Source organism: Micromonospora parva, assembly GCF_040649675.1.
Classification (GTDB): Bacteria; Actinomycetota; Actinomycetes; order Mycobacteriales; family Micromonosporaceae; genus Micromonospora; species Micromonospora parva.
In genome coordinates this window covers 57,672-113,218 of record NZ_JBEZFX010000010.1, presented here as the reverse complement: position 1 = coordinate 113,218, position 55,547 = coordinate 57,672, and the positions used below count along the sequence as shown (strand labels likewise).

The 55,547-nt window shown below is 71.2% G+C and carries 55 protein-coding genes (3 of these 55 running past the window's edge); 31 read left to right on the top strand and 24 right to left on the bottom strand.

All coding sequences use genetic code 11. From position 1 onward, the window contains the following. Positions 1-53, top strand: the 3' end of a protein-coding gene (locus AB0C03_RS24605) for a hypothetical protein (protein ID WP_030330579.1). The gene continues 151 nt to the left of window position 1, outside the view; the window shows 53 of its 204 coding nt (coding positions 152-204); the start codon falls outside the window, past its left edge; the stop codon is at positions 51-53. A 114-nt stretch (positions 54-167) separates the two neighbouring features. Here the strand turns inward: AB0C03_RS24605 and AB0C03_RS24600 are convergent, their stop codons facing one another. Then, on the bottom strand, positions 168-2,222 hold the full coding sequence (locus tag AB0C03_RS24600; RefSeq protein ID WP_357639043.1) for an N-acetylmuramoyl-L-alanine amidase: 2,055 nt from the start codon (positions 2,220-2,222) through the stop codon (positions 168-170). Between the two features lie 19 nt (positions 2,223-2,241). Then, complete coding sequence (locus AB0C03_RS24595) at positions 2,242-3,684, bottom strand: FG-GAP repeat domain-containing protein (protein ID WP_357639041.1); 1,443 nt, start codon at positions 3,682-3,684, stop codon at positions 2,242-2,244. A gap of 245 nt (positions 3,685-3,929) precedes the next feature. Here AB0C03_RS24595 and AB0C03_RS24590 point away from each other — a divergent pair, with 245 nt between their 5' ends. Next, positions 3,930-5,057: a glycoside hydrolase family 183 protein gene (locus AB0C03_RS24590; RefSeq protein WP_357639039.1), complete on the top strand. Its 1,128-nt coding sequence runs from the start codon at positions 3,930-3,932 to the stop codon at positions 5,055-5,057. A 233-nt stretch (positions 5,058-5,290) separates the two neighbouring features. Continuing rightward, positions 5,291-6,004, top strand: coding sequence for a GAF and ANTAR domain-containing protein (locus AB0C03_RS24585; protein ID WP_210864696.1), 714 nt, complete (start codon positions 5,291-5,293; stop codon positions 6,002-6,004). A 61-nt stretch (positions 6,005-6,065) separates the two neighbouring features. Here the strand turns inward: AB0C03_RS24585 and AB0C03_RS24580 are convergent, their stop codons facing one another. Genes AB0C03_RS24580 through AB0C03_RS24570 form a run of 3 tightly spaced genes read right to left on the bottom strand, consistent with a single transcriptional unit; the run spans position 6,066 to position 8,459 of the window. After that, a complete protein-coding gene (locus AB0C03_RS24580) occupies positions 6,066-6,647 on the bottom strand; it encodes a hemerythrin domain-containing protein (protein ID WP_357639037.1) in 582 nt (193 codons plus the stop codon). Then, a complete protein-coding gene (locus tag AB0C03_RS24575; RefSeq protein WP_030330572.1) occupies positions 6,640-7,854 on the bottom strand; it encodes a hypothetical protein in 1,215 nt (404 codons plus the stop codon). The genes AB0C03_RS24580 and AB0C03_RS24575 overlap by 8 nt, the downstream gene beginning before the upstream one ends. A gap of 35 nt (positions 7,855-7,889) precedes the next feature. After that, entirely contained in the window at positions 7,890-8,459 is a 570-nt protein-coding gene (locus AB0C03_RS24570) for an STAS domain-containing protein (RefSeq protein WP_357639035.1), read from the bottom strand. A 119-nt stretch (positions 8,460-8,578) separates the two neighbouring features. Between AB0C03_RS24570 and AB0C03_RS24565 the strand changes: the two genes are divergently transcribed. After that, on the top strand, positions 8,579-9,106 hold the full coding sequence (locus tag AB0C03_RS24565; RefSeq protein ID WP_357639033.1) for a hypothetical protein: 528 nt from the start codon (positions 8,579-8,581) through the stop codon (positions 9,104-9,106). Positions 9,107-9,175: 69 nt separating this feature from the next. Then, positions 9,176-10,060, top strand: coding sequence for a pyridoxal-phosphate dependent enzyme (locus AB0C03_RS24560; protein WP_210864476.1), 885 nt, complete (start codon positions 9,176-9,178; stop codon positions 10,058-10,060). Positions 10,061-10,063: 3 nt separating this feature from the next. Here AB0C03_RS24560 and AB0C03_RS24555 read toward each other — a convergent pair whose 3' ends face one another. Continuing rightward, positions 10,064-10,705, bottom strand: coding sequence for an HD domain-containing protein (locus tag AB0C03_RS24555; protein WP_030330566.1), 642 nt, complete (start codon positions 10,703-10,705; stop codon positions 10,064-10,066). An 87-nt stretch (positions 10,706-10,792) separates the two neighbouring features. Between AB0C03_RS24555 and AB0C03_RS24550 the strand changes: the two genes are divergently transcribed. Beyond that, a complete protein-coding gene (locus AB0C03_RS24550; protein WP_357639030.1) occupies positions 10,793-11,848 on the top strand; it encodes a GlxA family transcriptional regulator in 1,056 nt (351 codons plus the stop codon). Positions 11,849-11,934: 86 nt separating this feature from the next. Here the strand turns inward: AB0C03_RS24550 and AB0C03_RS24545 are convergent, their stop codons facing one another. Beyond that, complete coding sequence (locus tag AB0C03_RS24545; protein WP_209444524.1) at positions 11,935-12,780, bottom strand: NAD(P)H-binding protein; 846 nt, start codon at positions 12,778-12,780, stop codon at positions 11,935-11,937. 86 nt (positions 12,781-12,866) lie between these two features. Between AB0C03_RS24545 and AB0C03_RS24540 the strand changes: the two genes are divergently transcribed. From AB0C03_RS24540 to AB0C03_RS24530, 3 genes are all read left to right on the top strand, one after another. Continuing rightward, a complete protein-coding gene (locus AB0C03_RS24540) occupies positions 12,867-13,346 on the top strand; it encodes a MarR family winged helix-turn-helix transcriptional regulator (RefSeq protein ID WP_245233583.1) in 480 nt (159 codons plus the stop codon). Positions 13,347-13,522: 176 nt separating this feature from the next. Beyond that, a complete protein-coding gene (locus AB0C03_RS24535; RefSeq protein WP_357639028.1) occupies positions 13,523-14,713 on the top strand; it encodes an MFS transporter in 1,191 nt (396 codons plus the stop codon). Positions 14,714-14,777: 64 nt separating this feature from the next. Beyond that, a complete protein-coding gene (locus AB0C03_RS24530; RefSeq protein WP_210860950.1) occupies positions 14,778-15,407 on the top strand; it encodes a VOC family protein in 630 nt (209 codons plus the stop codon). A 67-nt stretch (positions 15,408-15,474) separates the two neighbouring features. Here the strand turns inward: AB0C03_RS24530 and AB0C03_RS24525 are convergent, their stop codons facing one another. Continuing rightward, the gene (locus AB0C03_RS24525) at positions 15,475-16,302 is read right to left on the bottom strand and encodes a GNAT family N-acetyltransferase (protein ID WP_357639025.1); all 828 of its coding nucleotides are present in this window, start codon (positions 16,300-16,302) and stop codon (positions 15,475-15,477) included. A gap of 7 nt (positions 16,303-16,309) precedes the next feature. Continuing rightward, positions 16,310-17,884 carry a helix-turn-helix transcriptional regulator gene (locus tag AB0C03_RS24520; protein WP_051708292.1) on the bottom strand — a complete coding sequence of 525 codons (1,575 nt, stop codon included), beginning with the start codon at positions 17,882-17,884 and terminating at the stop codon, positions 16,310-16,312. A 198-nt stretch (positions 17,885-18,082) separates the two neighbouring features. On the opposite strand from AB0C03_RS24520, the gene AB0C03_RS24515 reads away from it, so the two are divergent. Beyond that, positions 18,083-18,343, top strand: a complete 261-nt coding sequence (locus AB0C03_RS24515; protein WP_156057424.1) for a hypothetical protein — start codon at positions 18,083-18,085, stop codon at positions 18,341-18,343. A 13-nt stretch (positions 18,344-18,356) separates the two neighbouring features. After that, positions 18,357-19,490, top strand: a complete 1,134-nt coding sequence (locus AB0C03_RS24510; protein ID WP_030330550.1) for an oxalate decarboxylase family bicupin — start codon at positions 18,357-18,359, stop codon at positions 19,488-19,490. Positions 19,491-19,541: 51 nt separating this feature from the next. Here AB0C03_RS24510 and AB0C03_RS24505 read toward each other — a convergent pair whose 3' ends face one another. The 5 genes from AB0C03_RS24505 to AB0C03_RS24485 form a co-directional block, all read right to left on the bottom strand. Continuing rightward, the gene (locus AB0C03_RS24505; protein ID WP_357639022.1) at positions 19,542-21,017 is read right to left on the bottom strand and encodes a PepSY-associated TM helix domain-containing protein; all 1,476 of its coding nucleotides are present in this window, start codon (positions 21,015-21,017) and stop codon (positions 19,542-19,544) included. 207 nt (positions 21,018-21,224) lie between these two features. Next, a complete protein-coding gene (locus AB0C03_RS24500; RefSeq protein ID WP_357639020.1) occupies positions 21,225-21,788 on the bottom strand; it encodes a copper resistance CopC family protein in 564 nt (187 codons plus the stop codon). Next, complete coding sequence (locus AB0C03_RS24495; RefSeq protein ID WP_357639018.1) at positions 21,785-22,996, bottom strand: Dyp-type peroxidase; 1,212 nt, start codon at positions 22,994-22,996, stop codon at positions 21,785-21,787. Before AB0C03_RS24495 ends, AB0C03_RS24500 begins: the two co-directional genes overlap by 4 nt. 23 nt (positions 22,997-23,019) lie before the next feature. Continuing rightward, complete coding sequence (locus AB0C03_RS24490) at positions 23,020-23,622, bottom strand: copper chaperone PCu(A)C (protein ID WP_357639015.1); 603 nt, start codon at positions 23,620-23,622, stop codon at positions 23,020-23,022. A gap of 65 nt (positions 23,623-23,687) precedes the next feature. Then, a complete protein-coding gene (locus AB0C03_RS24485) occupies positions 23,688-25,646 on the bottom strand; it encodes a DUF8832 domain-containing protein (protein ID WP_357639013.1) in 1,959 nt (652 codons plus the stop codon). A gap of 221 nt (positions 25,647-25,867) precedes the next feature. Between AB0C03_RS24485 and AB0C03_RS24480 the strand changes: the two genes are divergently transcribed. Next, positions 25,868-26,854 (top strand): zinc-dependent alcohol dehydrogenase family protein, encoded by a 987-nt coding sequence (locus AB0C03_RS24480; RefSeq protein WP_357639011.1) that lies wholly within the window; start codon positions 25,868-25,870, stop codon positions 26,852-26,854. A 23-nt stretch (positions 26,855-26,877) separates the two neighbouring features. Here AB0C03_RS24480 and AB0C03_RS24475 read toward each other — a convergent pair whose 3' ends face one another. From AB0C03_RS24475 to AB0C03_RS24455, 5 genes are read right to left on the bottom strand one after another with little or no spacing between them, the layout of a single operon-like run. Next, entirely contained in the window at positions 26,878-27,558 is a 681-nt protein-coding gene (locus AB0C03_RS24475) for an ABC transporter ATP-binding protein (RefSeq protein WP_357639009.1), read from the bottom strand. Further along, complete coding sequence (locus AB0C03_RS24470; protein ID WP_357639007.1) at positions 27,555-28,559, bottom strand: ABC transporter ATP-binding protein; 1,005 nt, start codon at positions 28,557-28,559, stop codon at positions 27,555-27,557. The genes AB0C03_RS24475 and AB0C03_RS24470 overlap by 4 nt, the downstream gene beginning before the upstream one ends. After that, complete coding sequence (locus tag AB0C03_RS24465) at positions 28,556-29,440, bottom strand: ABC transporter permease (RefSeq protein ID WP_357639005.1); 885 nt, start codon at positions 29,438-29,440, stop codon at positions 28,556-28,558. Before AB0C03_RS24465 ends, AB0C03_RS24470 begins: the two co-directional genes overlap by 4 nt. After that, positions 29,433-30,452 (bottom strand): ABC transporter permease, encoded by a 1,020-nt coding sequence (locus tag AB0C03_RS24460; protein ID WP_245233582.1) that lies wholly within the window; start codon positions 30,450-30,452, stop codon positions 29,433-29,435. The genes AB0C03_RS24465 and AB0C03_RS24460 overlap by 8 nt, the downstream gene beginning before the upstream one ends. Next, positions 30,422-32,011: an ABC transporter substrate-binding protein gene (locus tag AB0C03_RS24455; RefSeq protein WP_357639218.1), complete on the bottom strand. Its 1,590-nt coding sequence runs from the start codon at positions 32,009-32,011 to the stop codon at positions 30,422-30,424. The genes AB0C03_RS24460 and AB0C03_RS24455 overlap by 31 nt, the downstream gene beginning before the upstream one ends. 208 nt (positions 32,012-32,219) lie before the next feature. Between AB0C03_RS24455 and AB0C03_RS24450 the strand changes: the two genes are divergently transcribed. Continuing rightward, positions 32,220-32,720, top strand: a complete 501-nt coding sequence (locus AB0C03_RS24450) for a signal peptidase II (RefSeq protein ID WP_030330531.1) — start codon at positions 32,220-32,222, stop codon at positions 32,718-32,720. Here the strand turns inward: AB0C03_RS24450 and AB0C03_RS24445 are convergent. The 4 genes from AB0C03_RS24445 to AB0C03_RS24430 are packed head-to-tail and all read right to left on the bottom strand — an operon-like array spanning position 32,709 to position 36,203. After that, complete coding sequence (locus tag AB0C03_RS24445; RefSeq protein WP_245233581.1) at positions 32,709-33,311, bottom strand: LutC/YkgG family protein; 603 nt, start codon at positions 33,309-33,311, stop codon at positions 32,709-32,711. The genes AB0C03_RS24450 and AB0C03_RS24445 overlap by 12 nt on opposite strands. Continuing rightward, positions 33,308-34,753: a LutB/LldF family L-lactate oxidation iron-sulfur protein gene (locus AB0C03_RS24440; RefSeq protein WP_030330529.1), complete on the bottom strand. Its 1,446-nt coding sequence runs from the start codon at positions 34,751-34,753 to the stop codon at positions 33,308-33,310. The genes AB0C03_RS24445 and AB0C03_RS24440 overlap by 4 nt, the downstream gene beginning before the upstream one ends. Continuing rightward, positions 34,750-35,454 (bottom strand): (Fe-S)-binding protein, encoded by a 705-nt coding sequence (locus AB0C03_RS24435; protein WP_357639002.1) that lies wholly within the window; start codon positions 35,452-35,454, stop codon positions 34,750-34,752. Before AB0C03_RS24435 ends, AB0C03_RS24440 begins: the two co-directional genes overlap by 4 nt. Positions 35,455-35,483: 29 nt before the next feature. Next, positions 35,484-36,203, bottom strand: coding sequence for a GntR family transcriptional regulator (locus tag AB0C03_RS24430; protein ID WP_357639000.1), 720 nt, complete (start codon positions 36,201-36,203; stop codon positions 35,484-35,486). Between the two features lie 123 nt (positions 36,204-36,326). On the opposite strand from AB0C03_RS24430, the gene AB0C03_RS24425 reads away from it, so the two are divergent. The 12 genes from AB0C03_RS24425 (at position 36,327) to AB0C03_RS24370 (ending at position 49,099) form a co-directional block, all read left to right on the top strand. Next, positions 36,327-37,373 carry a sugar ABC transporter substrate-binding protein gene (locus AB0C03_RS24425; RefSeq protein WP_210864458.1) on the top strand — a complete coding sequence of 349 codons (1,047 nt, stop codon included), beginning with the start codon at positions 36,327-36,329 and terminating at the stop codon, positions 37,371-37,373. Further along, on the top strand, positions 37,373-38,461 hold the full coding sequence (locus tag AB0C03_RS24420) for a mandelate racemase/muconate lactonizing enzyme family protein (protein WP_030330523.1): 1,089 nt from the start codon (positions 37,373-37,375) through the stop codon (positions 38,459-38,461). Before AB0C03_RS24425 ends, AB0C03_RS24420 begins: the two co-directional genes overlap by 1 nt. After that, positions 38,458-39,531 carry an ABC transporter permease gene (locus AB0C03_RS24415; protein WP_030330521.1) on the top strand — a complete coding sequence of 358 codons (1,074 nt, stop codon included), beginning with the start codon at positions 38,458-38,460 and terminating at the stop codon, positions 39,529-39,531. The genes AB0C03_RS24420 and AB0C03_RS24415 overlap by 4 nt, the downstream gene beginning before the upstream one ends. Next, on the top strand, positions 39,528-40,478 hold the full coding sequence (locus tag AB0C03_RS24410; RefSeq protein ID WP_036411135.1) for an ABC transporter permease: 951 nt from the start codon (positions 39,528-39,530) through the stop codon (positions 40,476-40,478). Before AB0C03_RS24415 ends, AB0C03_RS24410 begins: the two co-directional genes overlap by 4 nt. Continuing rightward, positions 40,475-42,007: a sugar ABC transporter ATP-binding protein gene (locus AB0C03_RS24405; RefSeq protein WP_357638996.1), complete on the top strand. Its 1,533-nt coding sequence runs from the start codon at positions 40,475-40,477 to the stop codon at positions 42,005-42,007. The genes AB0C03_RS24410 and AB0C03_RS24405 overlap by 4 nt, the downstream gene beginning before the upstream one ends. Further along, a complete protein-coding gene (locus AB0C03_RS24400) occupies positions 42,004-42,981 on the top strand; it encodes an aldo/keto reductase (protein ID WP_030330515.1) in 978 nt (325 codons plus the stop codon). Before AB0C03_RS24405 ends, AB0C03_RS24400 begins: the two co-directional genes overlap by 4 nt. Positions 42,982-43,045: 64 nt before the next feature. Further along, on the top strand, positions 43,046-43,885 hold the full coding sequence (locus AB0C03_RS24395) for a fumarylacetoacetate hydrolase family protein (protein WP_030330514.1): 840 nt from the start codon (positions 43,046-43,048) through the stop codon (positions 43,883-43,885). Next, positions 43,885-45,189 (top strand): enolase C-terminal domain-like protein, encoded by a 1,305-nt coding sequence (locus tag AB0C03_RS24390; RefSeq protein ID WP_357638993.1) that lies wholly within the window; start codon positions 43,885-43,887, stop codon positions 45,187-45,189. Before AB0C03_RS24395 ends, AB0C03_RS24390 begins: the two co-directional genes overlap by 1 nt. Positions 45,190-45,258: 69 nt before the next feature. Beyond that, complete coding sequence (locus tag AB0C03_RS24385; RefSeq protein WP_357638991.1) at positions 45,259-46,047, top strand: SDR family NAD(P)-dependent oxidoreductase; 789 nt, start codon at positions 45,259-45,261, stop codon at positions 46,045-46,047. A 138-nt stretch (positions 46,048-46,185) separates the two neighbouring features. Beyond that, positions 46,186-46,968, top strand: a complete 783-nt coding sequence (locus AB0C03_RS24380) for a hypothetical protein (RefSeq protein ID WP_357638989.1) — start codon at positions 46,186-46,188, stop codon at positions 46,966-46,968. A gap of 389 nt (positions 46,969-47,357) precedes the next feature. After that, entirely contained in the window at positions 47,358-48,356 is a 999-nt protein-coding gene (locus AB0C03_RS24375) for an RNA polymerase subunit sigma-70 (protein ID WP_210864453.1), read from the top strand. A 5-nt stretch (positions 48,357-48,361) separates the two neighbouring features. Next, positions 48,362-49,099, top strand: a complete 738-nt coding sequence (locus AB0C03_RS24370) for a DUF6069 family protein (protein WP_030330506.1) — start codon at positions 48,362-48,364, stop codon at positions 49,097-49,099. Positions 49,100-49,114: 15 nt separating this feature from the next. Here the strand turns inward: AB0C03_RS24370 and AB0C03_RS24365 are convergent, their stop codons facing one another. After that, positions 49,115-49,882: a FadR/GntR family transcriptional regulator gene (locus tag AB0C03_RS24365; protein ID WP_030330504.1), complete on the bottom strand. Its 768-nt coding sequence runs from the start codon at positions 49,880-49,882 to the stop codon at positions 49,115-49,117. Positions 49,883-50,013: 131 nt separating this feature from the next. Between AB0C03_RS24365 and AB0C03_RS24360 the strand changes: the two genes are divergently transcribed. Further along, positions 50,014-51,300 (top strand): ABC transporter substrate-binding protein, encoded by a 1,287-nt coding sequence (locus AB0C03_RS24360; protein WP_030330502.1) that lies wholly within the window; start codon positions 50,014-50,016, stop codon positions 51,298-51,300. A gap of 75 nt (positions 51,301-51,375) precedes the next feature. Then, positions 51,376-52,326 (top strand): carbohydrate ABC transporter permease, encoded by a 951-nt coding sequence (locus tag AB0C03_RS24355; protein WP_209444522.1) that lies wholly within the window; start codon positions 51,376-51,378, stop codon positions 52,324-52,326. Further along, entirely contained in the window at positions 52,323-53,138 is an 816-nt protein-coding gene (locus AB0C03_RS24350; protein WP_210858458.1) for a carbohydrate ABC transporter permease, read from the top strand. Before AB0C03_RS24355 ends, AB0C03_RS24350 begins: the two co-directional genes overlap by 4 nt. 7 nt (positions 53,139-53,145) lie before the next feature. Continuing rightward, a complete protein-coding gene (gene dgoD, locus AB0C03_RS24345) occupies positions 53,146-54,294 on the top strand; it encodes a galactonate dehydratase (protein WP_357638985.1) in 1,149 nt (382 codons plus the stop codon). Positions 54,295-54,326: 32 nt separating this feature from the next. Next, on the top strand, positions 54,327-55,547 hold the 5' portion of the coding sequence (manD, locus tag AB0C03_RS24340) for a D-mannonate dehydratase ManD (protein WP_030330497.1). It continues 9 nt past the right edge of the window; the window shows 1,221 of its 1,230 coding nt (coding positions 1-1,221); it begins with the start codon at positions 54,327-54,329; its stop codon lies off the right edge, out of view. Further along, on the top strand, positions 55,546-55,547 hold a 2-nt sliver of the coding sequence (locus AB0C03_RS24335) for a gluconokinase (protein WP_357638982.1). Its footprint extends 547 nt past the window's final position; a 2-nt sliver of its 549-nt coding sequence is all that appears in the window; the start codon is cut by the window's right edge — 2 of its three bases fall inside, at positions 55,546-55,547; its stop codon lies off the right edge, out of view. The genes manD and AB0C03_RS24335 overlap by 11 nt, the downstream gene beginning before the upstream one ends.

Here is a 55,547-nt window from a genome sequence, read left to right as displayed (position 1 = left end):
TCTTCCTGATCATCACCGTGGTGTATCGCAGCATGAGACGCGTCGACCGGTAGCGACGTGGAAGCGGGCGCGGTGGGGGTTCTTGTCCTGGAGGTGACCACCGATCAGCCGGCGCTGGCTGATCGACGCGGACGGGGGAACGTCGAACATGTGCGGTCTCCCTGGGGTCAGAGGGTGGTCTCGTTGGGCAGGCCGAAGAAGTCGTGCCATCTGGTGGCGCCGAGAAAGCTGGTGCCGGTGGACAGGCCGACGTGGACGTCGTTGAAGCTGCCCTTGGTGAAGGCGACGATGTCGTCCTTGCCGTCGCCGTTGTAGTCACCCAGGTAGGGGAACTCCCCGGGCAGGCAGAAGAGGTCGTTCCACTTGACCGTGGTGCCGACGAACGAGGTGCCGGTGGAGACGGCGGCGTAGACGTCGGCATCGGCGTTGCAGGTGAACGTGACGATGTCGTCGCGACCGTCGCCGTTGATGTCCCCGACGCGGGGTTGATCCGTCCCGACGGCGAACAAATCGTGCCAGGTCTGTGCCGCCCCGAACGAGGCTCCCGTGGACAGGGCGACGATGACGTCCGATGCCGATACCGGGCCCTGGGTGAAGGTGATGATGTCGTCGCGGCCGTCGCCGTTGACGTCACCGAGCGCCGGGTACTCACCGGCGATCGAGAAGTACTCGTGCCACTTGAGCGCTGTCCCGACGAACGACGAACCGGTGGACAGTGCGACGTACACGTCCCCGGCGGCGTCATGGGTGAAGGCGACGATGTCGTCGCGCCCGTCGCCGTTGACGTCCCCTACCGCGGCGACCTCGGAGTTCGGCGCGAACCAGTCATGCCACTTCGTGGCGCCGGCGAACGACGACCCGGTCGACAGCGCCACGTACACGTCGGCGAGCGAGCCGTGGGTGAACGCCACGATGTCGTCGCGGCCGTCGCCGTTGAAATCGCCCGACAGCAGCGTCTCGTCGTTGAGCCCGAAGAAGTCGTTCCACTTCACCGACGTCCCGGCGAACGAGGAGCCGGTGGACACCGACACGTACACGTCGTTGAGCGAGCCACGGGTGAACGCGACGATGTCGTCACGGCCGTCGCCGGTGAAGTCCGTCGGTGACCCCGCCAGGTACCGGCCGCCCGAGCCGCCGGCGTTGACCAGGGAGATGTAGTAGTTCCAGTTCCAGTTCGGACCGGGGTCGGTGTGATCGTTGCCGGGCATCTCGTTGTGGCCCCTGATCGCCGCGCGGGTCTTCGGCAGCCCGTACCTGTCACAGAGGTAGCGGGTCAGCGCGGCGGACGACCGGTACATGGCGTCGGTGAACCAGGCCGGGTTGTCCACGAACCCCTCGTGCTCGATGCCCACCGCGTACGGATTGGCCGAGCGTGCGTGGTACGCGGTGTCGCCCTCGCGCACCATCTGGGTGATCTCGCCGTTGCTCGATTTCACCACGTAGTGCGCGCTCACCCCCGCCGACGGGTTCTGGAACCAGCTCACCGTGCCGGCGTAGGACCCCTGCGTCACGTGCACCACCACAGTGGTGATTCGCGCCGACCGACCGACCTGGTAGTTGCCGGCGTAGGCGGGCACCCAGCGGGCGGGCGCGTACTCCGGGAGCGCCGCCGCGACGCTCGCCCCGGCGGTGCCCGCGGGGGCGACGCCCGCGTATCGGCCGAGGTCGGGTCGCAGTGGGTGCGCCGCGACAGGTACCGGGCCGGCGGCGATACCGGTACGCAGCAGGTCGTAGACATGGTCGGCGTAGAGCCGGGCGGTCGACGCGTCGACGGCGGCGCTGTACCGCGCCACCACCGGGTACCAGGCGGAGATCCGGTCGCGTGCGGCGCTGGTCATCCCCTCGGCGTCGGCCAGGTCGCGGAGCACCGCCGCACCGCCGCGGACGTTGGCGGAGGTGACCGAGCGCAGGCGGTCGACCGGTTCGCCAGTCAGCGTGGCCGCCCGCTCCAGGCTGTGCTGGGTGGGGTTGCTGACCAGGTGCATGACCCCGTACCCGTTGGCCTGGCTGGGCAGACCGCCGTGCCCGTCCAGGCGGGACTCCCCGTAGGCGACAGCGACCAGTAGGTCCCGGGGCACGTCGAACTCGGCGGCGGCCCGGGCGAAGTCAGCGGTGAGTGAGCCAGGGGCCGCGGGTCCGGCCGCGTCGGCCGGCGCGGCCGCGACCTGACCGGCCAGTGCCGCCGTCAGGAGGAGGGCGCACGTGCGCCTGGTCAGTCGCATGAGGTCTCCACTCCGTTGATCACAGCGTCGTCTCGCCGTTGAGGCCGAAGAAGTCGTGCCATTTGGTGGCGCCGAGGAAGCCGGTGCCGGTGGAGAGCGCGACGTGGACGTCGTTGGTGCCGCCCTTGGTGAAGACGACGAGGTCGTCGCGGCCGTCCCCGTTGGCGTCAGCCAGGTACGGGAACTCGCCGGCCAGGCAGAAGAAGTCGTGCCACTTCACTGTGGTCCCGGAGAAGCCGGTGCCGGTGGAGGTCGCGGCGTACACGTCGGCGTTGGGATCACAGGTGAAGGTGACGATGTCGTCCCTGCCGTCGCCGTTGACGTCACCGACGCGGGGTTGTTCGGCGCCGACGGCGAACAGGTCGTGCCACTTCTGCGCGGCGCCGAAGGAGCTGCCGTTCGACAGCGCGACGATGACATCGCTGGCGGTGGCCGGGCCCTGGGTGAAGGTGATGATGTCGTCCCTGCCGTCGCCGTTGACGTCACCGAGCGCGGGGAACTCGCCGAACGGGCTGAAGAACTCGTGCCACTTGAGGCCGGCGCCGAAGCCGGTCCCGGTGGAGACTGCGACGTACACGTCGCCGGCGGGGTTGTGGGTGAACGCCACGATGTCGTCGCGTCCGTCGCCGTTGACGTCGCCGACCGCGCCGATCTCCGCGCCGGGCGCGAACCAGTCGTGCCACTTCAGTCCGGCGCCGAACGACGTGCCGGTGGAGAGCGCGACGTAGACGTCGCCGGTGTTGCTGTGGGCGAAGGTGATGATGTCGTCCCTGCCGTCGCCGTTGACGTCGCCGGTGGTGGCGGTCTCGCCGCCGAGGGAGAAGAAGTCGTTCCACTTCGCCGAGGTGCCGGTGTAGGAACTGCCGGTGGACGTGCCCACGTAGACGTCGGCGAGAGCGTTCTGGGTGAAGGTGACGATGTCGTCCCGGCCGTCGCCGGTGACGTCGGTGGCGGATCCGCCGGCGATGGCGTGGGTGCGGGCCGCCTCGGTGAGCTGGGCGCGGGCGGTGATGGCCGCCTGGTCGTACCGGTCGGGGAAACCGGAGCGTTGGACGCACTGGGCGACCTGGCCGGCACTGTAACCGGGGTTGTCGCGGTCGCAGACGATGGCCCGGGTGACGTACTGGGTGCTGGCGTAGACCGGGTCCATGATCTGCTCCGGCGTGCCCCACCCGTAGTCCCAGCGTTGCTGGAACACCCCGAGCGACGACTTGTCGCCACACGGCAGGTTGTTCATGTGCGACTCGACCCAGCCCGCCTCGAACGCGGACAGCATCACCTTGTCGTTGGCGTTGTGGGCCCGGGCGACCCGATAGACGACCACTGTCACCGCCGGGTCGCGGTTGGCGGGGATGGAGGGGCAGGCCAGCGTGCCGACCGGGTCCGCGTGCGCCAGCGTGGCCGGGACCGTCGTGCCAGCGACGCCGAGGGCCGTCAGCAGGGCCAGGAGAGTACGTCTCACGCTGCTCCTCGTCGGGTCGGGGATGGTCAGCTGGTGGCGTCACCAGACCGCCGCTGACCGGGAACCGAATGCTGAGAGTTTCTTCAGGGCGATGATGGCTGTCAATCTTCTATGAAGAATTCCTTCAATGCATCGTTCAGGGCGGGCAGGTATTGACAGTGGCGATCGTCGGCGGGTTTACTCGCCCGCAACCGCTGTCCATCCACACGGCACGGCCGTAACGAGTGCGACAGGAAGGGGCAGCCATGGGGATACGTCGTCGCTCGGTGCTCGGCCACGCCGCCGCGATCGGGGCCGCCAGCGCGGTCGGTTCCGTCGGCGCGATCCTGGCCAGCGCCGCTCCGGCCCAGGCGGCGGTCTGGAAGAAGCGGCTGACCGGCGCGGACCTGGACACCAACAGCCGCTGGCGGGTGGCCGGCACCGATCTGGGCATCCCGTACGTGTTGGAGAACGGGTCGATCGGCTACCTCTTCGGCGACACCTTCGACACGCCGTGGCCCGAGGGCCCGCCCCTGCCGAACGACTGGCGTTCGCCGGTCATGTTGCGCTCCGCCGTCCACCCCGGCGCGCCGGGCGGAATCGTCTTCGACAGCGCCGCACGCGTCGCCGGCAACGGACGGGCACCGGAGCTGATGCACAACGGCCACCACGGCATCGGCATCGACGGTCTTCCCGAGGTGACCGTCATCCCCAACGACGGCATCAGCTTTCCGGAGACCGGTCGGCAGCTCATCTCCTACCTGAGCATCGAGAACTGGAACTCCGCCGGCCCGGCCGGGCCGCACTGGAAGTCGCGCTACGCGGGGCTGGCCTACTCCGACAACGGCAACGACTTCATCCGTACGCCGCTGAAGTGGTGGAACAGCCCGGACAACAAGGACCCGTTCCAGATGTGGACCATGCAACGCGACGGCGAGTACGTCTACGTCTTCTCGGTCCGGTCCGGGCGGCAGGACGGCCCGATGATGCTGCGACGCGTCCGGTGGGACCGGCTGTTCTACCCCGAGTCGTACGAGGGCTGGGGCTGGAACGGCACCAACTGGGGCTGGGGGAGACCCTGCACAGCCATCCTCACCGGCCGCTTCGGCGAACCGTCGGTGCGCCGGCTGGCTGACGGGACCTGGGTGATGTCGTACCTGAACTGCCAGAACGGGTGCCTGGTCACCCGCACCGCCGCCGGACCCGACCGGGCCTGGTCGACGGAGAAGATTCAGGTGACGAGCTGGCAGGAGCCCGCGCTCTACGGTGGGTTCATCCATCCCTGGTCGAGCCGGAACGCCAACGACCTGCATCTGATGGTCTCGAAATGGACCCGCACCCCGGACGGCCGCAGCACCGCCTACCACGTCAGCCAGTTCACCGGCACTGTGTGACGGGCCGTTTACCGACCGCCGTCGAGGCTCAGGGATGGGCTGCTCCGGCCCCCTGAGCTGACCGGCGCAGCCGTGGGCCGCCCGGGACTGAACGGGGTGTGAGCGGGTGATTCAACGGGTAGCACCAAGATTGCTGAGGACCGCCCGGAGCGGAGCTGCGTTGGGCACCTGACGAGGTGCCGGCCATGCCGGAACCCCCGTTCCGACGGATGCCGACCGAGGAGGGCACTGCGATGACGCAGCCGACGAAGGACCCCGCCGACGCGTTGGCCGAACTGGGCCGGGTCAGACTCGACGAGGTCAGCCTCGATGACGTGCTGCTTCGGATCGCCGAGCTCGCCAAAGGGAGCATTCCCGGGACGAGGGAGGTGACGGTCACCCTGGTACGGGGTCGGGTCGGTTGGACCGGGGCGTTCACCGGCGAGTTGGCCCGTCAGTTGGACGAGTGGCAGTACGAGCAGCACCGGGGCCCGTGCCTGGACGCCTCCGCCAGCGGTGACACCATCTCGGTGCCGGACATGGCCGCCGAGGAGCGCTGGCCGGCCTGGGCGGAGAGGGCTCGCGCCGCCGGCGTGCAGAGCTCTCTCTCGATCGGGCTTCCGATCCAGGGGTCGGTCGTCGGTGCGCTCAACGTCTACAGCGATTCGGTGGACGCGTTCGACCCATCCTCGATCGCCAGCGCCGAGGGCTTCGCCGCGTACGCGGCGGTGGCGCTGGCCAACGCCCACCTGTACGAGAACGCCGCCACGTTGGCGGCGCAGATGCAGGAGGCGATGCGGAATCGGGCGGTGATCGAGCAGGCCAAAGGGATCATCATGGGGGGACGGCGGTGCTCGGCGGAGGAGGCGTTCGCGCTGCTGTCCAAGATCTCCCAGGACACCAACCGGAAGGTGCGCGAGGTCGCGGAGGCGCTGGTCGCCCAGACGGTGGGTAACACCCGCGGGTGAGTATCGGCCGTTGCCGGCGGGCAGGGCCGCCCACACGGGGTGGGCGGCCCTGTCATCCCGGTCAGCTCTCCGAAGGCTTGCGCACCGCGTCGCGTACCCGGTCGATGACCGCCAGCACCGGGCCGGCGGCCAGGTTGCCCTTCGCCGACTGGGCGCTGGGATGTGGTCGGGTCGGCGCGGACGCCTCCGCCGCCCGAACGGCCGTGGCGAGGCTACGGAGCCGGTCGACCGGTACGTGCTGGCGTAGCTGGGGGAACTCGTAGCGCTCCTCGTGTCGGGCGTGCAGGAGCACCGCCTCGCGCAGCAGGACGATGCCGGTCTCGAAGCCGTCGGCGTCGACGCCACCCTCGATCAGGGTTTGCAGGGTCTCCTTCGCCTGCCGCTCCTCGTCGAGCCGGTCGTCGACCATCGCGTCACCGCCCCCGCCGGGCAGCGTCCGGGCGAGCGGGTGCACGACCTCCTCCTCGGCGGTCTCGTGCGCGGCGAGGAGCTTCACCAGGTCGTCGAAGGCGTCGCGCCGGGTGTCGCCGGTGCCGCCGATGACCAGCAGGAAGAGCTGCTCGATCTGGGCGTGCTGGGCGAGCAGCAGGTCGACCACGTCCTCCTCGGGGCCCGGCGTGGCCGAGGTGCCGGTCTCAGGCATGGCTGCCACCCTCGGAACGCAGCGCCTCGACCGGGTGCGGCCCCTCGGTCTCGATGCGGTACTCGTCGCCGAAGCGTTCCCGGTGCAGGTCGATGACCTGCTCGCTCGGCGGCTGCTGGCCGTCGTGCAGTTGCTGCTGCATCCACTCGAAACGCTCGTGGGCCTCGCGGACGTAGCCTTCGCCGAGCTTCGTCAGGTCCATCTGGGTGGCCAGCAGGTGACGCAGGTAGTCCTTGTTGGGCTCGAAGGTCAGCGGTTCGGGGAGGCCGGCGCTGCCGACGATCTCCTCGGGCTCCCGCCCGTCGTGGCGACGCAGGAGGTCGGCGGCCTGCTGCAGGTGGGCCAGCTCCATCTGCAGATGCAGCTCCCAGATCGCCTTGATCCGTGGGTCACTCTCCTGTTGCAGGAAGGAGTAGTACAGCCAGCACTCGTTGTACTCGTGGGTGAGCAGCCGCTCCCACCAGTTCTCGCCCGGGTCCAACAGCGACTCGTAGTGGGTGACGTGCTCCTGCTCGATCAGGCTGATCTCCTGGTAGAGCTGGCGCGCGATCGGCTCCATGTACTGCGGGCCGACGTTCATGTAGTAGAACATCACCTGCTGCTCGGCCGAGAGGATCGTCAGCGCGTGCAGCTTCGAGCGCGGGTCGACCGAGTTGCGGTCGTAGGGGGTGCGGATCTCGTCGAACGGGTGCCGGTGCTCCAACACCGTCGGCCGGCCCGGCATGACCTCGGTGAGCCCGTCGACGATCTTCTCCGCCTTACGACGCTCGACCATCTCGTAGAGATTGGCGTAGCGGTACAGATGGTCGAAGTCCTCCAGCACACCGAACTCGTACGCCTGCTTCAGGTAGGGATCGGGCTCGTGGCGGGCCACCCAGGCGGTGAGGTCGACGGCGACCTGCTCGTAGCCGAGCGTCGTCTCCAGCACGCTGGCGACACCGGGCAGCAGCCAGTTCACCACCCGCTGCTGCTGGCTCTCCACGTACCGGACATAGGCAAGTTGCCGACGGACCTCCTGGTCCGGACAGTTGCGGGCGAACTGGTGCTGGAAGTTGATCGCCTCCACCTCGATGCCGTTCATGGTGATGATCCGGCACCGGGTGTACGGGTCGACCGCCTCCGGATCGATCGGCTCGACGTTCAGCTCACGCCAGTTGCGGAGTTGGCTCTCGAGTGGAATTCCCTTGTGGTCCAGTGGATTGAACATGCGTCTCCTTGATCGGGGGAACTGTCGCCGCGCGTCTAGGGCTGGTCGGCGACGGACGGGCTGAGGGGCTGATGCGGCGGTGCGGCACGGCGGGGCGGCGGCGCGACGACGCCACTGATGCGAGCACCGGTCGGGGTCGACGTGTCATCACGTTCGAGATGCCGCAGCAATCGGGTCACGCCGAGGACACGGAGAACGAACGGCGAGGGATTGCGCAGCGTCAGCCGTCCCCCGGCCTGGGCGGCCAGTTGACCGGACCGGAGCAGCGCGCTGATGCCGTGGGCCCCGAGGAAGCGAACTGCCGACAGGTTCAGGGCGATCCGTGGTGTGGGGGCGCGGCACAGCTGCTCCACCAACTCGATGAGGAGGTGGGCGTTGCTCATGTCCATCTCGCCGACGACGCTGATCACACTGACCGGGCCGTCGTGGCTCATCGTCAGCGACAGGATCGGCTCGACCAGGACGGTGCCCTGATCATTCAGGACGTCAGGTGACACCGGTCGGGAAAGGGGGGTTTGGTCGATCACATGCTTTCTCCGCCCTCGACGAGGGTGGCCGACCTGCCGTGTGCGTGCACGAACAGGACTGACCACTGGAGGGCGCATGTCTTGACCCAACCGCCACCGTACCCGCCCCGAACGGTGGTAAACCAACTGGCCTCCGGCCGAGACGTCCGCCGACGACTCGCGGGTGTGGACGTCGGCCCGGCGGGTAGGGCTGACTCATGCTGAAGCGAGCGGTGTGGCAGGGACTGGTGGCGGGCCTGGCCGGAGCGCTGGTGATGACGGCCGCGGAGAAGCTCGAACAGCGGGTGACCGGCCGCCCCGACTCCTACGTGCCGGCCCAGGTGCTGGCCAGGCTCACCGGCCTGCCGGAAGGGCGCCAGCCCCGCTGGCAGAACCTGACCATGCACTACGGACAGGGCGTACTGGTCGGGGTGCTGCGCAGCGTCATGGCGCAGGCGGGGCTGCGCGGCGTCTGGGCCTCAACGATGTTCACCGCGCTGCGCCTGAGCAACGACCAGATCCTGGAGAACGCCACCGGCGTCGGGGCGCCGCCGCTGACCTGGCCCCGGCCCGAACTCGCCATCGACATCGTGCACAAGTCCATCTACGCGTTCGCCACCGGTGTGGTGGCCGACGCGCTCGCCGCTCGCGACGGGGCAGGCCCCGGGCAACGACACGCGGCGCTGCGCCCCGGTCGCCACGCGGACGTCGGTCCGCTGGATCGGGTGGCGGCACATCGGGCCTAGCCGCGCCACGCAGGAGCCGCGCGCAGCCAGGAAGCTGCGAGTCGGGCCGTGGGGTGCTTAGCTGCACGGATGATCCCACCCGTTCCTCTCGGCACGTGGCCCACGCCGGTGGAGGCCGCGCCCCGGCTCGCCGCCCGGCTGGGGCTGGCCGAGCTCTGGTTCAAACGTGACGATCTCACCGGCCTCGGTGGCGGCGGCAACAAGATCCGTAAGCTCCAGTACACCTGCGCGCAGGCGATCGCCGTCGGCGCCGGCACGGTGATCACCTCGGGTGCGCCGCAGAGCAACCACGCCCGGCTCACCGCGGCCGCGGCCGCGCGGCTCGGCCTCTCCTGCGTGCTGGTGCTCGCCGGCCCGCCCCCGCCGACCCCACGAGGAAATCTGCTGCTCGACGCGCTCGCCGGGGCGCAGATCGTCTGGGCCGGGGACCGGCCGCTCGCCGAGGTGGTGGCGGTCGAGGCGGAGCGACGCTCGGCGTACGTCATCCCGTTCGGCGGCACCTCCACGGAGTCGGTCCAGGCATACGTGGACTGTGCTCGGGAGCTGCGTACCCAACTGCCGGCCATCGACGGGGCCGAGGTCGTGGTGGCGCTCGGCTCCGGCGGGTCGATGGCCGGCCTGGTGCGGGAGTTGGGCGCGCAGCGGGTGATCGGCGTTGACGTCGGTGCCGTGCCGGACCCCCGGGCGACAGTCGCCGGGCTGCTCGTCGGCGAGGTCGAGCCAAACGCGCTGCGGATCGACGGCTCGCAGGTGGGTGCCGGGTATCGCACGTTGACCGACGCCGTGCGGGCGGCGCTGGAGATCACCGCCGGTACGGAGGGGATCTTCCTGGACCCGACGTACACCGGTCGGGCGATGGCGGCGCTGCTGGCCGGCAGCTTCCCGCGCGGCGACCGGCTCGTCTTCGTGCACACCGGCGGGCTACCCGGACTCTTCGGCCACCCCGAGCTGTAGGGGTCATTCGGGCCAGGCGGAGTCCTCGATGACCCGGACGAAGTCGATGTGGCGGTAGCCCGGCACCCGGTGCTCCAGCACGTCGCCGTTGACGGTCCCGAAGGTGGTGTCCGGCCGGTGCCGGAAACCAGCGGCGAAGGCGTCGACGATGGCCCGCTTGAAGTTCGGCCGCGGGTGTGCGGCGGTGACCGCCGCGATGTCGGCCGGGGTCAACTCGTGGTAGCCGATTCCGAGCACGTCGGTCTCGACGCCCGCGGTGACCAGGGCGACCTCGGGCTCCAGCCGGTACGGAACCTCGGGCGTGGTGTGCAGGGCGATCCCCTCCCAGACGAGCCGGGCCTCGTGTTCGCCGATGCCGTTCGACAGCAGGAAGCGGCGTGCCTCGTCGGCGCCGTCGAGTTCGAAGCGCTGATCGTCGCGGCGGTAGCGTTCGGTCAGTCCCAGGTCGTGGAACATCGCTCCCACGTAGAGCAGTTCGGGGTCGGCCGTCAGGCCGAGCCGCCGACCCTGCAGCGTGCCGAAGAGGAAGACCCGCCGCGAGTGATGGAACAGCAGGTCGTCGGTGGCCTCGCGGACGAGTTCGGTGGCGTCGGTGGCGAGCCGCGAGTCGGGGATCCGGACGCCGGCGATCGTTGTGTGGCTCATCACTGTCCTGTCGGTCGGGAGCCCGGCCGGGCTCCGGTGCGTCAAGCGTCACCCGCTGGACCGGTCAACCGCCCTGTCCTGTCTGCCATGCTTCCCTCAGATCAGGACATCACCGGAGGGGGTCGGCGGGTGGGCAGCGCGACGGCAGGGGTGCACCGGGTCACCGCCCTGGTCTTCGACGGCATGACGATGCTGGACCTCGCCGGACCGTTCGAGGTCTTCGCCGAGGCCGCCAAGTTCGGCGCGCGCTACGAGCTGGAGGTGCGCTCCGGTGACGGCGCCGCCGTCCGTGCCTCGACGGGCCTACTCGTTCAGGTCGACGGCGCGGTCGACGCGGCGACCGACGTCGGAACCGCCCTCGTGGTCGGCGGCGACGCGTTGGCGGTGCGCCCGATCAGTGCCGACCTCACCGCCGCTGCCGCCACGCTGTCCCGCACCGCCGGGCGCACCGCCGCGGTCTGCACCGGCGCGTTCGTCCTGGCCGCCGCCGGCCTGCTGGACGGTCGGCGGGCGACGACGCACTGGCAGCACGCCCGGTTGCTGTCCGCCGCCTTCCCGCAGGTCCACGTCGAGAGCGACGCGATCTTCGTACGGGACGGGACGATCTTCACCTCCGCCGGCGTGTCCGCCGGCATCGACCTCGCGCTCGCCCTGGTGGAGCGTGACCATGGTGCGGAGATCGCCCGGTCGGTGGCCCAGTCGCTCGTCGTCTTCCTGCAACGGCCGGGCGGCCAGTCGCAGTTCTCGCCGTCGCTCGCCCTGCCCCGACCCCGCACTCCGGTGCTGCGGCAGGTGATCGACGCGGTGGCAGCCGACCCGGCCGACGACCATTCGGTGCCGGCCCTCGCCGCCCGGGCGCACGTGAGCCCCCGTCACCTCTCCCGGATGTTCCGGCAGGAGCTGGGCAGCACCCCCAGCAAGTACGTGGAGGGCGTGCGGGTCGACGCGGCCATCCGGTTGCTGCACGCTGGGAAGTCGGTCACCGCCTCCGCCCGACAGGTCGGCATCGGCAGCCCGGAGACGTTGCGCCGGATGTTCCTCGCCCGGGTGGGGGTGTCGCCCCGCGCCTACCAGCAGCGCTTCCGAACGACCGAGCGGGACTCGACGACGGTGCCGGATGACGGGGGCCGGCCGGAGCACTGACCCGCGCACCACCGTCCGGTGCGCCCGAGCCCGGTGCCCTCCGGTGCGATCGCGCCGGAGGGCACCCGTGTCGAGCTGTCGACGGGTCAGAGGCTCGCGAACTGCTCGCGGTGATCGCTGACGAACTCGGCGAAGGTCCGTGGCTGCCGCCCGACGATCCGCTCGACATGGTCGTTGGTGAAGTCACCCCACCCCGAACCGTAGGCGACCCGGTACTCGGCGAGGACCTCGGCCGACCAGTGGTCGAGGCCGGCCTGGAGCAGGCCGTCGCGCGTCTGTTCCGGGCTCTGCGGCACGTAGCGCACCGGCTGGCCGAGCGTACGGGCCATCTCGTCCGCCGCCTGGTCCAGCGTGATGCTCTCCGGGCCGGTGGGCGTGTAGATCATGCCCTGGTGCTGCTCGGGTGCGGCGAGGATCGCCGCTCCCGCGGCGGCGATGTCCCGGGCGTCGATCAGGCCGACCCGGGCGTCACCGAAGAGCCCGAAGAGGTGCTCACCGGCCTTGGCGGCGAGCAGGTTCTGCATGAAGTGGCTCGGCCGCAGGATCGTCCACCCGATGCCCGACTCCTGCAGCTCCGCGTCGGAGAGCGCGTGCAGTCGGCCGTTGCGGGTCGGCGCGTCGTGCGCGGCGCCGATCGCGGAGAGCCGGACGATGTGCCGCACGCCGGCCTGCCGGGCCGCCCACACCGCGTTCATGCTCTGGCTCGGCGCGAGCGGACCCATCGGCATCAGCAGCCACAGCGTCGTCACGCCCTCGAACGCCGAGGTCAGCGTGGTGGGGCGGTCCAGGTCGCCGACGACGTAGTCGACTCCGTCGAGACCTGGCGTACGTGCCGCGTCCCGTACGAGCGCGCGGACCGGCTGCTTGCCGGCCAACTCCCGCAGCACCTCCCGCGACACGGTGCCGTTTGCCCCGGTTATCAGAATGGTCATGGTCATCCTCTCGGTCAGGCGGACCGAGGTCGGATCATCGGTCGCCGCCAGCGACGATATAGTCCAAAACTTGTACAGTCCAATGATTGGACCAAAGTATGAAGCGCAGCACACTGAAGGAGCAGGACCCTGACCTCGGGATCCTGGCCGTGCAGCTCTCCGCCCGCGTCCAGCGGGAGATCTTCCGACGTTCGGCCGAGCAGGGCTTCGACGACGTCCGGCCCCGCCACGGCGCGGTGCTGGCCTACCTCGACGCCGAGGGCACCCGCCCCGGCGAGCTGGCCCGGCTGGCCGGGCGCAACAAGCAGACGATGGGCGCGATCCTCGACGAGTTGGAGCGACTGGGCTACGTCCGGCGTACGCCCGACCCGGCCGACCGCCGCGCGAAGCTGATCGTGCCGACGGACCGGGGCCTCAGCTTCATGGCGGCCTCCGACGCCGTCGTGCACGTGATCGAGCAGAACCTCGCCGAAACGCTCGGCCCCGACCGGTACCGCGACTTCCGGGACGCACTGGGCCGTGGCGTGGCCAGCCTCCCCTCCGGTGGTCAGGACCCCGAGGGCTGAACCGGCGGCACGCGACGTCGTACCCCGGCGCTTTTCGGGGCGGGCGCACCCGGCGGCGGACCGCGCCGAACCGGTCGAACTGGCATACGACGGTGCCGGCCGGGTACGCCGCCGTGGCCGCGCGGCCGGCGCGACGCCCAGGCCGGACCGTCTTCGTGCAGCCGAGGAGCACCGACATGTCGATCTCAGGGCGGGCCCGACTCTCGCCGACGGCCTCCCTGGTGCTGCTCGCGTCGATCCTGGTGTCGTTCCTGGCCGCGTCGGCGGCCCCGACGCCGCTCTACGGCGTGTACCAGGAACGCTGGCACTTCTCGCCGGTCACGACCACAGTGGTGTTCGCCGTCTACGCGCTCGCCGTGCTGGCGTCCCTGCTCGTCTTCGGCAAGCTCTCCGACCACCTCGGCCGGCGGCCGGTGCTGGCCGTCGCGATCGCGGTGCAGATCCTCGCGCTCGTCGTCTTCGTCTTCGCCAACGGCGTCGCCGCCCTGCTGATCGCCCGCCTCGTGCAGGGGCTGGCCGCCGGTGCCGCCACCGGGGCCGTGGGCGCCGCCATGCTCGACATCGACCGGGCCCGGGGAACCCTCGCGAACTCGCTCGCCCCGGGCATCGGAACCGGAAGCGGGGCGCTGCTCTCCGCGCTGCTCATCCAGTTCCTGCCCGCGCCGACGCGACTGGTCTACCTCGTCCTGCTCGTGATCCTGCTGATCCAGGCCGTCGGGGTCGCGCTGATGCCGGAGACTGTCACGCCGCTGGCCGGGGCCCGGCGCAGCCTCCGGCCGGACATCACGCTGCCCCACGCGGTACGCCAGCCGGTCCTGGCCGTCGTCCCGGTGCTCTTCGCGGTCTGGGCGCTCGCCGGGTTCTTCGGCGCGCTCGGCCCGGCGCTCGTCCGCAGTCTGATGAACACGTCGATCGTGATCGGCGGTCTGGTCCTCTTCGTCTTCGCCGTCTTCGGGTCGATCGCCGTCCTGGTCCAGCGCAACGCCGCCGCCCGGACGGTGATCCTGACCGGGATCAGCACGCTCATCCTCGGCATGGTCGTCACGATGGCAGCGATCATGGCGGAGTCCGTCCCGGGCTTCTTCGTCGGTCTCGCGCTCGGGGGAGTCGGCTTCGGCAGCGGCTTCCAGGGCAGCCTCAAGACCGTCATGCCGCTGGTGGAGGCGCACCAACGCGCCAGCGTGCTGTCCGTGCTCTACGTCATCTGCTACGTCGGCTTCGGTCTCCCCACGGTCATCGCCGGCTTCCTCGTGGTCTACGCCGGCGGCCTGCCGCGGACCGCCGACGAGTACTCCGTCGCCGTCATCCTCCTCGCCCTGGTCGCCCTGGTGGGGGTACGCAGGGCCACCCGGATGGCGCCGGGCTGATACCGGAAAGCCCGCATCGGGCGGGAACGCGGACAGTAGCGTGATGATCAGGAAGGGGACAGCGATGAGCCCGAAGGTTGCCCAGGCCGACGCGAGCACGGCGGCGCGGATCGAGAGCCTCGACATCAAGCTCGAGGTGCTCGTCATTCCGGTCTCGGACGTGGACCGGGCAAAGGCGTTCTACCAACGGCTGGGGTGGCGGCTCGACCAGACCCCGCCCGGCATCGTGCAGTTGACGCCGCACGGCTCCGCGTGCTCCGTGCAGTTCGGCCCCGGGCTCACCCCGGCGGCACCCGGCTCGGCAGTGGCGTATTTGGTCGTTTCCGACGTCGAGGCGGCCCGCGCCGACCTCGTCGCCGCCGGCATCGAGGTCGGCGACGTCTTCCACGTCACCCCGGACGGCCCGGTCGACGGGCCGGACCCGCAGCGACGCAGCTACTTCTCGCGCGCCACACTGCGCGACCCGGACGGCAACACCTGGCTGATTCAGGAGATCACGACCAGGCTTCCCGGGCGCATCGAGGGCGGGCTGACGTCGTTCGGCTCGGTGAGCGACCTGGCGGACGCGATGCGGCGCGCGGCCGCCGCACACGACGAGCACGAGAAACGTACCGGGGAGCGGGACGACAACTGGCCCGACTGGTACGCGGCGTACATGGTCAGCGAACAGTCGGGGGCCACACCGCCCGAGTGAGCCCTGACCGACGACGGATTCGGGGCCGAGGCCGGCGCACAGCTGCCCACCACGGCCCCGGGCGGGCTCAGGACGCCGCTCGCCACACCCAGTTGCGGCGTTCGTAGAGGGGCACCAGCCCGGCCCGGCGCAGGTTGTTCAGCGACGGGTTCTGCTGACCGGGAGCGGGCTTGCCGGTCTCGGCGAACAGCCACCGGCATCCCGCCTCGACGGCGGCCCGGGCGCGGGCGGTGATCAGCGCCGACTGCGCCCCGAGGCCGCGGTGACCGGAGGCCGTCGCGGCGGCGTTGAGCGCCGCGGCCTCGCCGTGCAGGAACAGGTTGGCGCCCGCCACCAGCTCACCGCCGTCCCACGCCGCGCAGGGTCGCCACGCCGGCTGGCCGACCGTCGCGGCCACCATGTCGGTGAGCCCACCGGTCGGCATGCCGAACCCGGTGAGCAGCACATCGGCCCAGCGCCGCGCCTCGGTGGTGGGCACCGGGCCGACCCGTAGGCGGGTCCGTCCGGCGGTGACGTCCTCGGGCCGGGCGGCGAGCTTGATCCAGGTGCTGCCCGGCGTGAGCCCGCGCGCGGCGGCCACCTCGTCGAAGCCGGCGGGCACTACCGACGGAATGAGCTGGATGACGGCCTGACCGATGCCGTGCTCCCGGTAGAAGTCGAGGACGTCATCCAGGACCTGCACGGTGAACGGCTCGGTGGTGCCGAAGCCCAGGGCCTTACTCCAGTACCCGCCGGACGGATCGTTGCGCATGCCGAGAGCGACACCGCCGCCGACGCGGGTGGTGGCGATCCCGAGATCGGTGTACGTGGGTGCGGGTGCCTGTGACTCGTACGAGTGCATGAATTCGCACTCCACGGCCTCGGCGAGTGGGGTCAGGTCGGCTGGCGCTGTCACCAGCCGATTATCGTCTGGTCCTCTCCCAGGCCCGCACCAGCTGCATCCGGTTGTTGATGCCGAGCTTGTGATATATGGACCGGAGCTGGGTGTCCACGGTGTGGAAGGAGACGAAGAGGCTCCTGGCCGCCTCCTTCTTCGTGGCGCCGGCGGCGAGCATCTCGGCGACCCGCTCCTCGGCGGGGGTGAGCGCGTCGAGGCCCCCACCGGGCGGCTCGTCGATCGACGGCCGGTGCCGCGGGGTGCCGCTGAGGTCGGCGCAGCGCCGGTCGGCAATCGCCTGGTCGCCGGGGGCGCCGATCCGGGCGTAGAGGGCAGCAGCCTCGTGCGCGGCGTCGCGCGCCTCCCCGGGGCGCAGCCGAGGGTTGTTCGCCAGGTCGAGCAGCGCGTCGGCCAGCGCCGGCCGGGCGGCGGTGGTGCGCAGCTGGTCGACCGCCGACCGGAGCGCGTCCGGGTCGCCGTCGCGCAACCCCCGGCTCTGGTCGGCCAGCGCGCGCCACAGCGGCACCGGCGTACGGGTGGACACCAGCTCGACCAGTTCGGTGACCCGGCGGGCGGCTCGGGTGTCGCCGGTGGCCACCGCCGCGCGTACCAGCCGGGGACCGAAGTGCGGCACCGGCAGCAGCGGCCGGACCGAGCGGTGCAGGTCGGCGACGACCCTGGTGAGCAGGCCCGCCGGCGTGCTCACGGCCGGGTCGCGGGCTGCCACGCAGAACGCCGGGCTCCACATCGTCCGGTCGGGCCAGCGGTCCTCGGCGAGGCAGGTGCGCAGGATGGCGCGGGCGTCGTCGTGCTCGCCACGGCGGTAGCGGACCTCACCGATCACCGCAACCAGCAGGGCGCGCACCTCTCTGCTGAGGTCCGCCGAGCCGGAGCTGAGCGTCGTGACGGCCAGCGCGGCCGCCTCGGGCAACTCGCCCACCGCCACCATGCGCAGGCAGTCCAGCGCGGTCAGCCCGGTGAGCGGCCCGTCGCCGTCATCCGGCGCCTGGCGGGCGGCGGCCCGGGCGTCCGGGTGCCGGCCCAGGCCGAGCGCGACGAGGATCCGTTCGGCCCGGATGGACGGGGCGTCGGCGCGGGCCGACCAGGAGTTCGGATCCAGGGCCGCCAGCACGGCCTGGGCGCCCGGCAGGTCACCGTGCGCGAGCGAGCGGGCGGCCCGGCCGAGGGCGAGATGGCGAGCGGACGACTGGTCACCCGACGCGGCGTGCGCGGTGCCCGCGTCGCGCAGCAGGGCGTCGGTGTCCGGATGACCCGTGCGGGCCGCGACCGTGGCGACCAGGGCGAGCACCGTGGCGCGGCTGCGGGCGTCCAGCCGGAGGTTCAGTGCCTCCCGCAGGCCGGTGAGGGCGATGGTCGGCTGTTCCAGTGCGACGGTCCGCGCCACCCGACCGAGCACCAGGGTGCGGTGCGGCTCGCCGCCGCGGCTCGTCGCGACCTCGGCCGCCAGGATGTGGAGCGCCTCCGTCCCGCGCCCGGCGAGCCGGAGCTGGTCCGCGGCCTCGAAGAGCCGGTGCCGTCGTTGCTCGGTGGTGATGTCGTCGGCCGAGAGCGTTCCGGAGCTGAAGGATGATTCGGACAATGGCGTTCTCCCCGGTTGTTACCCGGCGCGTCGAAATGCCGTCCTGCGACCGAGCCTAGCCACGCCGGCACGTACGGGAGACCGGATCGCCGAACCGGCGGGATTGCGTCGAATGGCCCGTGCCGTCCGGGAACTGGTGTGCGGTAATGGCGCGATCACGTGATGCGACGGTCGGTGTTCCGCGCCGATCATCGAACCATGGCCCCGCTCACCGACCCTCCCGGTCTGCCTCGGCTCCGGGTCGTGCTGCTGATGTTCGTCGTCTATGCCGGCACCGGGGTGGGTGGTCACGCTCCGGCGTGGACCCGTCTGGTGCTGACGGCGATCGCGGTGGCGATCCCGGTCGCGATCGCGATCCAGCACGGCCGGCCCGGAGTGCGTGCCCTGCTGGGGATCTCGTCGCGGCTGCGGCTGCGTGGCGGATCCGTTCCCGCGCCCGAGCCGGTCCGACCCGAGTGAGGAGACAGCGATCATGGCCGACAGTGATCCCGAACCGAGGCGCGGCGACCAGGGCGCACCGCCCTTCGCGGGCCGCAACGTCGCGCTTGAGCGGCAGAACCCGGACCTTGTGGTTCCGCCCACCACCGACAGCCGGTTGGTGCCCAACCTCAAGTTCTCGTTCTCACAGGCGCACACCCGGGTGGAGAAGGGCGGCTGGACCCGGGAGGTCACCAGCCGCGACCTCCCGATCGCCACCCAGTTGGCCGGCGTCCAGTTCGGTCTCGAACCGGGCGCGTACCGGGAGATCCACTGGCACCAGCAGTCGGAGTGGGCGTACATGCTCAGCGGAAGCTGCCGGATCAGCGCCGTCGACCACGAGGGACGCAACTTCATCGAGGACGTGAAGGCGGGCGACCTGTGGTTCTTTCCGCAGGGTGTGCCGCACAACATCCAGGCGTTGCAGGACGGCGCGCAGTTCCTGCTGGTCTTCGACGACGGCGCGTTCTCGGAGAACAACACGTTCCTGCTCAGCGACTTCTTCGCGCACACCCCCCGGCACGTGCTGGCCAAGAACTTCGGCTGGACGCCGGAACAGATGGAGAACCTGCCCGAGCGGGAGAAGTACATCTTCCAGGGCGACGTCCCACCACCACTGCAACAGGACCGGGTGGTCAGCCCGACCGGCGACATCCCCCGAAGCTTCAAGCACCGGATGCTCGCCCAGACCCCGCAGCGTTTCCGCGGCGGAACCGTCCGGATCACCGACTCGACCAACTTCGCCGCCTCCGTGACCACGGCCGCGGCACTGGTGGAGGTCGAGCCGGGGGGGATGCGCGAACTGCACTGGCACCCCACCACCGACGAGTGGCAGTACTACATCTCCGGCACCGCACGGATGGGCGTGTTCGCCGCGCAGGCTGCCGCCCGGACGTTCGACTTCCAGGCCGGCGACGTGGGGTACGTGCCCTTCGCCTACGGCCACTACATCGAGAACACCGGTGACGAGCCGCTGGTGTTCCTGGAGATGTTCCGCCATCCCCGGTTCGAGGACATCTCGGTGATGCAGTGGATGGCCAACACGCCCCACGAGATCATCGCCGACACGATCAACGTGTCGACGTCGATCGTGGACAGTCTGCCGAACACCAAACAGGTGGTGATCTGAGCGTCTTCGCGTCCGGCCGTCCGTCGCGTCACGGACGGCCGGACCGGTGGATCAGCGCCCCGCGGGTGCCGGGGAGACAGGAGTCGCGGCAGGTCGTCGGCGTCGGGACACCGCCCCCACCACCACGTCGATGACGAGGAAGGCGAGCACTGTGATCCCGAACAGCGGGAGCGCCCAGCCGATCGCCACGGTCACCGGTACGCCGATCAGCAACGCCCAGAGCGGCAGACCGCGTACACCGCCGCGCGCTGGCGGGGTGCCGGCGAGGGCGCGGCGGTCGGCGCGGGTGGGTCGACGCTGCCACCACATGCGGTAACCCCAGAAGATGACGCAGAGCAGCCCGAGCGCGAGCGCGGCGAGCAGGATCTGGTTGACCAGGCCGAAGAGGATCCCCATGTGGGCCTGGATGCCGAGGCCGCTGAGTTTGGCCAGCAGGGGCCAGTCGGCGAAGTCGCTGCGGGCGGTCACCGCGCCGGTGGCCGGGTCGACGGCGATGCGGTCCTTGTTGACCGGCCAGGTGTTGTCGACCTGGGTGACGGTCCAGGCGGAACCCGGCTCCGGCGCGGGGGTGATCTCGACGGGACCGGAGAGGCCCGCGTCGCGAGCGACGCCCAGAACCCGGTCGAACGCCGCCGACTCGACGACCCCGCCAGCCCCGGCGGCACCGTGCTCGTGGCCCCCGCCGGTCTCGGCAGGGGCGGTGGGGCCGGCCGTGAGGCTGGTGGAGATCTCCGGGGTGCGGGCGTTCACCGCGTCCAGGCCGTCGGCGAAGTTCGCACCGGCGTAGCGGGACCACGTCAGACCGGTGACCGAGAGGAAGAGGAGACCGACGGTGAGCCAGATGCCGGTGGTGGCGTGCCACCCTCGGGTACGACGAACACCCTTACCCGTGGACAGGTCCGGCACGAGCAGATGCCGGGCTGCGGCTCGGGCGGCGCCGCGTCGACGCCACCAGAGGATGACCCCGCCGAGCGCCATCACCCACAGCCAGCTCGCGGCCAGCTCGGAGTAGTGCTCGCCGACCGTGCCCAGGTGCAGGTGGCGGTGCAGGTCGTCCAGCCAGGTGACGGCCGGCGTGGACCCGAACCAGGTGGTGAGCTGGCCCTGGGACTCGGCGGTGTACGGGTCGATGTAGACGGTGTGCTGCTTCTCGCCAAGCTCGGGCAGAGAGAACACCACCTTCGTGGTCCGGTCGCCGTCGCCGGGTTGCACGGTGGTGATGCTGCCGTCGGGGTGCGCGTTGCGGGCCGCCCCGATCTGTTCGGCCAGTGGCAGCTGACGCTCACCCACCTCGGCGACGGTGAGCTGGTCGCCGTAGAGGATCGTGTCGAGTTGCGGCGCTGTGGTGTAGGCCAGACCGGTCAGTGCGGCGACCACCAGGAACGGGGCGACGAGGATGCCGGCGTAGAAGTGCAGCCGCAGCAGCAGCGCGCTGAACGGCGACGTGCGCCGGGCGGCTCGGGCCGGTTTCTCGGCGGTGATGGCGGGTTCCGGCTGCGGCGTGCCGGACAGTTCGGTGAGAGACATGGTGATCCGATCGGAAGAGTCGGGAGTCACCCGGTAGGTGTCTCCCGTGCTGGTCTGGTCGCCCGGTGAGGTGTCGCGTCGGCCCCTGACCGGTAGTCGGGGGAGAGACGCCGCTGGTTCCGGAGACGTGCAAGACCGGGCCGGTCGGTCCGGGCCGTGCGGTGCGCGTCGCCGGTCCGCCCCACTGTGGAGCGGATCACCGTCTGATCAGCGCCGCACCGTCCGTCGCCACCGCAGCCCAACGGCCGTCACCAGGACGAGGAGGGACAGCGCGGCCCCCGCCACGAGCACACCGCTCGGGCCGTCGTCGGACTCCGCGCCGGCGGCGGCCGGGGCGGGCGCTGAGGCGCTGAGGTTGGCAACCGGCGCGGCGCTGGACGAGGGATCTGCCACCGTGAACGGGTACGACCCCTGCACCGGGTGCCCGTCGACGGAGACGACCCGGTAGGCGACCGTGTAGGTCCCGTTCGGCAGGGTGTCTGTCACCCGGACCGTGCTCGTCGCCCCGGTGACCACCGGTTCGCCGGTGGGAAGCTTCCGCTTGGCGGCGTCGGTGAGCACGATCGTGGTGAAGGTGGGGTCGAGCCGCCGCATGAATTCCAGCGTGACCTCGGTCGGTGCGCTCGACAGTGTCGCGTCCCGGGCGGGCGTGGCCGCCCGGAGCGAGTTGTGCGCCCAGGCCGGGCCGGCCGGGATGAGCACCGCCACGAGGACGGCGAGCACCGCCGCGCCGAGCCGGACGGCGGTGGGGCGCGACGGCGACCCGGTCATCCGAGCACCTGCTCGCCGATCCAACCGCCCGGTGGACATCCGGGCGGGATGGCGAAGACCGCGGAGCCGATCGGCGTGGTCCACTCGTTGAGCAGGTCCCGGTCGGCCAGCCGGCGCTGGATGGGCAGGAACTGCCGGGTGATGTCGGCCTGGTAGGACGTGAAGATCAGGCCGCTGTCCGCGTGACCCTCGGCCGTCGGCACACCGTCGTAGTTGTACGGCCGGCGGAGGATCTTCAAGCGGTCGTCGGTGACGTGGGCGCGGGTCAGGTGCGAGAAGTCGGGGATGACGGTGAGCCCGTCCGGATCGGTGGCGGCGAAGTCGGGTTCGTCATGCTCGGCGGTGCCGGTGAGCGGGGCACCGGTGTCGAGCCGCCGCCCGACGGCGAGTTCGCGGTCGGCCCGGCCGAGCAGGTCCCAGGTTTCCATGTTCATGCTGATCCGCCGCACCACCACGGTGGTGCTGTCGCGCAGCCACGCCGGGCCGTCCGGCACCCAGAGCGCGGTGTCCATGGGCGCGCCGGGTCGCGGGTTGGCGGTGCCGTCGAGCTGACCGAACAGGTTGCGTTGGGTGTGGCCACCCGGCTCGACACCGGGGCTGCGCCGGAAGCCCTGCTGGACCCACCGCACTGTGGCGAACGGTCGGCTGTCCTTGATCAGGACCCGTTGGGCGTGGGCCACGGTGATCGCGTCGTCAGCGCAGATCTGGAGCAGCAGGTCACCGCCGGACCAGGCCGGCTGGAGCCGGTCGATGCGGAACGACGGCAGGTCGGTGACCGATGCCGGCCGGCGGTCGTCGACGCCGGCCGCCCGGTAGAGGCCGGGCCCGAAGCCGAAGGTCACTGTCAGCCGGGCGGGCAGCAGCCCCAGTTCGGCCTCGGTGTCGGCCAGCGCGGGCCGGCCCTGGGTGAGTCGGGCGGTGTCGTCGGTGAGCAATCGCAACATCCGGCCCAGCGCGGCCCGGTCGACGCCGGCCCGCAGCGTGAGCGCCACGAACGACGCGTGCGCCTGCGGTTCGGTGGCCACCCCGGCCTGCCGGGTGCCGTGGAACGGCTCGACCAGGCCGCCGACGGCCGCCACCGCCGCCGTGGCGTCGGCGGCGGCCCGTGGTGGCCCGCCATCGGTGCGAGTCGTGGCGATGGCGGCGGCGCCGGCGAGGGCTCCGCCGGCGGCCAGGGCCCCGCCGGCGAGCAGGCCGCGCCTGCTCACCGGCCGTACGGGTGGCGTCCGCGTCACGATGCCGGGCTCATGCTCATCGTCGGCGTGGCGCTCGTGCCGGGCAGAGGCTGGCCGTGCCCCGGGGCGTAGCTCTCCTGCGCGCCGGTGAACGGCTTGGCCACGGCGCGGAACTGCTGGGTCCTGCCGTCGGCGAACGTCAAGGTGAAGGTCACCTCGTCGCCGGCCCGAACGGGCTTGGTGAGGTTCATCAGCATGAGGTGGTCGCCGCCGGGCTCCAACGCGTGGGTGCTCCCGGCCTTGATCACGATGCCACCCTGCTTCTGCCGCATGACCATAGTGCCGTCCTTCATGGCCATCTCGTGCAGTTCCATCGAGGACAGGGCGGTGGTGGCACCCGTCACCGTGACATCGACGTCGCCGTCGTTGACCAGGGTGCCGAAGGCCGCCGTCATGCCCTTGTCGGCGGCCTTCACCCACGGGTCACGAATGCCGAGCACACCGGCGTCCGGGTCGGCCGAGGTCGGCACCGACGGGCCCGCCTGCGCGGTCGCCGGAGAGTCGGACGAGCCGCATCCGGCGGCACCCATCGTCAGGACGGCGGCGGCGAGGATCGCGGCCGAGCGGCGGCGTGGACCGAGCGGGCTGGTGCTGAGCATGTGTTCTTCCTCCGATGGTTGCTGCTGGCTGGTAGGTCGGCAGCAGCACGGAGAAAGTTCCAGGCTCAGGGCACGTCGATCGTGAACTCCCCGGTGTGCACCGTGCCGGCGACCTGGAAGTCGAAGAAGGCCCGGTACCGGCCGGCACTTGGCACGGTCAACCAGAACTTGACGGTCCCGTCGACCAGCTCCTGCTCGGGGTGGACGTGCACGTAGCCGAGGTCGCCCTCCCGCACGACGACCAGGTGCCCGTACGCGCCCAGGTACCGCTGCAACTGCGCGGGCGTGGCGGTGCCGGCGCTGGTGACCTGGAAGTGGATCGGCGCCGTCACCCCCACCGTCGGGGTGCCGGTCATCGACACGGTGAACGGACCAGCCGCCGCCTGTGCCTGCGGCGGCGGCAGCGCGGCCGGGGTGTGCGCGCCGGGCACCGTGTGGTCGACGCCCAGCACCAGGGGCTGCTGGCTGCCGTTGGCGGTGGTGACGGAGAAGTCGGCGTAGACGCGGTAGCCGCCGGGTCGGGCCAGCGTCAGCGGGACGCTCCAGGTGCCGTCGGGTGCCATCGTCGGGTGCAGGTGCTGGTAGCCGGTCAGGTCCCGGCCCACCACGATCAGGTGCAACGGCTTGTCGTGCACGACCGCGAAGCGGGTCGCCGGCTGCCGGTCGGTGCCGACGATGCGGAAGCGGTAGTCGGCGCGTACCCCGGCGGGTTGGGTTCGTTCCAGCGGTTGCAGCGTGAAGCCGGCGGCGCTGACGGTCGTCCCGGTGGCAAGCGTCTCGCCTGTTCCGCTGTCGCCCCGGTGCGTGTGCGGCCCGGTGCCCGCCGGGTGTTGGTGTCCGTCGGTCGCGGACACCGCCGGGCCGGAGGCGGGCGGACCGCCCGCCGGCTGCCGGGCGGTGTTGGCGGCCGGGCCCTCGTTGCCGCTGATGCGCGCCAAGCCGAACCCGCCGAGCAGGGCCAGCACCAGGGCACCGACGAACAGTGCCAGCCCGGTGTTGCTCAGCCGGGACCGGGGCGTCGCGCTGGCGAGGTCCGGGTCCGGCGACGCTCCGGGGTCGGCGGGCGGTCGAGTGTCCGAGGTCTGCGTACCGTTGCCGGTCGTCGCGGCGGCCCGGTCTGCGTCGGTTCTGCCACCGACCGCCCTGCCGCCGCCAGTCTTGGCAGCGGCGGTCCTGCTACCGGCGCCCTTGGTGCCGGGGGTCCTGGTTCCGGGACGGGTGCCGGCGCCGCGTCGACCGGATGTCGCCGGCGCGGTACGGCCCCGGCCGGCGGGTCTGCCAGTGGAGGCCGTCCGCCGACGCCAGACGACGGATCCGGCCGCCGCGACCGCCACCGCGACCACCGCCAGGCCGACCCACGCGACCGCTCCGGGGCCGTTCTCATCCGTCGACTCGATCGGAGCAGCCGCTGCCGCGGACGGCGGAATCGGGGTCTCGGCCGCGACCGTCGGCACTGCCGACGCCTGCCCGGACGACCCGTGTTGCTCGGCAGCGGCCAGCAGCGCCGGGTCTGGCTGGGTCGACGGCGGGCTCCACCCCTTCGGTGCCGCCGTCACCGGCCCGTTGTAGCGGAAGGTCAAGGTGCCGCGTACGGGGTCGCCGTCCGAGGCGACCGACAGGTAGCTCACCGAGTACTCGCCCTTGGCCGGCAGGTGTGCGACCGCCACCGTCGCGGGGAACCCGGTCGTGTACTCGCGCGGCTCGAACTGGCCGTTCACCAGGAAGTACTCGCGTACCGGCTTGTCCAGTGGCTTCGGCTCCCCGTACGACCAGCCGTTGTCGACCCGGATGCCACCGGGCGCGGTGACCGTGAAGAACGCGTTGGCCGCGGCCTTCTCGGTGAAGAACAGCCGCACCGACGTCAACGCCTCGCGCACCGTGGCGCCTGCCGCCGGCGTGGACATCGCGAGGGTCCCGTGAGCTGCGGCGGGCTGAGCGGACGCGAGGAGGGCGACAGCCGAGACGAGGAGGAACGCGAGGAGGCCCGAGACCACCCGCCCTGCGATCTGAGGGTGACGACGCATCTGAATATCCTGACTGCGCGGAGACTTTTTACAAGAGGTGGCGATCTTTTTCCTCAGATGGCAAAAGCGGGGCGGGTGGAACGGTGGCACCGGGATGGTCGGCCGGCGTCGGGCGAAAGTTTCCGGCGGGTGCCAGCGGCGGTCACCGAAGAAGCCGCCCGGTCGGCAATCCGGTCGGTTAGCGTCCACCTGACGTCTCGATCACGGAGAGTGTGGGGGCTATGCGGGCTGCGGTGCTGCGGGAGTTCGACGTTCCGCTGACGGTCGAGGAGATCGGCGACCCCGCCCCCGGGCCCGGGCAGGTGCTGGTGCGGGTCGTCGCCAGCGGGGTCAACCCGCTCGACACGAAGATCCAGGCGGGGAAGGCCGCACACGCGCGTGTCCAGCTACCCGCGGTGCTCGGCATGGACCTCGCCGGTGTGGTCGCGGCGGTCGACGCGGAGGTGACCGGCTTCGCCCCGGGAGACGAGGTGTACGGGCTGTGCGGGGGAGTCGGTGACCTGCCGGGCTCGCTGGCCGAGTACACCGCCGTCGACGCCCGGTTGCTGGCTCACAAGCCGAACAACCTCTCGATGCGGGAGGCCGCCGCGTTGCCGTTGGCGGCAGTCACCTCCTGGGAAGGTCTGGTCGACCGGGCCGGGGTCCACGCCGGGCAGAAGGTGCTGGTGCACGGCGGCGCCGGCGGGGTCGGGTACGTGGGCGTGCAACTCGCCCGGGCGCGAGGCGCCGAGGTGTACGCCACGGGCCGGCCGGCGAACCTGCCGGTGATCGAGAGCCTGGGCGCCGTGCCGATCGACTACACCACGAGCACCGTCGACGAGTACGTCGAGAGACACACCGGCGGTGAGGGGTTCGACATCATCGTCGACAACGTCGGTGGCACGACCCTCGACGCCTCGTTCGCGGCGGTCCGCACCTACCACGGGCACGTCGTCAGCGCGTTGGGCTGGGGCGCACACTCGCTCGCCCCGCTGTCGTTCCGTGGCGCCACCTACTCCGGCGTGTTCACCCTGCTGCCGATGCTCACCGGGCGGGGCCGTGACCACCACGGTGCCATCCTGCGCGAGATCGCGGCGCTGGCCGAAGCCGGTGCGCTGCGTCCCCGACTGGACGCGCGCCGGTTCACGCTCGACACGGTGATGGACGCCCACCGCCTGGTTGCCGACGGCACCGCCAACGGCAAGGTCATCGTGGACGTCGCCGACTGAGCGGGAACCCGTCGGCCGGGAGGTCAGGTCCGTGCGGGTGCCGTGCCGGCCAGGTCGACGATCCGGTCGCTCCAGCGCTCCAGCAGAGTCTGGTCGTGGCTGATGACCAGGACCCCGGCCTGCTGGGCCAGCTGGTAGTCGCGGATGACGGCGGCGACGTGCGCCTGCGTGGAGGCGTCGAGCATCGCGGTGGCCTCGTCGCAGAGCAGGTAGTCGGGACGGTGCACGAGGGCCCGGGCCAGGCAGGCGCGTTGCAGTTGCCCGTCGGAGACCGCGTGCGGACGTCGGCTGCGCAGATCCGCGGTGAGGCCGACCAGGTCGGCGAGTTCGGTGACCCGTTCCCGGACCGCCGCCTCGGGTGTCCGGGTGGCGCGCAGCGGTTCGGCGATCAGGTCGGTGAGGCTCAGCCGGGGATCGGCGGCGGCGCGCGGGCTCTGGAAGAGGGCGGCGACGCGGGTCCGTAGGGCCACCGGCACGGCGTACCGGACGGCGCTCACTGCGGTGCCGTCGATGCTGACCCGGCCCTGATCGGGCTGGTGCAGCAGGGCCAGGACCCGTACCAGTGTCGACTTTCCGCAGCCGGACGGCCCGCGCAGTCCGACCGTCTCGCCCCGGTCGATCCGCACCGTGACGCGGTCGAGGACGACCTGGCGGCCGTACCCGACGGTCACCTCGTCGGCGAGCAGGTGTGGCGTGTTGGTCACGGGTTGGCTCCGGTGGGGATCGGGTGGTGGCAGGCCACGGTGCCGCCACCGGCGACCGGTGTGGGCTCTGGTCGGTCAGCGCAGGTTTCGGTGCGGTGTGGGCAGCGGGGCGCGAACGCGCAACCGGGGGGCAGCGCGGTGAGCATCGGCGGGTCGCCGGGCACCGGCCGGAAGGCCCGGTCCGGCAGGGCGTCGAGCAGCGCCGAGGCGTACGGGTGGGTCGGCGCGGTGAAGAGTTCGTCGGTGTCGCGGTGCTCCACGACGCGGCTGGCGTACATCACGGCGACGGTGTCGGCGACCCGGCGCGCGGCGGCCAGGTCGTGCGTGATGAGCACGACGGCGGCGCCGTTGTCGCAGCGGCGGCGCAGCAGGTCGAGGGTGTGGTCGACCAGCGGCCGGTCCAGCCCGGTGGTGGGCTCGTCGGCGATGAGCAGCGCCGGGTCGGGTGCCAGCGCGAGCGCGGTGACCAGCCGCTGTGCCATCCCGCCGGACAGCTCGTGGGGGTAGCGGTCCAGGTCCGCCGGGTCGAGCCCGACGTCGACGGCGAGCTGGTCGGCGTCGGCGCGGTCGCGGCCGTGCGCCCGCAGCGTCTCGGCGAGCAACCGCCGCCCGGTGCGGACCGGGTTCAGGGCGGTGGCCGGGCTCTGTGGAACCAGGCCCACCAGGCGACCGCGTACCCGCCGGGCCAGTTGGCGTTGACCGCAGGTGATCAGGTCGACCGGGTCGGCGTCGGGGTGGTGCAGCACGGCGTGGCCGGTGGTCGTGGCGTTGCCCGGCAGCAGGCCGAGCAGGGCGTGGGCCAGGACGGACTTGCCGCAGCCGGACTCGCCGACGACGGCCAGCAGTTCGCCGGCCCGGACGGTGAGGTGGAGATCGGTGACGGCGCGCACCCGCGCGTCGCGCAGCCGGAACTCGACGCCGAGGCCATCCACGGCCAGCAGCGGCCGACTCGTGGCGGCGCGGGCCGACGCCGGGGCGGGAACGGATTCGGTGGTGGTCACAGGTGCAGCTCCGCTCGAACCCGGGGATCGAAGCGGTCACGCCAACGGGCGGCGAGGACCGCGATGGCGAGAGTGACGACGACGATGACCGCGCCCGGTGCCAGGCTGGCCCACCAGGCGCCGGTCAACAGTGACCCCTGGCCGTCGTTGATCATGTTGCCCAGCGAGGCGAGGTGGGGCGGCAGACCGAGGCCGAGGAACGACAGGGCGGTCTCGTGCCACACCGCGTGCGGGATCATCAGCGTGGTGGCCAGCGCCAGTCGGGGCAGGACGTGCGGCAGCAGGTGCCGGGTGAGGACCCGGAACCGGCCGGCTCCTCCGCTGATGGCGGCGTCGATGAACGGTCGGTCCCGCAGACTGAGCACCTCGGATCGGACGATGCGGGCGGTGGACAGCCAGTGGGTGAGCCCGACGGAGGCGATCACGGCACCGAGGCTGGGCCGCAGCATGGCCACGATGAAGATGCCCAGCAGCAGGTGCGGCATCGCGGCGATGGTGTCCACGATCCGCATCAGGATCCGGTCGACCCGGCCGCCGAGCGTGCCGGCGATCCCGCCGATCACGCCCCCGAGGACGGTGGCGACGAGCGCGGCGACAGCCCCGACGAGCAACGAGACCCGCAGCCCGTAGACGGCGCGGTGCGCCACGTCGCGGCCCAGATCGTCGGTGCCGGCGAGGTGGGTCCAGGACGGCGCCAACCGGGTCTGGTCCAGCGCGACGGCGCTCTGGTCGAGGGGCCAGACGAGCGGTGCGAGCAGCGAGCCGGCGACGGTCGTCAGCAGGACCAGACCGGCGATGACGACACCGGTCTGGCCGGGGCGCAGCCGCAGCCGGGACCGGGCCACGTGGAGCAGTGGCGGTCGGGTAGCAAGGTCAGCCATCGAGTCGTACCCTCGGGTCGGCGGCGGCGTAGGCCAGGTCGGTCGCGAGGTTCGCGGCCAGCACCACCGCGGTGGTGGCCAGCGTGATCGCCGCCAGCAGCGGGAAGTCGCTGCCCAGCGCGGCGGCGACGGTGACCGCGCCGAGGCCCGGCAGGGAGAAGACCGTCTCGACCAGCACCGCCCCGCCGACCAGTTCGGGCAGGTGGGTGCCGACCAGGGTGAGGAACGGCAGCAGCGCGGTTCGCAGCGCGTGCCCGAACAGCACCGTCCGGCCGGGCAACCCGCGCGCCCGCGCCGCGAGCACGTGGTCGTCGCGCATGCTCTCCGCGACCGCGTCCCGGACGAACAGCACGAACCACGGTGCCTGGGACACGGCCAACACCCCGACCGGCAGGATCAGGTGGTGCGCCACGTCGCCCCAGGACGTGCCGGTCGCTGTGACATCGGTGAGCCCGCCGGCCGGCAACCAGCCCAGGGCCAGCGCGAACACGGCGATCGCGGCCAGGCCCAGCCAGAAGACCGGCATCGACTGCACCGCGTACGCACCGGCGCGCAGCGCGCGGTCGAACAGCCCACCCCGGCGGTACGCGGCCAACGAGCCCAGCAGCAGGCTCCCGACCAGGGCCAGGGCCAGGGCCACGCCGATCAGCAGCAGCGTCCAGCCGGCCCGGGCGGCGAGCACCGAGGCGACCGGCTCGTGCCGGCTGGTCGACCAGCCCAGGTCGCCCCGCACGAGGTTGCCGATCCAGCGCAGGTACTGCACCGGCACCGGGTCGTCGACGCCCCAGTTCGCGCGCAGCTGGGCCAGGTTCTCCTCGCTGGCGGTGAAGGCCGCCGCGCCCGCGTACTGCTTCGCGGGGTCGACCGGCGAGGCGGCGCCGAGGGCGAACATCCCGACGCTGGTCGCGGCGAGCACCGGCACGGCGACGAGCAGCCGACGCCGGAGCACCGCCCTCGCCCCGGCCAGTCGACCGGAGCGGGTCACGACCGGGTCCAGGTGTCGATGTTCCACCAGAGGCTGTTCGCCACCCCGTGCTCGTGCGCCTCGACGCGGGGAGCGACACCGCGCACCGAGGACTTCAGCACGTAGGTGTGCCGCAGGTAGGTGAGGAACAGCCACGGCACGTCGGCGGCCAACTGCTTCTGGAACCGCGCGTACGCGGCCCTGCGAAGATTCGGGTCGATCTGGTCGCGGCCCTGCTGGAGGGCCCGGTCGGTCACCTCGGAGCGGTACGAGCCCGGGTTGAAGTAGCCCTGCCCGGCGAACTGGGAGCTGAACAGCTTGTACGAGACGAAATCCGGGTCGTACGGCGTGCCGTAGCCCATCAGCAGCGCGTCGGATCTCATCCGTGGGTCGATGGCGTCCCAGGTGAGCCCGGCCGGGGTGACCCCGATGCCGATCTTCTTCGCGTCGGCGGTGACGGCGAGCGCCAGGTCCTTGCGCAGCGTGTCGCTGGCCGGGTACATCAGCGTGAACCGGGCCGGCCGGCCGTCCTTGACGCGGATCCCGCCGGGGCCGGGGGTCCAGCCGGCCGCGTCGAGCAGCGCGCCCGCCGCCGTCGGGTCGGCGGTCGGCTTGCCGATGATCGAGGCGTCGGTGAACTCGGAGGTCGGCGGGATCGGGCCGAACGCCGGTTCGCCGGCGCCACCGAGGATTCCGGAGACCATCGCGGCCCGGTCGACGGCCAGGTTGAGCGCCCGGCGGACCGCCGGGTCGGCGAGGACCGGGTTGCCCGTCGGCAGCATCACACCCCGGTAGTCGGCGGTCGGCACCCGCTGCACCCGGTACGCGCTGTCGGCGTCGAAGCCGGAGGCGAGCTTCGGTGGCAGCTCGGCGGCGTCGAACTCGCCGGCGCGCATCCGCTGGGCGCGGACGTTGTCGTCGGCGACGAACGCCACCACCACCCGGTTGTTCTTCGGTCGGCCCGCGAAGTAGCTCTCGTTCGCGGTGAGCACCAGGCGGTCGCCCGGCGTCCACGACTCAACCTTGTACGGCCCGGTCCCGACCGGTTTGCGATTGAACCCGGCGGTGTTGATGTCCTGCCCGCTGAGCAGCCTGGCCGGCACGATGCCGAGAGTGAGCCGTTGCAGGAACGGCGCGTACGGGTAGCGCAGCCGGAACACGACGGTGGCCGCGTCGGGCGCGGTCACCGACTCCACCATGTCCAGGTCGGAGCGGAGCGTGGAGTCCACCTTCGGGTCCAGCACCGCCTGGTACGTGAAGAGGACGTCCGGGGCGGTCAGCGTGGTGCCGTCGTGGAATTGCACGCCGTCGCGGAGCTTCGCGGTCACGGTGCGCCCGTCGGGCGACAGCTCCGGCAACGCCGTGGCCAGAGAGGCCACGAGGCGGTTGTCAGCGTCCCGGCTGACGAGGCCGTCGAAGATCAGCGAGGCGCCGTCGACGCCGTAGTTGAGCACCGGGTTCAACGCGTCCGGTTCGTCGGAGGTGGCCACGACCAGCGTGGTCCCGCCCGCTGAGCCGTCGGGCGTGGCCGGGGCCGAACAGCCGGCGAGGACGAGCATTCCCGCCGCCGCGGTCGACGCCGCGAAGCGTCGGACGGTCGGATGCATCCGGGTCACGGAGGGCTCCTGTGGTGTGGGGAGTCGTTGGTCGGGTGGGCGCAACGCCGCAACCGTTGATCATCACGGTGGCACAGTTGCCAGTCTTTGGCAATTACCAAGCTTGTGCGTCATGCTGTTGATCAACGGGGCCGCCGGCGTGCGGGCTCGCGTTCACCGCCGGTGGTGACTGTCGCCACCGACCGGCTAGGGTTCCGGGGTGTTCCGCGTCGTCGTGTTGATCGCTGCCGTGGTGCTCGCCGCGGATCAACTCACCAAGTACTGGGCCGAGTCCGCGCTGTCCGGCGGGCAGACCATCACCGTTCTCGGTGACCTGCTGCAGCTGCGACTCGTCTACAACCCGGGTGCCGCCTTCTCGATCGGCTCCGCGTACACCTGGATCTTCGCGGTGTTCGCGGCGGCGGCGGTGGTCGCGGTGACGGTCGTGGCGCTGCGGGTCACCTCGCGGGCCTGGGCGGTGGCGCTGGGCCTGGTGCTCGGCGGCGCGACGACGCACCTGCTGGACCGCCTCTTGCGCGAGCCGGGGTTCGCTCGCGGGCACGTCGTGGACTTCATCGACTACGCCGGGTTCTTCGTCGGCAACGTCGCCGACATCGCCCTGGTGGTCGGCGTGGGCATCGTCATGCTGCTCAACGTGCGCGGCATTCCGCTGCGGGCGCCGGCGAGCGAGGCCCGCGAGCAGGTGTCGTCAGGCTCCTGAGCCGACCAGGACGACCTCCAGCCGGCGCGGGCCGTGCACTCCCTCGACCCGGTTCAGCTCGATGTCGCTGGTGGCGGACGGGCCGGAGATCCAGGTCTGCGGCGCGCGCGGGTTCAGTCGGGTGAGCGCCTCGGGCAGCAGACCGACCACCTGGTCGGCGCGAACGACGCAGATGTGCCGGTCGGGCACCAGGGTGAGCGCCCGCCGCCCCTGCGTCGGGCCGGCGTCGAGGATGATGGTGCCCGTGTCGGCGATCGCGACCGCGCAGCCGGTCAGCACCGCGTCCAGGTCGTCGAGTACGGCCGGTGACAGCGCGGGCGCGTCGCGGTGCACCTGCCCGGCGTAACCGGTCAGCCAGTCGGCCGGCAGGTCGGCGGGGACGGCGAGCCGGTCGACCTCGCTGAGCAGCCGGGGTAGGGCGTCGATGCCATGGTGGACCACCGCCCGGTAGTCCTCCAGGCGGTCGACCAGGGTGGCGATCAGGTCGGGGCGGTCGTCGACCCGGCGGTAGCGGCGGGGCACCTGCACCGGCGGCGGGCTGTCGGCCAGGGCCGTCCGCAGCCGCGCCAGGATCTCGTCACGTGCGCTCACTGCTTCCCCCACCATTCCCGGAAGGTCTGCGGCCCGGGCAGCGGCAGGTCGCGCGACCGGGTCCACGCCGACCCGGGCCAGGGCAGTCGGCGCAGCGTACGCGCGCCGGTGCGGCGCATCCGGTACGCCCCGAGCGGCCCCGCACCCGCCCGGGCCAGGCGCAGGGCGGCGGCCCAGCGCCGAGGGCTGCGCATCACCCAGGACAGGACACCCATGGCGGCCCGTTCGGCCGGCGGATGCGGCGCCTGCTGGCGGAGGTGGACCAGGATCTCCGGAATGTTGATCTTCACCGGGCAGACGTCGTAGCAGGCGCCGCAGAGGGTCGACGCGTACGGCAGCGAGGCGTTGTCGGCCACCCCGGTCAGCTGCGGCGACAGGATCGCCCCGATCGGCCCCGGATACACCGAGCCGTACGCGTGCCCGCCGGCCCGCTCGTACACCGGGCAGACGTTGAGGCAGGCGGAGCAACGGATGCAGGACAGCGCCGGCCGCCCCACCGGGTCGGCGAGCACGGCGGAGCGGCCATTGTCGACAAGGACGACGTGCACGTCCTGCGGACCGTCGCCGGGGGTGACACCGGTCCACATCGAGGTGTACGGGTTCATCCGCTCGCCGGTCGAGGAACGGGGCAGCAGTTGCAGGAAGACCTCCAGGTCGGTGAAGGTCGGCAGCAGCTTCTCGACGCCGACGACGCTGATCAACGTCTCGGGGAGGGTGAGGCACATCCGCCCGTTGCCCTCGGACTCCACCACCACGAGGGTGCCGGTGTCCGCCACGGCGAAGTTGGCGCCGGAGACGGCGACCCGGGCCGAGAGGAACCGTCGTCGCAGGTGGGCGCGGGCCGCCTCGGCCAGCGCGGCCGGTTCGTCGCTCAGGTCGGCCGGCACGTCGGGCATGCGACGCTGGAAGATCTCCCGGATCTGCGCCCGGTTGTAGTGGATCGCCGGCACCAGGATGTGTGAGGGGGTGTCCTCGCCGAGCTGCACGATCAACTCGGCGAGGTCGGTCTCGTACGCGGCGATCCCGGCGGCCTCCAACGCCTCGTTGAGCTCGATCTCCTGGGTCGCCATCGACTTGACCTTCACGACCTCGTCGGCCCCGGCGGCCCGGGTCAACGCGACCACGATCCGGCACGCCTCGGCCGCGTCGCGGGCCCAGTGCACTGTGGCGCCGGCGGCGGTGACGGACGCCTCGAACTGCTCCAGCAGCTCCGGCAACCGACGTTGGACGTCCGCCTTGATCGCGGAGCCGGCGTCGCGCAGCGCCTCCCAGTCGGGTACCTCGTCGACGACCCGGGCGCGCTTGGCGCGGATGGTGCGGGTGGCCCGGTGCAGGTTGGCCCGCAGCTGCGGGTCGGCGACTGCCGGTTTGGCGGCGGTGGGAAAGGGCAGCGGCGTGCGGATCCGTCCGCTCCCGGTGGCGGGTGCGACCGGCTGGCTCATGAGCTGGCCCCGGCGAGAATCTCGGCGTAGTGCATGGCCCGTACGCCCGAGCGGTGGCGGTCGAGGCCGCCGCCGATGTGCGCCAGGCAGGAGTTGTCGGCGGCGGCCAGCACCCGTGCGCCGGTGTCACGAACCCGGGCGCACTTGTCGGTGAGCATCGCTGTGGAGACGTCCGGGTTCTTCAGGGCGAAGGTGCCGCCGAAACCGCAGCACTCCTCGGCGTCGCCCAGCTCGACCAGCGTGATCCCGCGCACCTGGCGCAGCAGGGTCAGCGGCCGGTCGCCGAGGCGCAGCATCCGCAGGCCGTGACAGGTGGGGTGGTAGGTGACCGTCTCCGGGAACTCGGCGCCGACGTCGGTGACGCCGAGAACGTCGACGAGCAACTCGGACAGCTCGTAGGTGCGGGCGGCCACCGAGGTGGCGGGCGGGTGCAGGCGCGGATACTGGTCGCGGATCATCGCGGTGCACGACCCGGAGGGCGCGACGATGGCGTCGTAGGAGTCGAAGACATCGACGTAGTTGCGCACCATCGGCATCGCCTCGGCCCGGTAACCCGTGTTGGCGTGCATCTGCCCGCAACAGGTCTGGTCGGTGGGGAAGTCGACGGTGTGGCCGAGCCGCCGCAGGATGCGGGTGACAGCGATGCCGGTGCCCGGGTACGCGAGGTCGTTGACGCAGGTGATGAAGAGGGCGATCCGCACGGCGGCTCCTCGGACGGGTCGGGGGTGGGTCACGCCGGGTCGCGCGGTGACCCGGGGGCGGGAAGCCGGTCGAAGGCGGGCAGGTGGCGTTCCCGGGCGGCGCTGAGGTGGGCGCGCATCGCCTCGGTGGCGGCCGCCGCGTCGCCGGCGACGATGGCGGCGGCGATGCGCTGGTGCTCGGTGTTGGTGTCCGGCGCGCCGGTGACCGGAAAGTAGAGCCGGTGCAGGTGCAGGTGTGAGTGCAGCCGGGTGATGGTGTCGCGCAGCAGTGGGCTGCCGGAGACCTCGGCGATCAGGTCGTGGAACTTCGCGTCCAGCGCGGTGAAGGCGGCGTGCCGGCGATATCCGTCGCCGGCCTCCACGTCGATGCTCGCGGCCGCCTCGACGCTGATCCGTTCGCGGGCTTCGGCGGAGGCGTGCGTGGCGGCCCGCCCGGCGGTGGCGCCCTCCAGCAGTTGGCGGACGTCGAACAGGTCGTCGAACTCGGCACGGGTCAGCAGCGGCGTGGTGGTGTAGCCGGAGAGGGGGCGTTTCCGGACCAGGCCGTCGGCCTCCAACCGGGCGAGTGCCTCCCGCACCGGGGTGGGGGAGACGTCCAGCTCCCGGGCCAGCGCGTCGATGTTGACCCGCTCACCGGGGGGCAGGATGTGGTCCATGACCAGCGTCTTGATCGACTCGTAGACGTCTTCGGCGAGGGTGAGTCGACGGGCGGGACGGAGTCGACCCTCGCGAGGTTCCTGCTGGGCCATCTCGTCTCCTCAACAACCCCTTGACTGTTCCGGTGTGAGCGAGTACACACTAGCAAAGCAACATCCTATAGGAAATAGGTTTCCCTGCCACCGTCTCGCACCACCACCCCCGAGGAGACGAACATGTCGCGCAGAATGCTGTCCCGAATCGGCTCGGGCCTCACCGTCGTGGCCCTCGCCACGACCACTGTGGCCTGCACGAAGAAGAGCGACACCACCGCCGAGGCCGGTGGCCGGGAACCGGCGCAGGTCAAGGTCGCGCTCGTGCCCGGCGGCTCACACCCGTACTTCCAGCCGTGGAAGGACGCCGGGGCCAAGGCCAAGACCGAGCTGGCGCTCGGCGACGTCACCTTCAACGAGACCGCGGGCTGGGACCAGACCAAGCAGAACGACGTGCTCAAGTCCCTCGCCGCGCAGGGCTACAACGCCTTCGGGGTCTTCGGCGTCTCACCCGACAACATCAACTCCACCTTCGAGGACCTCAAGCGGCAGGGCTTCCCCGTCGGCTCGCTGGCCTCCTGCCCAGCCGGCGCCAACAAGGCCGACTTCTGCCTCTCCACCGACGTGGAGGTCGCCGCGTACAAGGGCGCCAAGGCCGCCATCGACGCGATGGGCGGTCAGGGCAACCTGGTCCACCTGACCGGAAACAAGGTCGACTCCAACACCCAACGCCGGATCGCGGGCGTGGAGAAGGCGGTCGCCGAGACCGGCGGCAAGGTGACCCTGATCCAGAGCGTCACCGACATCGACAAGGACCTGCAGAGCGCGCAGAAGGCCGTGGCCGACCTCCTCGCCGCGAAGGGCCGGCAGATCCAGGGGATCGTGAACACCGCCTACAACCCGGCGGTCGCCTCGGCCGAGGGTGTCCGCCAGTCGAAGCTGCCCATCAAGGTCATCGCCATCGACGACGACCCGACGGTCCTCGACGGGCTGCGCGGCGGCTCGGTGGCCGCCACCGTCCTGCAGAACCCCGTCGGTCAGGCCCAGGTCGGCTCGTACGCCCTGATGAAGCTCAGCGGCGGCTGCACCATGGCCGAACCCGGGGTGACCATCGACTCGGGCTCGTTCGTGGTGACGAAGGACAACCTGGACGGCTACGAGGCCGACCGCACCGCCACCACCGAGGCACTGCGGAAGAAGTTCGACGGCGACCTGCTCAAGTGCAGCTGATGTCGAGCATCACCACGGCCGAGGCGTACCTCGTCGACATTCCCGTGGAGACCGTCCGCACCGACGCGGTACAGGCGTTCCTCAAGCAGGAGACGATCTTCGTCGAGGTGCGCACGGCCGACGACGGGCACGGCACGGGGTACGCGTACACGATCGGGACCGGCGGCACCGCGGTGCTCGCGCTGCTGCGCGACTACCTGCTGCCGCACCTGGTCGGCCGCGACGCCGCGCGGGTCGAGGCGATCTGGCGTGACCTGCACGCCGCCACCCGCGCCACCGCCGTCGGGGCCATCACCTCGCTGGCGCTCGCCGCGATCGACACCGCGCTGTGGGATCTGCGCGCCCGCGCCGCCGGTCTGCCGCTGTGGGTGCTCGCCGGTGGCGCCAAGGACCGCGTCCCGCTGTACGACACGGAGGGCGGCTGGCTGCACCTCACCGAGGACGAGCTGGTCGCCGGCGCGAAGGCGTCCCAGGCGGCCGGCTGGCCCGGCGTCAAGCTGAAGGTCGGCAAGCCGAACCCGGCCGAGGACGCCGCCCGGATCGGCGCGGTCCGGGCTGCCCTCGGCGACCACGTCGACGTGATGGTCGACGCCAACCAGTCGCTGACCGCCGCCGAGGCGATCCGCCGGGCCCGGCTGCTCGAACCGCACCAGCTCGCCTGGTTCGAGGAGCCGCTGCCGGCCGACGACATCGCGGGACACGAACTGCTGGCCCGCGCGACCAGCATCCCGGTCGCGGTGGGGGAGTCGATGTACTCGATCGGCCAGTTCGCCGAGTACCTGCGTCGGCAGGCCGCCGGCGTCGTCCAGGTCGACGTGGCGCGCATCGGCGGCATCACCCCGTGGCTCAAGGTGGCGCACCTGGCCGAGGCCTGCAACGTGGTGGTCTGCCCGCACTTCCTGATGGAACTGCACGTGAGCCTCTGCGCGGCCGTGCCGAACAGCCGCTACGTCGAGCACATCCCACAACTGCGCGCGATCACCCGGACCGAGATCGCGATCGTCGACGGCCACGCGCTCGCCCCCGACGAGCCGGGCCTCGGCATCGACTGGGACCGCGACGCGATCGAGGACAGGAGGGTGGCGTGAAGACGGAAACAGCGCCGGAGGCGTCGGCGGCACCCCCGGCCGCGGAGCCCCGGCCGCCGACCAGGGCCCTGCCGGTCTGGGCGAACCCCCGGCTCGGCCTGCTCATCGTCATCGCCGTGCTGGTCGCGCTCTTCTCGTCGCTCACCCCCGCGTTCCTCGACCCCCGCCTCACCCTGGCACCGCTGCAGGCCGACATCAGCGTGTACGCCGTGGTCGGTCTCGCCCAACTCGCCGTGCTGTCGCTCGGGCACATGAACATGGCCGTGGGCCGGATGGCCGCGCTCTCCACCTTCGCGATGGGCCTGGCCTACGACCGGCTCGGCGTACCGCTGCTGGTCGGGCTGCTCGTGGGTCTCGCCGTCGGGGCGGGCATCGGCGCGCTCGCCGGCCTGCTCATCGCCAAGACCGGAGTGAACTCGTTCGTGGTGACCCTCGCGCTCGACTTCGGGCTGCTCGGCCTGGTCACCATCCTCTACACCTGGGCGACCGGCGGGGTGTCGTTCGCGGTGCAGCCGAGTGGGCTCTCCGCGCTGCGCTTCGACACCTTCGCCGACTACTGCATGGGCGAGGTCTGCGGGCCCCGGATCCCGCTGGTCGTGCCGATCGCGGTGGCCGCGGCGCTCGGTGTCGGGCTGCTGTTCCGGCGTGCCCGGCTGGGCCGGGAGATCCTGATGACCGGCTCCAACCCGGTCGCCGCCGAGCTGTCCGGTATTCCCACGCACCGGCGGGTGGTCGCCGCGCACGCGCTGAGCGGGCTGCTCGCCGCGCTGGCCGGGTTCCTGCTCGCCGCCAACAACGGCGCCTTCTCCGCCACCATCGGGGAGTCGTTCCTGCTGCCGTCGTTCCTGGCCCCGGTGCTCGGTGGGACGCTGCTCGCCGGTGGCGCGGTCAGCGTCCTCGGCACCGCGCTCGGGGCGACCCTCACCCAGGTCATCTACAAGGGACTCAACCTGCTCCAGTTCTCCCTGGAGGAACTGAAGCTCTACATCGGACTGGTGCTGCTCGCGGCGCTGTCGCTGGACCGGCTGCGGGCCGTGCTCGCCGAGCGAAGGGCGGTGTCACCATCATGAGGAGCCTGATCCGGACCAACGAGTTCACCCTCGCGGTGATCGCGGCGCTCGGGTTCGCGGCGCTCGCGGTCGCCACCGACTTCAACCTGCTCACCGCCGGCACCCTGGACGCCTTCCTGCGTTTCCTCGCCCTGCCGATCGTCATCGGCCTGGCCCAGATGGTGGTGCTCGCCGTCGGTCAGATGAACCTCTCGGTGGGCGTGCTCACCGGGTTCTGCGCGATGGCCTCGGGTTGGCTCATGATCGACGCCGGGCTGCCCGCCCCGGTCGCGGTGCTCGCCGCGCTGGCCCTCGGCGCCGTCGTCGGACTGGTCAACGGCCTGCTGGTGATCTTCACCCGGATCAACGGGTTCATCGTCACCCTGGCCACCATGACGATCCTCGAAGGACTGCGGTACGGGGTGAACGGCACCGGCACCTACCAGGGCTACTCGCCCGGCCTGCGGGAGTTCGGGCAGGCGTCGCTGGCCGGCGTGCCAGTGGTCTTCCTGCTGGCGGTGGCGAGCGCCGTCGCTGTCGCCCTCTTCTTCCGGCGCACGGTGCCCGGCCGGCACCTGCTCGCCTCCGGCGGCAACCCGTTCGCCGCCCGACTGTCGGGCATCTCGAACGACCGGGCGCTGGTGCTGGCCCACACCCTGTCGGGGCTGCTGGCCGGCTTCGCCGCGGTGATCGTGGTGGCCGCCTTCGGCTCGGTGAACGCCTCGATCGGCGACGACCTGCTGCTGCCCAGCTTCGCCGCACCGATCATCGGCGGTGTGGCCCTGGCCGGCGGCATGATCAGCGTGACCGGCACGGTGCTCGCTGCCTTTCTGGTACGGCTCGTCGACGTGAGCCAGTCGCAGTTCGACATCAACCGGCGGTGGGTGGACCTCATCATCGGCGCGGTGGTCCTCGGCGCGGTGCTGCTCGGGCAGTTCCGCGACAAGCTCTCCGGAGGTACCCGATGAGCGTCGTGCTGGCCGCGGAGAAACTGGTCAAGACGTTCCCCGGGGTGCGCGCCCTGGACGAGGCGACGCTGACAGTGGCCGCCGGCAGCGTGCACGCGCTGCTCGGCGAGAACGGCGCCGGCAAGAGCACCCTGATCAAGATCCTGACCGGGGTGTACCGGCCGGACGGTGGGCAGCTGCGGCTGCCCGGACCGGACGGGCAACCGCGTACGGTGCAGCTCGGCAACCCGCAGGACGCCCAGCGGGCCGGCATCGGCGTGGTGCACCAGGAGCGGAACCTGATCCCGGCGTTCAGCGTCGCCGAGAACATCTGCCTGCAACATCTGCCCCGCCGCGCCGGCCTGGTCGACCGGGCGGCGTTACGGACCGAGGCTCGCCGTTGCCTCGAACTGCTCGACCTCGACCTGGACCCCGACCTGCCGGTGTCGCGGCTGTCGGTGGCCCAACTCCAGCTGGTGGAGATCGCCAAGGCGTTGTCGGCCGACTCGACAGTGCTGCTGCTCGACGAACCGACCGCGTCACTGACCAACGACGAGGCCGACCGGCTCTACGGCATCGTGCGTCGACTGTCCGAGCGGGGTCACGCCACAGTGCTGGTCAGCCACAAACTGGAGGAGGTCTTCGCGATCGCCGACACGGTGACGGTGCTGCGCGACGGGCGCAGCGTCGCCGAGGCGGAACCCCTCGCCGAGCACAGCCGCGAGGAGATCGTCGACCTGATGGTCGGCCGGGCGTACCGGCAGGTGCACCTCGCCGCCCGGGCCGTCGCGGCGGACGTCGAACCGGCGCTGGCGCTCGACCACGTCGCCACCGCCGCCGGCCACCACGACGTCAGCCTCACCGTTCGCCCCGGCGAGATCGTCGGCCTGTACGGGCTCGTCGGTGCGGGCCGCAGCGAACTGGCCAAGGCGTTGCTGGGCCTCGACCGGATCACGGCCGGTGAGGTGCGGGTGCACGGGCGGCCGGCCCGGATCCGGGACGTGGGTGACGCCCTGCACCGGTACCGGATCGGCTACGTCACCGAGAACCGCAAGGAGGAGGGCCTCTTCCTCGACCAGACCGTGGCCCGCAACACAGCGGTGACCGTGTGGCGCCGGCTGGCCCGGCTGGGACTCGTCCGCGACCGCTCCGAGCGGACGCTCGTCGACGAGTACGCCGACCGGCTGGGCATCCGACTCGCCTCGCCCGACCAGCACGCCGGTCAGCTCTCCGGCGGCAACCAGCAGAAGGTCAGCCTGGCCAAGTGGCTGGCGGCCGACTGCGACGTGCTCATCATCGACGAGCCCACCGTCGGCATCGACGTGCGCACCAAGGCGGCCTTCCACGAATTGATCGCCGGCCTGGCCGCGCGCGGAATGGCCATCCTGCTGATCTCGTCGGACCTGCCGGAGATGGTCACCCTCGCCGACCGGATCGCGGTGATGCGCGAGTTCGCCATCGTTGGTGAACTGGACAACGACCACGACTACGAGCGGATGAGTCAGTCGGTGATCCGGTTCATCCACGACGGGCAGGGGGTTGTCGCGTGAAGGCCGTCGAACGAGTGACAGTGGGGCGTACCGACGTGGTGGTGACCCGGCTCGGGCTCGGGCTCGCCCCGATCGGCGGGATGTTCGACGCCGTCGGTGACGAGGTCGCGCACGCCACCGTCGCGGCGGCCTGGGATCTCGGGCTGCGCTACTTCGACACCGCCCCGCTCTACGGTTGCGGCCTCTCCGAGCGACGCGCCGGGGCGGTCCTCGCCGGCAAGCCGCGCGACGCGTTCACCGTCTCCACCAAGGTGGGCCGGCTGCTCGTCCCCGACGGTGGTGACCGGCAAGAGTTCTGGGCCGAGCCGACCGACCTCGTGCCCCGGTTCGACTTCTCCGCCGCCGGAGTACGCCGCTCCCACGCGGAGAGCCTGGCCCGAATGGGGCTGGACCGGATCGACATCGCGCACATCCACGACCCGGACGACCACCTCGCCGAGGCGGTCGCCGGGGCGTACCCGGCGTTGGCGCAGCTGCGGGCGGCCGGCGAGATCGGCGCGGTCAGCGCCGGCATGAACCAGGCCCCGGCGCTGGTCGAGCTGGCCCACGCCGGCGACTTCGACTGCTTCATGCTCGCTGGCCGGTACACGCTGCTGGACCAGTCCGGCCTCGACGAGCTGTTGCCGCTGTGCCAGGCGAAGGGGATCGCGATCATCGCCGCCGGGGTCTACAACTCGGGCCTGCTGGCCGACCCGAGCCCGGGCGCCCCCTACGACTACGCCCCGGCCGGCCGCAGGCTGCTCGACCGGGCCACCGCGATCCGGTCGGTGTGCGAGCGGCACGGCGTACCGCTGCGGGCCGCGGCGATCCAGTTTCCGCTCGGGCACCCGGCGGTCACCAGCGTGGTGGTCGGCGCCCGGGACCCGGAGCAGATCGCCGACAACGTGGCGATGTTCGAGTGGGACGTGCCCGATGCGCTGTGGGCCGATCTCAAGGCCGAGGGTCTGCTGCCGAGCCAGGTGCCGACGCCGTGATCATCGACGCGAGCAGCCGTCCGGCTTGTGTCGCGACTCGTACCTATGCACTGGAGGTTGGTTCGTGAAGTTCATGCGCGTCGGGCCCGTGGGGCGGGAACGCCCCGTGCTGTTCGCCGACGGAAGGCACTTCGACCTCTCGTCGCTCACCGCCGACATCGACGGCGAGTTCCTCGCCGGCGACGGCGTGCGGAGGGTCCGCGAGGCCACCGACCTGCCCGAGATCGACGTCACCGGTCAGCGGGTCGGCGCACCGGTCGCCCGGCCCGGGGTGGTGCTCTGCGTGGGGCAGAACTACGCCGCGCACGCCGCCGAATCGGGCGCCGCGCCACCGACCGACCCGATCATCTTCTACAAGGCGCCCAACACCGTCGTCGGCCCGCACGACGAGGTCCTGATCCCGCGTGGCTCGACGAAGACAGACTGGGAGGTGGAGTTGGCGGTGGTGATCGGCCGACCGGCCCGCTACCTCGCCTCGCCCGCCGACGCCCTCGGGCACATCGCCGGGTACGTCCTCTCCAACGACGTCTCCGAGCGGGACTTCCAACTCGCCGTCTCCGGTGGTCAGTGGTCGAAGGGCAAGTCCTGCGAGACGTTCCAACCGCTCGGCCCGTGGCTGGTCACCGCCGACGAGGTCGGCGACCCGCAGGCGCTGCGGCTGCGCTCCTGGGTCAACGGCGAGCCCCGACAGGACTCCAGCACCAAAGACATGATCTTCGACGTGGCGTACCTGGTCTGGCACCTGTCCCAGTACACAGTGCTGGAGCCGGGCGACGTCATCAACACCGGCACCCCGCAGGGAGTGGCGCTCTCCGGCCGCTTCCCGTACCTGACCGCCGGCGACGTGATGGAGGTCGAGATCGACGGCCTCGGTCGGCAGCGCAACACGCTCCGGGACGCCTGATGGCGGTGATCACCTCCGTCGACACGTACGACGTCCGGTTCCCCACCTCGCGGAACCTCGACGGTTCCGACGCGATGAACCCCGACCCCGACTACTCGGCCGCGTACCTGGTGCTGAGCACCGACGACGGCCCGGACGGGCACGGCTTCACCTTCACCATCGGGCGGGGCAACGACGTCTGCCGGGCGGCGATCGACGCGCTGGTGCCGTACGTGGTCGGCCTGGACCCGGACACCGTGGACCTCGGTGCGTTCGCCCGCTCGCTCACCCAGGACTCGCAGCTGCGCTGGCTCGGCCCGGAGAAGGGCGTGATGCACCTCGCCGCCGCAGCGGTGATCAACGCGATGTGGGACCTGGTCGCCAAGCGGGCGGGCAAGCCGGTCTGGCGCTACCTGGCCGACCTCAGCCCCGAGCAGATCGTCGACCTGGTCGACTGGCGTTACCTCACCGACGCCCTCACCCCCGACGAGGCACTGGAGATCCTGCGCGCCGCCGAGCCGGGTCGGGCCGACCGGATCGCCCGGCTGACCGAGCGGGGCTACCCCGCGTACACCACGTCGCCCGGCTGGCTCGGCTACTCCGACGACAAGGTGGTCGGGCTGGCCAGGCAGGCCGTGGCCGACGGGTTCACCCAGATCAAGCTGAAGGTGGGCGCGGACGCCGCCGACGACGTACGACGCCTGAAGATCGCCCGCGAGGCGGTCGGCCCGCGGATCCGGATCGCGCTCGACGCCAACCAGCGCTGGGACGTCGCCGAGGCGGTCGACCGGATGCGCGAGTTGGCGCCGTACGACCCGTGGTGGATCGAGGAACCGACCAGCCCCGACGATGTGCTCGCCCACGCGGCGATCCGGTCCGCCCTCGCCACCAGCGCACCCGACGGCGGGCCGATCCGGGTCGCCACCGGCGAGCACGTGGCGAACCGGGTGGTGTTCAAACAGCTGCTCCAGGCCGGTGCCGTCGACGTCGTCCAGATCGACGCCTGCCGGGTGGGCGGCGTGAACGAGAACGTCGCCATCCTGCTGCTCGCCATGAAGTACGGGGTGCCGGTCTGCCCGCACGCCGGGGGAGTGGGCCTGTGCGAGCTGGTGCAGCACCTGTCGATGTTCGACTTCGTGGCGGTGTCCGGCTCGATGCGTGACCGGGTCGTCGAGTACGTCGACCACCTGCACGAGCACTTCCTCGACCCGGTGGTGATCAAGGACGGGCACTACGTGGCGCCCAGCGCGCCGGGGTTCTCCGCCGCGATGCGTCCGGAGAGCCTCGCCACGTACGCGTACCCCGACGGGCCGGCCTGGATCTGACCCGGGACGCGCTTCACCGCGCGGCCGACCTGACGGCGGTGCGTCAACTACTCGGAAGGAGAGAGCAGCATGCGGTGTGACGGTCTGGTGGCAGTGGTGACCGGAGGCGGATCGGGGATCGGGCTCGCGTGTGTGCGGGCGTTCGCCGCCGCCGGCGCCCGGGTGGGTGTCCTGGACCTGGAGCTGTCGGGTCTGCCGGAGGATCCCGGCGTCCTCGGCGTCCGGGCGGACGTGGCCGACCGCGCCTCGCTGAGCACGGCCGTCGCAGCGGTCGCCGAGGCGTTCGGCGGCATCGACATCCTGGTCAACAACGCCGGGATCTCGGCCGTGGGCACGGTGGAGGAGAACGACGACGAGCAGTGGAGCCGGGTACTCGACGTCAATGTCTCCGGTGTGGCCCGCACCAGCGCCGTCGCCCTGCCGTACCTGCGCCGGTCGTCGTCCGCGGCGATCGTCAACATCTCCTCGATCGCGGCGACCACGGGTCTGCCCAAACGCGCCCTGTACTCGGCGTCGAAGGGTGCCGTGCACGCCCTTACCCTCGCCATGGCCGCCGACCTGGTGACGGATGGCGTCCGGGTCAACTGCGTCGCCCCCGGCACCGTCGACACGCCCTGGGTGGCCCGCCTGCTCGCCGGCGCCGCCGACCCGACGGCGGAGAAGCGGCACCTGGCCTCGCGGCAGCCGACCGGCCGCCTGGTGACCGCCGACGAGGTGGCCGCCGCCGTCGTCTACCTCGCGTCGCCCGCGACCGGGTCGGTGACCGGTTCGTCGCTGCCTGTCGACGGAGGCATGTCCGGCCTGCGCCTACCTGCCCCGGCGCGGCCCGCGGCCGATCCTGCCGAATCGGGCGCGTGACATGATTGCGCGATGGGGAAACAGCAGGACGTCGGCGAGCCCGACCGTCACAGCGGGTCCGGCACCACCGCCCACCGTCCGATCGGCGGGAGCGCTGACGCTCGACTCGCGCTCGCCCAGGACCCCACAACGCCACAAATGACCCTTATCGACCTGGCGTCCGACCCGTCGGTACTGGTCCGCAAGGCGGTCGCCGCTCGGGCCGACGCACCCGCGCAAGCCCTGCGACCGCTCACCCGCGACCATGATCGTCAGGTCCGGGAGGCGGTGGCGAGGAACCCCTCCACCTCGATCGCCAACCTCATGCGCCTGGTCAAGGACGCCGACCGGTGGGTCCGCTGGGCGGTCGCCGGCAACCCGGCGTGCGACGAGTCGATCCGCCAGGTCATGGCGCAGACCTCGGACAAGGAGCTTCGCGGCCTGCTCGCGGAGAGTCGGGAGCTGGAGCCGGAGCTGGCCGCCAAGCTGATCGACGACGTGTCACCCGAGGTACGGGAACGACTCGCCACGCACACCCACGACCCCGACGTGATCACCGCCCTGTTGGCCGACCGCACCGCACGCGTACGCAAGGGGGTCGCCCGCAATCCACGGACCACCGCCGAGCAGCGCAGCGCGCTCGCCGCGGACCCGGTGGTCGACGTCCGTGCCGCGCTGGTGCGGGCCGTCGAGCTGAGCGAGGCGGATCTGGCCCGGCTGGTCGACGACCGCGCGGTGCAGGTCCGACTGGCGATGGCCACGTCCGACGTCGTTCCGCCGCACATCCGGCAGGCGCTCACTCGCGACGCCGACGAGATGGTGGCCAGCGCGGCGCGCGACCACCGCCCCGGAGCCGGCAACGCCTCCGCCGTGCGGGCACCCCGCATCGCGCACCGGCCCTCCGCCGGTGCGGGCCGATCGGGCGGCGGCACCGCCCGGTAGCACCGCGCCGCGTCCCCCAGGCCGTGCGGGCGGGTGCTGATCGGAGCCATCGGGGACCCGGGTGCTCCGCCGAGCGGCGGATGCGCCCGCGAGCGTGATGACTCACAGGCATCATGATGCCTGTGAGTCATCAGGCTGGTCGGGACGTCTGCCCCACGACGACCGTGCGGGTTGGTGCGACCAGCTGCCGTCGGTCGCTGTCGGATCAGTACGGCCGCCGGATACCTCGATGCGACAGCACCCGCGCCTGCTCCTCGCTCATCTGGACATGATCCCAGCACCACCCCGCCATCGCCCGCCGCCGACGAGCGCCCATCCCGAGTGATGAGTTGTCGCGTCCGCGCCCGTCATACCTCCGACAGGACATGACGAGGCGGAAGGATGACGTGATGAGTGCGGACACACGGTTGCAGGAGATGGTTGTGAGCGGTCTCGGCGAGGTCGACGAGCCGGCGTTCTCGGGGCTGGCACAGCGGCACCGGCGGGAGCTGCACGTGCACTGCTACCGGATGCTCGGCTCGTTCGAGGACGCCGAGGACACGGTGCAGGAGACGTTCCTGCGGGCCTGGCGGCGGCGGGAGACGTTCGAGGGGCGGTCGACGTTCCGGGCATGGCTGTACCGGATCGCCACCAACGCCTGCCTGGACCTGCTCGCCAAGCGCCGCCCGGAGCCGGCGACCGGCGGTGAGGTGCTGTGGTTGCAGCCCTACCCGGACCGGTTGCTCGACGAGCTGCCCGCGGGCGACGGGGACGAGCCGGAGAGCGTCGCCGTCGCGCGGGAGACGATCGAGCTGGCGTACCTGGTCGCAGTCCAGCACCTGGCGCCGCGTCCACGGGCCGTGCTGATCCTGCGCGACGTGCTCGGCTGGCCGGCGAAGGACGTCGCGGAGCTGCTCGGGGATTCGGTCAACTCGGTGAACAGCGCACTGCAGCGGGCCCGTGCCGGCATGCGGGAGCACCTGCCCGCCGAGCGGCAGGACTGGGTCGGCGGCGACGAGGACGCCGGGACGCGCGAGCTGGTGCGCCGCTTCACCGACGCCAGCGTGGCCACCGACGTCGACGCGCTCGCCACCATGCTGCGCGACGACGTCCGCTCCTCGATGCCGCCCACGCCGGGCCTGTCCGTCGGCCGCGACGCGGTGCTGGGCAACTGGGTCGAGGACGGCTTCGACGCCATGTCGGGCCTGCGCGCGGTGCCCACCTCGGTGAACCGGCAACCCGCTGTCGCCTTCTACCACTGGCGCGAGCAGGAGGGCGCGTACCTGCCGCTGACGATCGACGTCCTGCGCGTCACCGGCGGCGCGATCACCGAGGTCTTCATCTTCCACGCCGACCAGTTCCCGCGGCTCGGTCTGCCGCCGCGACTGCCGGCCGACGGCAGGGAGTAGTCCCGATGCGGACGCTGACCCTGCCCGGGGGCGCCCGCGCGGCGGTGGTCGGGGCGCAGTGGTCCGACGCGTTCGCCGTCGTCACCAGCGGACGGATCCAGCTGGAGCTGCGCGACGGCGAACCAGGGCCGGTCCTCGGACGCGACGCCGGGTTCTGGCTGCGCGGCACCGGCGTCCGCGCTCTGCGCAACCCCGGCCGCCGCACGGCGACGGTGCGCGTCTGTACGCCACGGGACGTCCCACGCCAGTCAACCAGTCCGGTACGCCAGCTCACCGTCGATGGAGACGCCATGACCAGCACTGAGGACACCCAGATCGCCGCCGGGCCGACACCGGGCCAGCCCCGCCGGGGTCACCGGCTGCGGAGGCTTGCCGGCACCGGCCTGGTCGCCACGCTCGCGGCGATGGTGGCCACCACCCTCGCCGCCGCGCTGGCCCGGGCCGTCGGCGTCGATTTCGCGATCCCCGACGGCGGCGGCGAGACGATCCCGTTGTCCGGGTTCGCCGTGGTGACGGGCTTCTTCTCGGTGGTGGGCGTTGTCATCGCCGGCGCTCTCCTGTGGTGGAGTGCGCGCCCCGCCCACCGGTTCGTGTGGACGGCGGTGGCGCTGACCGCGCTCTCGCTGATCCCACCGTTCGTCTCGGGGGCGAACGCGGCCACCATCGCCGCTCTGCTGGGGCTGCACCTCGTCGCCGCGACGGTGATGATCCCGGTCCTGACGCGCAGCCTCCGTACCGACTGACGCACGCGCTGGTCGCTACCCGGTGCCGTGCTCGGGCCCGCCGGTCTGCTCCCACAGCGACTTCATCTCGTCGAAGGCCTGCTCCATCAGCTGCACCATCGCCTGCCGGGCGCGCTCACCGTCGCGACGCTGGATCGCCTGGGCGACATCGGCGTGCATCTGGAGGGCCTGCTCGTGCGGGTGGTGCGGCATGAGGTGGTGCTTGTGCCGGCCGGTGAGCACCTCCGCGACCAGCTCCTGGAGCCGGACGAACATCTCGTTGCCGGAGGCGAGCAGGACCCGCCGGTGAAACTCGATGTCGAGGTGCAGGAAGCGTTCCTCGTCGCCGGCCTCGCCGGCCGCCCACATCTTCGCCGCCAACCCGACCAGGTCGCTGGCCTCGTCACGGCCGATCCGGCTGGCGGCCAGGAAGGCCGCGTGCGGCTCGACCGCGGTGCGCAGTTCGGTGATCGACCGGAGCTGGGCCATCCGACCCGCCGAGGCGAGACGCCAGCGGATCACCTGCGGGTCGAAGACGTTCCACGCGCTCGCCGGCCGGATCAGCACGCCCACCCGTCGACGCGCCTCGATGAAGCCGATCGAGGCCAGCACCCGCAGCACCTCGCGGACGACCGAGCGGGACACGGCGTACCGCTCGACCAGCTCGTCGATGTTGAGGACCGACCCGGGGGGCAGTTCACCGCCGCAGATGGCGGTGCCGAGGTGGTCGAGGACGCGCGCGTGCAGCCCGGACTCGGCGGGGAGGGGCGAAGCGGCTGCAACCTCTGGTGAGGACGGTTCCACTCAAAGATCATATCATTTGCATCTACCTCTTGAGGTAATCAGCTTTTTCGGCCTAGCATCCCGATGTTAAGCGGATGTAACGCCGAGGTAGCGGCTCTCTCGGGGGCGGCCACGACAGAAAGAGAGACAGCGTGCGACGTCGACTGGTAATCGGCACATCTCTGGCCGTGGTCGCCGCCATGAGCCTGACCGCCTGCGGTGGCGACGGCGGCGGCGAAGACTCCAAGACCGTTCGCGTGACACTCGTCAACCATGTGTGGACGGAGAACATCAGAAAGGCCCTGCCGGAGTTCGAGAAGCAGTCCGGCCTCACCGTCGACGTCACCCAGCTCGGTGAGGACCAGCTCTCCGACCAGTACAACGTCAAGCTGAACGCCGGCTCCGACGACATCGACGTGATGATGTACCGGCCCCTGCAGGAGGGGAAGCTGTTCGCCAAGAACAAGTACCTCGCCGACCTGAGCGAGAGGGCCAAGTCCGACAGCGCCTTCGAGATCGGCGACTTCCAGGCTGGCCCGATGCAGGCGACGACCTATGAGGACAAGGTGGTCGGGCTGCCGATCATCACCGAGCAGGAGGTCCTCTACTACCGCAAGGACCTGCTGACGAAGTCCGGCTTCACCGCGCCACCGAAGACGCTCGACGAGCTCAAGGCGCAGGCCGCGAAGATCGAGGCGGACAACCCGGGCGTCGCCGGCTTCGTCGCGCGTACCGGCAAGGCCGCCGCCGTCACCCAGTTCTCCAGCTTCCTCTTCAGCTTCGGCGGCGACTTCGTGGACTCCAGCGGGAAGGCGACTGTCAACACCGAGCAGGCCAAGCAGGCGTACGCCTACTACGGCGGGCTGCTGCGCGACCACGGCCCGGAGAACATCAGCACCGACATGAGCTGGTCCGAGGCGATGGCGATCTTCACGCAGGGCAAGGCCGCCTTCTACACCGAGGCCAACTCGCTCTACAAGAACGCCACCGACCCGACCAAGTCCAAGGTCGTCGACACGGTCGGCTTCGCGGCCTTCCCGGCCGGCCCGGCCGGCTCGAAGCCGTACAACATCCCGTCCTGGGCACTCGGGGTGAACGACAGCTCGGAGAACAAGGACAACGCCTGGAAGTTCATCCAGTGGGCGGCCGGCAAGGAGCAGGCGCTGGCGCAGCAGACGGCCGGCGTACCCGGTGCCCGCACCTCGGTCTGGGCGAACCCGGCGGGTACCGCCTCCTACCCGAAGGACCTGGCCGAGGCGAACACGGTAAGCACCGCCAACGGTGTCGGCCACGACCGTCCGCTGGTCGTCAAGGTGGCCGAGGCGCGGGAGATCGTCGGCCAGCCGATCGTGGACGCGATCACCGGCAAGGACGCCGCCGCCTCGGCGGAGACGGCCAACGCGGCGTTCCAGAAGTTCCTCGACGACGAGGCGAAGTAGCCCGACCGCCGGGCGGCGGAGCCGACCGGCTCCGCCGCCCCGCCGGGACCTGACCCCCGAACCCGGAGACCCCTCATGTCAGCCGTCATCACCCCCCGCACCGACACGCCCGAGGCCCCTGCGGCGGTCCAGGAAGACTCCGCCTGGTCACGGTGGACGAACGAGCACCGCAAGTGGCTCTTCGCGGCACCCGCCATGCTCTTCGTCGCCGTGCTGATCATCTTTCCGGTGGCGTGGACCGGGTACCTGAGCCTGACCGACGCCGAGGGCTCGGTGCGCGCCGAGTCGGAGTTCATCGGAATCCAGAACTACCTCGACGTGCTCACCGACACCGACCGGTTCTGGCCGGCGGTCTGGCGTACCGTCCTGTTCACCGGCGTCGTGCTGTTCTTCGAGGTCATCCTCGGCATGGCGATCGCCCTGCTGCTGTGGCGACCCTTCCGCGGTGAGAAGTGGGTCCGCGTCGCGATCCTCCTGCCACTGGTGGCCACTCCGGTGGCGGTCGGCATGATGTGGCGGCTGATCTTCGATCCCAACATCGGGATGGCGAACCAACTGCTCGGCTGGATCGGGATCGGCCCGCAGCCCTGGCTGGCCGGGCAGCACTCGGCCCTGCCGACCACGATGTTCATCGACATCTGGCAGTGGACCCCGATGGTCGTGCTGATCCTGCTCGCCGGGCTCACCTCGCTCTCCGACGAGCCGCAGGAAGCGGCGCGGATCGACGGCGCCAGCAGCTGGCAGCGGTTCCGGCACGTCACCCTCCCGCTGCTGATGCCCACGGTGATCGTCGCCATCCTGCTGCGCGGCATCGACGCGCTCAAGACGTTCGACATCCTCTACGCCACCAAGGGTCGCGGCGGCGGGTCGTTCCACGAGGTCGAGACCCTCAACGTGTACGCCTACGGCCTCAGCTTCGACTACAACGACTACGGCGTCTCGTCGACAGTCCTCATCATCTTCTTCCTGATCATCATCGGGGTGATGTGGGCCCTCACCTATCGCAAGAAGGGGCTGGGCCGATGAAGCCGAGCAAGCCGTACCGCGTCTTCCGCACCTCGGCGCTGGTGGTCGTGGTCTTCGCGCTGATGGCGCCGCTGCTCTGGATGATCGCCGCGTCGTTCAAGACCAACGTGGACATCTACGACACCGCCAAGGCGTTCGTCTTCTCGCCCAGCCTGAAGAACTACGAGACAGTTCTCCAGCAGGCCAACTATCTCCAGTTCATCGGCAACAGTCTCTGGGTGGCGTTCGCGGCCACCGCGCTCTCGCTCCTGCTCGGCGTGCCCGCCGCGTACTCGATGAGCCGGTTCAGCATGAAGAAGTCCGCGCTCGTCGTGCTGATGGCCCGGGTGATCCCCGGCGTCTCGCTGCTGGTGCCCTGGTACTACGTCTTCTCGAACCTGAAGCTGGTCGGTGGGTTCAGCGTGCTGATCCTGAGCCACATGTTCGTGTCGCTGCCGCTGATCGTCTACATCATGATGGGCTACTTCGACGGGCTGCCGGCCGAGTTGGAAGAGGCCGCCCTGGTCGACGGGCTGACCCACATCGGCGCGTTCCGGCGGATCACCCTCCCGCTGTCGGTGCCCGGCGTCGCGACCGCCGGCATCCTCTCCTTCATCTTCTCCTGGAACAACTTCATGTTCGCCCTGGTGCTCTCCGGCTCCGACACGAAGACGCTCCCCGTCGCGATCTTCGACTTCGTCGGCTACGCCAGCATCGACTGGGGCGGCCTGATGGCCGCCGCGACGGTGGTCACCCTGCCGATCATGCTGATCGCCCTGTTCGTGCAGAAGTACGTCGTCTCCGGCCTGACCGCCGGTGCCACGAAGGGCTGACCGGGTCATGACGAGGATCGCGAAGGTGGAGACCTTCCTGGTCGCGCCGCGCTGGCTGTTCGTCCGGATCGAGACGGAGTCCGGCATCGTCGGCTGGGGTGAGGCGACCTGCGAGGGCCGGTCCGAGACCGTACGCACGGCCGTCGACCAGCTCAGCGAACTGCTCACGGGTCGCGACGCGCTGCGTATCGAGGACCACTGGCAGGTGTTGACCAAGGGGTCCTTCTACCGGGGTGGCCCGATCCTGGCCAGCGCGGTGTCCGGTCTGGACCAGGCGCTCTGGGACATCGCCGGCAAGCACTACGGCGCCCCGGTGCACCAACTCCTCGGCGGGCCGGTCCGGGACCGGATCCGGGTCTACGGCTGGATCGGCGGCGACGAGCCCGCCGAGATCCGCGACCAGATCAGCGCCCGGGTCGAGGCGGGCCTGACCGCGGTGAAGATGAACGCGTCCGGGCCGATGGGCGCGCTCGCCTCGGTCGCCGACCTCGACGCGGTGGTGCGGCGGGTGGCCGTCGCCCGTGAGGTTCTCGGCGACGACCGCGACGTCGCCGTCGACTTCCACGGCCGGTTCACTCTCGCCAACGTCCGGCGGGTCGCCCCGCTGCTGGAGCCGTACCGGCCGTTCTTCCTGGAAGAACCGGTGGTGCCGGAGAACTCACACCTGATCGGTGAGGTCGTCCGCTGCACCACCACCCCCATCTCCACCGGGGAGCGGCTCTACAGCCGGCAGGAGTTCCTGCCCGTGCTGCAGGCCGGCATCGCCGTGGCCCAACCGGACCTCGCGCACGCCGGCGGCATCACCGAGGTTCGCAAGATCGCCACGTTGGCCGAGGTGTACGACGTGCAGCTCGCCCCGCACTGTCCGCTCGGGCCGATCGCCCTCGCCGCCTGCCTGCAGGTCGGCTTCGCCACCCCCAACTTCCTCATTCAGGAACAGAGCATCGGCATCCACTACAACCAGGGCGCCGAGGTGCTCGACTACTGCCTCGACCAGACCCCGCTGACCTTCGTCGACGGGTACGTGCAGCGGTTGACAGCCCCCGGCCTCGGCATCGAGATCGACGAACACGCGGTGCGGACCGCTGACAAGCGCGGGCACGCCTGGCGCAGCCCCACCTGGCGGCACCCCGACGGCTCCTATGCGGAGTGGTGAGACCCCGACCGGCACTAACGGAAAGGCCCCCAGTGAAGATCGTCGCAGCAGACGTCATCGTGTCCAGCCCCGACCGGAACTTCGTCACCCTGAAGATCACCACCGACGAGGGGATCACCGGTCTGGGCGACGCCACGCTCAACGGTCGTGAACTGTCCGTCGCCTCGTACCTGCGCGACCACGTCGCCCCGCTGCTGATGGGGCGCGATGCGCACCGGATCGAGGACACCTGGCAGTTCCTGTACCGGTCGGCGTACTGGCGGCGAGGCCCGGTCACCATGGCGGCCATCGCCGCGGTGGACGTCGCACTCTGGGACGTCAAGGCCAAGGCTGCCGGCATGCCGCTGTACCAACTGCTGGGCGGCGCGTCCCGCACCGGCATCATGGCGTACGGGCACGCCTCGGGTCGCGACCTTCCCGAGCTGTTCGACTCGATCCGCCGCCACCTCGACGAGGGCTTCCGGTCGATCCGGGTGCAGACCTCGGTGCCGGGCATCAACGCGGTCTACGGCGTGGCCGCGCAGCCCAGCGCCACCGGCCAGCGCTACGACTACGAACCCGCCCAGCGCACCCCGCTGCCCGCCGAGGAGGACTGGGACACCCGCGCGTACCTGCGCCACCTGCCGTCGGTCTTCGAGGCGGTACGCAACGAGTTCGGCCCGGAGCTGCCGCTGCTGCACGACGGGCACCACCGCATGACGCCGATCCAGGCCGCCAAGCTCGGCAAGGCCCTCGAACCGTACGACCTGTTCTGGCTGGAGGACTGCACCCCGGCCGAGAACCAGGAGGCGCTGCGGTTGGTCCGCCAGCACACCACCACCCCGCTGGCCATCGGCGAGGTCTTCAACACCGTGTGGGACTACCAGACCCTGATCCGTGAGCAGTTGATCGACTACGTCCGGTCCGCCGTCACCCACACCGGTGGCATCACCGCCATGCGCAAGCTGCTCGACTTCGCCGCCCAGTACCAGATCAAGTCCGGCATCCATGGCCCCACCGACATCTCCCCGGTGGGTATGGCGGCGGCGCTGCACCTGGACCTGGCCATCCACAACTTCGGGATCCAGGAGTACATGAAGCACACCCCGCTGGCCAACGAGGTGTTCCGGCAGTCGTTCACCTTCACCGACGGCTACCTGCACCCGGGCGACCAACCGGGGCTCGGGGTGGAGCTCGACGAGGAGGCGGCGGCCCGGTTCCCGTACGAGCCGGCGTACCTGCCGTTCAACCGGCTCAAGGACGGCACGGTCCAT

Coding starts and splice junctions, on each gene's coding strand:
- AB0C03_RS24545 (WP_209444524.1), bottom strand. CDS start 12,780: ATGACCATTCTGATAACCGGGGCAAACGGCACCGTGTCGCGGGAGGTG.
- AB0C03_RS24530 (WP_210860950.1), top strand. CDS start 14,778: ATGAGCCCGAAGGTTGCCCAGGCCGACGCGAGCACGGCGGCGCGGATC.
- AB0C03_RS24455 (WP_357639218.1), bottom strand. CDS start 32,011: ATGCATCCGACCGTCCGACGCTTCGCGGCGTCGACCGCGGCGGCGGGA.
- AB0C03_RS24375 (WP_210864453.1), top strand. CDS start 47,358: ATGAGTGCGGACACACGGTTGCAGGAGATGGTTGTGAGCGGTCTCGGC.
- AB0C03_RS24390 (WP_357638993.1), top strand. CDS start 43,885: ATGGCGGTGATCACCTCCGTCGACACGTACGACGTCCGGTTCCCCACC.
- AB0C03_RS24380 (WP_357638989.1), top strand. CDS start 46,186: ATGACCCTTATCGACCTGGCGTCCGACCCGTCGGTACTGGTCCGCAAG.
- AB0C03_RS24425 (WP_210864458.1), top strand. CDS start 36,327: ATGTCGCGCAGAATGCTGTCCCGAATCGGCTCGGGCCTCACCGTCGTG.
- AB0C03_RS24485 (WP_357639013.1), bottom strand. CDS start 25,646: ATGCGTCGTCACCCTCAGATCGCAGGGCGGGTGGTCTCGGGCCTCCTC.
- dgoD (WP_357638985.1), top strand. CDS start 53,146: ATGACGAGGATCGCGAAGGTGGAGACCTTCCTGGTCGCGCCGCGCTGG.
- AB0C03_RS24430 (WP_357639000.1), bottom strand. CDS start 36,203: ATGGCCCAGCAGGAACCTCGCGAGGGTCGACTCCGTCCCGCCCGTCGA.
- AB0C03_RS24585 (WP_210864696.1), top strand. CDS start 5,291: ATGACGCAGCCGACGAAGGACCCCGCCGACGCGTTGGCCGAACTGGGC.
- AB0C03_RS24465 (WP_357639005.1), bottom strand. CDS start 29,440: ATGGCTGACCTTGCTACCCGACCGCCACTGCTCCACGTGGCCCGGTCC.
- AB0C03_RS24355 (WP_209444522.1), top strand. CDS start 51,376: ATGTCAGCCGTCATCACCCCCCGCACCGACACGCCCGAGGCCCCTGCG.
- AB0C03_RS24480 (WP_357639011.1), top strand. CDS start 25,868: ATGCGGGCTGCGGTGCTGCGGGAGTTCGACGTTCCGCTGACGGTCGAG.
- AB0C03_RS24555 (WP_030330566.1), bottom strand. CDS start 10,705: ATGAGCCACACAACGATCGCCGGCGTCCGGATCCCCGACTCGCGGCTC.
- AB0C03_RS24565 (WP_357639033.1), top strand. CDS start 8,579: ATGCTGAAGCGAGCGGTGTGGCAGGGACTGGTGGCGGGCCTGGCCGGA.
- AB0C03_RS24405 (WP_357638996.1), top strand. CDS start 40,475: ATGAGCGTCGTGCTGGCCGCGGAGAAACTGGTCAAGACGTTCCCCGGG.
- AB0C03_RS24440 (WP_030330529.1), bottom strand. CDS start 34,753: ATGAGCCAGCCGGTCGCACCCGCCACCGGGAGCGGACGGATCCGCACG.
- AB0C03_RS24350 (WP_210858458.1), top strand. CDS start 52,323: ATGAAGCCGAGCAAGCCGTACCGCGTCTTCCGCACCTCGGCGCTGGTG.
- AB0C03_RS24505 (WP_357639022.1), bottom strand. CDS start 21,017: ATGTCTCTCACCGAACTGTCCGGCACGCCGCAGCCGGAACCCGCCATC.
- AB0C03_RS24410 (WP_036411135.1), top strand. CDS start 39,528: ATGAGGAGCCTGATCCGGACCAACGAGTTCACCCTCGCGGTGATCGCG.
- AB0C03_RS24370 (WP_030330506.1), top strand. CDS start 48,362: ATGCGGACGCTGACCCTGCCCGGGGGCGCCCGCGCGGCGGTGGTCGGG.
- AB0C03_RS24500 (WP_357639020.1), bottom strand. CDS start 21,788: ATGACCGGGTCGCCGTCGCGCCCCACCGCCGTCCGGCTCGGCGCGGCG.
- AB0C03_RS24570 (WP_357639035.1), bottom strand. CDS start 8,459: ATGCGCCCTCCAGTGGTCAGTCCTGTTCGTGCACGCACACGGCAGGTC.
- AB0C03_RS24560 (WP_210864476.1), top strand. CDS start 9,176: ATGATCCCACCCGTTCCTCTCGGCACGTGGCCCACGCCGGTGGAGGCC.
- AB0C03_RS24580 (WP_357639037.1), bottom strand. CDS start 6,647: ATGCCTGAGACCGGCACCTCGGCCACGCCGGGCCCCGAGGAGGACGTG.
- AB0C03_RS24385 (WP_357638991.1), top strand. CDS start 45,259: ATGCGGTGTGACGGTCTGGTGGCAGTGGTGACCGGAGGCGGATCGGGG.
- AB0C03_RS24535 (WP_357639028.1), top strand. CDS start 13,523: ATGTCGATCTCAGGGCGGGCCCGACTCTCGCCGACGGCCTCCCTGGTG.
- AB0C03_RS24575 (WP_030330572.1), bottom strand. CDS start 7,854: ATGTTCAATCCACTGGACCACAAGGGAATTCCACTCGAGAGCCAACTC.
- AB0C03_RS24515 (WP_156057424.1), top strand. CDS start 18,083: ATGGCCCCGCTCACCGACCCTCCCGGTCTGCCTCGGCTCCGGGTCGTG.
- AB0C03_RS24420 (WP_030330523.1), top strand. CDS start 37,373: ATGTCGAGCATCACCACGGCCGAGGCGTACCTCGTCGACATTCCCGTG.
- AB0C03_RS24600 (WP_357639043.1), bottom strand. CDS start 2,222: ATGCGACTGACCAGGCGCACGTGCGCCCTCCTCCTGACGGCGGCACTG.
- AB0C03_RS24590 (WP_357639039.1), top strand. CDS start 3,930: ATGGGGATACGTCGTCGCTCGGTGCTCGGCCACGCCGCCGCGATCGGG.
- AB0C03_RS24490 (WP_357639015.1), bottom strand. CDS start 23,622: ATGCTCAGCACCAGCCCGCTCGGTCCACGCCGCCGCTCGGCCGCGATC.
- AB0C03_RS24550 (WP_357639030.1), top strand. CDS start 10,793: ATGCTTCCCTCAGATCAGGACATCACCGGAGGGGGTCGGCGGGTGGGC.
- AB0C03_RS24510 (WP_030330550.1), top strand. CDS start 18,357: ATGGCCGACAGTGATCCCGAACCGAGGCGCGGCGACCAGGGCGCACCG.